At 68.4% G+C, this 57671-nt stretch carries 43 protein-coding genes (1 of these 43 running past the window's edge); 19 read left to right on the forward strand and 24 right to left on the reverse strand.

Going from position 1 to position 57671, the window contains the following annotated elements:
* Positions 1-56 precede the first annotated feature (56 nt).
* On the reverse strand, positions 57-3650 hold the full coding sequence (locus FK256_RS11705; RefSeq protein ID WP_141424878.1) for a DEAD/DEAH box helicase: 3594 nt from the start codon (positions 3648-3650) through the stop codon (positions 57-59).
* 231 nt (positions 3651-3881) lie between these two features.
* On the opposite strand from FK256_RS11705, the gene FK256_RS11710 reads away from it, so the two are divergent.
* A complete protein-coding gene (locus FK256_RS11710) occupies positions 3882-4541 on the forward strand; it encodes a GOLPH3/VPS74 family protein (protein ID WP_141424911.1) in 660 nt (219 codons plus the stop codon).
* 84 nt (positions 4542-4625) lie between these two features.
* On the opposite strand, the gene FK256_RS11715 is transcribed toward FK256_RS11710, so the two are convergent.
* A complete protein-coding gene (locus FK256_RS11715; RefSeq protein ID WP_141424879.1) occupies positions 4626-5273 on the reverse strand; it encodes a TetR/AcrR family transcriptional regulator in 648 nt (215 codons plus the stop codon).
* 67 nt (positions 5274-5340) lie between these two features.
* Here FK256_RS11715 and FK256_RS11720 point away from each other — a divergent pair, with 67 nt between their 5' ends.
* Entirely contained in the window at positions 5341-6435 is a 1095-nt protein-coding gene (locus tag FK256_RS11720) for an NAD-dependent epimerase/dehydratase family protein (RefSeq protein WP_141424880.1), read from the forward strand.
* Between the two features lie 18 nt (positions 6436-6453).
* Here FK256_RS11720 and FK256_RS11725 read toward each other — a convergent pair whose 3' ends face one another.
* Positions 6454-8073 (reverse strand): cation:proton antiporter, encoded by a 1620-nt coding sequence (locus tag FK256_RS11725; protein ID WP_009232583.1) that lies wholly within the window; start codon positions 8071-8073, stop codon positions 6454-6456.
* A 630-nt stretch (positions 8074-8703) separates the two neighbouring features.
* On the opposite strand from FK256_RS11725, the gene FK256_RS11740 reads away from it, so the two are divergent.
* From FK256_RS11740 to FK256_RS11750, 3 genes are all read left to right on the forward strand, one after another.
* A complete protein-coding gene (locus FK256_RS11740) occupies positions 8704-10050 on the forward strand; it encodes a DUF4921 family protein (RefSeq protein WP_141424882.1) in 1347 nt (448 codons plus the stop codon).
* 400 nt (positions 10051-10450) lie between these two features.
* Complete coding sequence (locus FK256_RS11745) at positions 10451-10849, forward strand: hypothetical protein (protein WP_141424883.1); 399 nt, start codon at positions 10451-10453, stop codon at positions 10847-10849.
* Between the two features lie 135 nt (positions 10850-10984).
* Positions 10985-13168, forward strand: coding sequence for a DUF6571 family protein (locus tag FK256_RS11750; RefSeq protein ID WP_141424884.1), 2184 nt, complete (start codon positions 10985-10987; stop codon positions 13166-13168).
* A 269-nt stretch (positions 13169-13437) separates the two neighbouring features.
* On the opposite strand, the gene FK256_RS11755 is transcribed toward FK256_RS11750, so the two are convergent.
* The 7 genes from FK256_RS11755 to FK256_RS11780 form a co-directional block, all read right to left on the reverse strand.
* The gene (locus tag FK256_RS11755; RefSeq protein WP_141424885.1) at positions 13438-14304 is read right to left on the reverse strand and encodes a glutathione S-transferase C-terminal domain-containing protein; all 867 of its coding nucleotides are present in this window, start codon (positions 14302-14304) and stop codon (positions 13438-13440) included.
* 268 nt (positions 14305-14572) lie between these two features.
* Positions 14573-17617 carry a tetratricopeptide repeat protein gene (locus FK256_RS11760; RefSeq protein WP_141424886.1) on the reverse strand — a complete coding sequence of 1015 codons (3045 nt, stop codon included), beginning with the start codon at positions 17615-17617 and terminating at the stop codon, positions 14573-14575.
* Between the two features lie 38 nt (positions 17618-17655).
* Entirely contained in the window at positions 17656-17781 is a 126-nt protein-coding gene (locus tag FK256_RS14780) for a hypothetical protein (RefSeq protein ID WP_009232588.1), read from the reverse strand.
* A 228-nt stretch (positions 17782-18009) separates the two neighbouring features.
* Positions 18010-18852: a hypothetical protein gene (locus FK256_RS11765; RefSeq protein WP_141424887.1), complete on the reverse strand. Its 843-nt coding sequence runs from the start codon at positions 18850-18852 to the stop codon at positions 18010-18012.
* Positions 18852-19292 (reverse strand): YbjN domain-containing protein, encoded by a 441-nt coding sequence (locus FK256_RS11770; protein WP_021605678.1) that lies wholly within the window; start codon positions 19290-19292, stop codon positions 18852-18854. Before FK256_RS11770 ends, FK256_RS11765 begins: the two co-directional genes overlap by 1 nt.
* Positions 19293-19417: 125 nt before the next feature.
* Positions 19418-19852, reverse strand: a complete 435-nt coding sequence (locus tag FK256_RS11775; protein ID WP_021605679.1) for a hypothetical protein — start codon at positions 19850-19852, stop codon at positions 19418-19420.
* 174 nt (positions 19853-20026) lie between these two features.
* Entirely contained in the window at positions 20027-21082 is a 1056-nt protein-coding gene (locus FK256_RS11780; protein WP_021605681.1) for a hypothetical protein, read from the reverse strand.
* Positions 21083-21707: 625 nt separating this feature from the next.
* On the opposite strand from FK256_RS11780, the gene FK256_RS11785 reads away from it, so the two are divergent.
* Both FK256_RS11785 and FK256_RS14695 read left to right on the forward strand, forming a co-directional pair.
* Positions 21708-22853 (forward strand): alpha/beta fold hydrolase, encoded by a 1146-nt coding sequence (locus FK256_RS11785; protein WP_244936400.1) that lies wholly within the window; start codon positions 21708-21710, stop codon positions 22851-22853.
* A complete protein-coding gene (locus FK256_RS14695; RefSeq protein ID WP_244936402.1) occupies positions 22829-22966 on the forward strand; it encodes a hypothetical protein in 138 nt (45 codons plus the stop codon). The genes FK256_RS11785 and FK256_RS14695 overlap by 25 nt, the downstream gene beginning before the upstream one ends.
* A 103-nt stretch (positions 22967-23069) precedes the next feature.
* Here FK256_RS14695 and FK256_RS11790 read toward each other — a convergent pair whose 3' ends face one another.
* The 5 genes from FK256_RS11790 to FK256_RS11810 all read right to left on the reverse strand — a co-directional run bounded on the left by FK256_RS11790 (position 23070) and on the right by FK256_RS11810 (position 32316).
* Complete coding sequence (locus FK256_RS11790; RefSeq protein ID WP_244936404.1) at positions 23070-26744, reverse strand: DUF4011 domain-containing protein; 3675 nt, start codon at positions 26742-26744, stop codon at positions 23070-23072.
* 328 nt (positions 26745-27072) lie between these two features.
* Positions 27073-28116: an ABC transporter ATP-binding protein gene (locus FK256_RS11795; RefSeq protein ID WP_141424889.1), complete on the reverse strand. Its 1044-nt coding sequence runs from the start codon at positions 28114-28116 to the stop codon at positions 27073-27075.
* Entirely contained in the window at positions 28097-29953 is a 1857-nt protein-coding gene (locus tag FK256_RS11800) for an ABC transporter permease (RefSeq protein WP_211343575.1), read from the reverse strand. The genes FK256_RS11795 and FK256_RS11800 overlap by 20 nt, the downstream gene beginning before the upstream one ends.
* A 2-nt stretch (positions 29954-29955) precedes the next feature.
* A complete protein-coding gene (locus tag FK256_RS11805; RefSeq protein ID WP_244936406.1) occupies positions 29956-31077 on the reverse strand; it encodes a thiamine ABC transporter substrate-binding protein in 1122 nt (373 codons plus the stop codon).
* A gap of 405 nt (positions 31078-31482) precedes the next feature.
* Positions 31483-32316: an NAD(P)H-binding protein gene (locus FK256_RS11810; protein ID WP_141424891.1), complete on the reverse strand. Its 834-nt coding sequence runs from the start codon at positions 32314-32316 to the stop codon at positions 31483-31485.
* A 111-nt stretch (positions 32317-32427) separates the two neighbouring features.
* On the opposite strand from FK256_RS11810, the gene FK256_RS11815 reads away from it, so the two are divergent.
* The 6 genes from FK256_RS11815 to FK256_RS11840 all read left to right on the forward strand — a co-directional run bounded on the left by FK256_RS11815 (position 32428) and on the right by FK256_RS11840 (position 38565).
* Positions 32428-32859 (forward strand): winged helix-turn-helix transcriptional regulator, encoded by a 432-nt coding sequence (locus tag FK256_RS11815; RefSeq protein WP_141424892.1) that lies wholly within the window; start codon positions 32428-32430, stop codon positions 32857-32859.
* A 388-nt stretch (positions 32860-33247) separates the two neighbouring features.
* Positions 33248-34315 carry a YdcF family protein gene (locus FK256_RS11820; RefSeq protein WP_141424893.1) on the forward strand — a complete coding sequence of 356 codons (1068 nt, stop codon included), beginning with the start codon at positions 33248-33250 and terminating at the stop codon, positions 34313-34315.
* A gap of 90 nt (positions 34316-34405) precedes the next feature.
* Positions 34406-34840 carry a TetR/AcrR family transcriptional regulator gene (locus FK256_RS11825; RefSeq protein WP_141424894.1) on the forward strand — a complete coding sequence of 145 codons (435 nt, stop codon included), beginning with the start codon at positions 34406-34408 and terminating at the stop codon, positions 34838-34840.
* Positions 34841-34913: 73 nt separating this feature from the next.
* Entirely contained in the window at positions 34914-35279 is a 366-nt protein-coding gene (locus tag FK256_RS11830) for a hypothetical protein (protein WP_128831276.1), read from the forward strand.
* A gap of 165 nt (positions 35280-35444) precedes the next feature.
* Positions 35445-35762: a DUF4235 domain-containing protein gene (locus FK256_RS11835; protein ID WP_021606423.1), complete on the forward strand. Its 318-nt coding sequence runs from the start codon at positions 35445-35447 to the stop codon at positions 35760-35762.
* Between the two features lie 289 nt (positions 35763-36051).
* Entirely contained in the window at positions 36052-38565 is a 2514-nt protein-coding gene (locus tag FK256_RS11840) for a (Fe-S)-binding protein (protein ID WP_141424895.1), read from the forward strand.
* A gap of 18 nt (positions 38566-38583) precedes the next feature.
* On the opposite strand, the gene FK256_RS11845 is transcribed toward FK256_RS11840, so the two are convergent.
* The gene (locus FK256_RS11845; protein WP_141424896.1) at positions 38584-39960 is read right to left on the reverse strand and encodes a replication-associated recombination protein A; all 1377 of its coding nucleotides are present in this window, start codon (positions 39958-39960) and stop codon (positions 38584-38586) included.
* A 167-nt stretch (positions 39961-40127) separates the two neighbouring features.
* Between FK256_RS11845 and FK256_RS11850 the strand changes: the two genes are divergently transcribed.
* Together FK256_RS11850 and FK256_RS11855 are read left to right on the forward strand one after the other, a co-directional pair.
* Positions 40128-41120: an SPFH domain-containing protein gene (locus tag FK256_RS11850; protein WP_141424897.1), complete on the forward strand. Its 993-nt coding sequence runs from the start codon at positions 40128-40130 to the stop codon at positions 41118-41120.
* A gap of 3 nt (positions 41121-41123) precedes the next feature.
* Complete coding sequence (locus FK256_RS11855; protein ID WP_141424898.1) at positions 41124-41393, forward strand: type II toxin-antitoxin system antitoxin; 270 nt, start codon at positions 41124-41126, stop codon at positions 41391-41393.
* A 282-nt stretch (positions 41394-41675) separates the two neighbouring features.
* Here FK256_RS11855 and FK256_RS11860 read toward each other — a convergent pair whose 3' ends face one another.
* The 4 genes from FK256_RS11860 to FK256_RS11875 form a co-directional block, all read right to left on the reverse strand.
* The gene (locus FK256_RS11860; RefSeq protein WP_141424899.1) at positions 41676-42098 is read right to left on the reverse strand and encodes a hypothetical protein; all 423 of its coding nucleotides are present in this window, start codon (positions 42096-42098) and stop codon (positions 41676-41678) included.
* Complete coding sequence (locus tag FK256_RS11865; protein WP_141424900.1) at positions 42095-42799, reverse strand: TetR/AcrR family transcriptional regulator; 705 nt, start codon at positions 42797-42799, stop codon at positions 42095-42097. The genes FK256_RS11860 and FK256_RS11865 overlap by 4 nt, the downstream gene beginning before the upstream one ends.
* Before the next feature lie 99 nt (positions 42800-42898).
* Complete coding sequence (locus tag FK256_RS11870; RefSeq protein ID WP_141424901.1) at positions 42899-45106, reverse strand: hypothetical protein; 2208 nt, start codon at positions 45104-45106, stop codon at positions 42899-42901.
* A 204-nt stretch (positions 45107-45310) separates the two neighbouring features.
* Positions 45311-47449, reverse strand: coding sequence for a fatty acid desaturase (locus FK256_RS11875; RefSeq protein WP_141424902.1), 2139 nt, complete (start codon positions 47447-47449; stop codon positions 45311-45313).
* A gap of 272 nt (positions 47450-47721) precedes the next feature.
* Between FK256_RS11875 and pulA the strand changes: the two genes are divergently transcribed.
* Entirely contained in the window at positions 47722-50634 is a 2913-nt protein-coding gene (pulA, locus tag FK256_RS11880; RefSeq protein WP_141424903.1) for a pullulanase-type alpha-1,6-glucosidase, read from the forward strand.
* 10 nt (positions 50635-50644) lie between these two features.
* Here pulA and FK256_RS11885 read toward each other — a convergent pair whose 3' ends face one another.
* Both FK256_RS11885 and FK256_RS11890 read right to left on the reverse strand, forming a co-directional pair.
* Positions 50645-51385, reverse strand: a complete 741-nt coding sequence (locus tag FK256_RS11885) for a response regulator (RefSeq protein WP_009232615.1) — start codon at positions 51383-51385, stop codon at positions 50645-50647.
* Between the two features lie 126 nt (positions 51386-51511).
* The gene (locus tag FK256_RS11890; RefSeq protein WP_141424904.1) at positions 51512-52984 is read right to left on the reverse strand and encodes a sensor histidine kinase; all 1473 of its coding nucleotides are present in this window, start codon (positions 52982-52984) and stop codon (positions 51512-51514) included.
* A 144-nt stretch (positions 52985-53128) separates the two neighbouring features.
* Here FK256_RS11890 and FK256_RS11895 point away from each other — a divergent pair, with 144 nt between their 5' ends.
* The 3 genes from FK256_RS11895 to FK256_RS11905 are packed head-to-tail and all read left to right on the forward strand — an operon-like array spanning position 53129 to position 56138.
* The gene (locus FK256_RS11895; protein ID WP_039892659.1) at positions 53129-54346 is read left to right on the forward strand and encodes an ABC transporter ATP-binding protein; all 1218 of its coding nucleotides are present in this window, start codon (positions 53129-53131) and stop codon (positions 54344-54346) included.
* Complete coding sequence (locus tag FK256_RS11900) at positions 54346-55242, forward strand: ABC-2 family transporter permease (protein WP_051263545.1); 897 nt, start codon at positions 54346-54348, stop codon at positions 55240-55242. Before FK256_RS11895 ends, FK256_RS11900 begins: the two co-directional genes overlap by 1 nt.
* A 5-nt stretch (positions 55243-55247) precedes the next feature.
* On the forward strand, positions 55248-56138 hold the full coding sequence (locus FK256_RS11905; RefSeq protein ID WP_021605057.1) for an ABC transporter permease: 891 nt from the start codon (positions 55248-55250) through the stop codon (positions 56136-56138).
* Between the two features lie 765 nt (positions 56139-56903).
* On the opposite strand, the gene FK256_RS11910 is transcribed toward FK256_RS11905, so the two are convergent.
* Both FK256_RS11910 and FK256_RS11915 read right to left on the reverse strand, forming a co-directional pair.
* Positions 56904-57305 (reverse strand): winged helix-turn-helix domain-containing protein, encoded by a 402-nt coding sequence (locus FK256_RS11910; protein WP_009232622.1) that lies wholly within the window; start codon positions 57303-57305, stop codon positions 56904-56906.
* Between the two features lies 1 nt (position 57306).
* Positions 57307-57671, reverse strand: the 3' portion of a protein-coding gene (locus FK256_RS11915) for a hypothetical protein (protein WP_021605054.1). It continues 289 nt past the right edge of the window; only the last 365 of its 654 coding nucleotides appear in the window; its start codon lies off the right edge, out of view; its stop codon occupies positions 57307-57309.

A 57671-nucleotide genomic window follows, 5' to 3' on the forward strand; every position in this document is an offset into this window, starting at 1 on the left:
CCACCAGACCCCACCGTCCCCGTACGCGCGAACCGCACCCGCTGGCGCTGAGAGCCTCAGTCCTCGATGAGCTCGCGGATCTCGGCGGCGGTCAGGGCCGCCGGGCTGAGGCCGCCCGCACCCGCAGCCCCGGCTGCGCCCTCGGCGCCGGCCTCGACGCCGTCGGTCCCCTCGACGACCCGGGCGAAGAGCTCGGCCTTCTTCTCCTTGAGGGCCATGACCTTCTCCTCGATCGTGTCGGCCGAGACGAGGCGGTAGACCATGACGGGCTTGTCCTGGCCGATCCGGTGGGTGCGGTCGACGGCCTGCTCCTCGGTCTGCGGGTTCCACCACGGGTCCAGCAGGAAGACGTAGTCGGCCTCGGTGAGCGTGAGCCCGAAGCCGCCGGCCTTGAGGGAGATGAGGAAGACGTCGGCCCCGCCGGCCCGGAAGGCGTCGATGACCTCCTGGCGGTTGGAGGTACCACCGTCCATGTAGGCGGTCCGCACACCGGCGTCTTCCAGGTGCTCGCGCACGCCGGAGAGGTAGCGCGTGAACTGGGAGAAGATGAGCGCGCGGTGCCCCTCGGAGACGATGGGGCCCAGGTGCTCCAGCAGCACCTCGACCTTGGCCGACGGGCTCGGCCGCCGACCGGGCCCCGGCTGCCCCTTGGAGGGCGCGGTGGCCGCCTTTCCCGTCATGCCGCGGACCGGCTTCTTCCCGGGACTATCCGTTCTGGAAGCGTTGTCCCCCGCCTGGGCGTCGACGAGCGCCGGGTCGAGCGCCATCTGCCGCAGGGTGGTGAGCGCCTTGAGGGCGATGAAGCGCGACTGCGCCGTGTCCTCCTCCAACAGCCCGAGGATCTTCTGCCGCTCGCGCGCCAGGCGCTGGTCGTAGGCCTTGCGGTGCTTGGCGCCCAGCTCGACGGCCAGGACCTGCTCGGTCTTGGCGGGCAGGTCCGCGGCCACCTGCTCCTTGGTGCGCCGCAGCAGGAAGGGCCGCATCCGGCGCCGTAGCCGCCCCAGTGCTTCGGCGTCCCCGCGGTCGATCGGCTTGCGGTAGACCTGCCCGAATCGCTCGGGTTCGGGCAGCAGTCCCGGCGCCGCAATGCTCATGAGCGCCCATAGATCCATGAGCGAGTTCTCCAGCGGCGTTCCGGTGATCACGATGGTCGACGGCGTCCGCAGCCGTCGCACGGCCTTGTAGGTGGCCGAGGCGTGGTTCTTGACGAACTGGGCCTCGTCGCACACCACCCAGGACCAGTCCTGGGCGATGAACTCCCCCTCGCACATGCGCGCGATCGTGTAGGAGGTGACGACGACGTCGCAGCGCGCCGTGATCTGTTCCAGGGTCTCCTCGCGCTTGGCGGCCGTCCGCGTCACCGCCCGTACCCGCAGCCCCGGGCAGAAGCGCTCGGCTTGCTCCACCCAGGAGCCGACGACGGAGGTCGGCGCGATGACGAGCACCGGCCCGGTTCCGTCCGGCTCGTTCAGCGCATCGGAGTCAGTCGATTCGCTGTCCTCATCGGTACCGTCGTCGACCGATGCCTCGCCCCCGGCGCCCTCGCGCTCCTCGACGAGCCGCTGGACGGCGGCGAGTACCTGGACGGTCTTGCCCAGTCCCATATCGTCGGCCAGGACCCCGCCGAGGCCGGCCTGACGCAGGAAGTCCAGCCAGCGGTAGCCCTCGAGTTGGTAGGGGCGCAGCGTCGCCCGCATCCCCTCGGGTACGGGAGCCTCGTCGGCGCTGCCCCCGGCATCGGCGACAGCGTTGTGCCCAGCCGCGGCCTCGGCGGCGCGCGCCCGCTCCAGCAGCCGCCCGACCCGCTCTTTCCAGCGGGCCGTGGCCCGCCCGATGACGCCGAGGGACTCCAGGACCTCGTAGTAGCCGGCGTGCAGAGCACTGACCCGCAGGGTGCCGTGCGCCTGCGGGTCGGCGAGCTCGCGGCCCTCCTCCATGAGGCGGGCCAGGGTCTCGATCTCCGGGCGGTCGATGCTCACCCAAGTGCCCGACTCCAGGAGCACCTCGGGCTCTCCGGCGGCCACGGCCGCCATGAGCAGGGCCAGAGGGATCTCCTCTTCGCCCACGTGGACGCGCACGGACAGGGAGAACCAATCGGGGCGGTCCTCGTCGTCGCTGACGCTGGTGGTGATGACCGGGGTGTCGGCGGCCTCGCGGTAGTCGGGGACGTCGTCGTCGACCTCGACGTCGAAGGCCTCTATCTCGCGCAGGACCGGCAGCGTCTCGGTCATGAAGCGGGCCGTGGCCATGCCGCGCAGGTCCAGGGGGTGCCAGACGGCCGGGTGCCGGGCGGCCAGGGGCAGCAAACGGTTGAGGACCTCGCGGGCCAGGCGGATCTCCCCCTCGATGTCCCGGCCGGCGGCCCCACCCTCGATACGGCCCTCAGCGGCCGCGGAAAGGTCGGGGACGCCGTGACTGTGCCGGGCCTCGCCGTCCTCGCAGATGTAGCGGATCGACCACTCGGTGGTCAGGTGATGCTCCTCGGCGTCGACGTGGACCGCGAGCGCGGCGCGCAGCGTCGTGGGCCGGGGCATGCGGATGGAGGCGTCGGCGGACAGGATCGGCAGTGCCCGGGTGAGGGCCTCGAGGTGCTCGGTCTCGAAGCGCTCGACGTCTCCGGCCGGGATGGTGATGGCCTCACCGTCGCCCAGCAAAACCCGGGAGAGCGCCTCGGTGGGGCGCGGCTCAATAGGCATGAGGAGCAACTCGCGCCCGGGCATCCACGTGTAGAAGCCGTGGACCGGGTCGCCGATCGGCATGAGGGAGAAACTGAGGTTCAGTCCGGGGTCCTGTAGGCGGCGCAGCTCCTCGACGTCGTCGATCTCCAGGGCGGGGGCGATGACGACGCCTCCGTCCTCCTCCCGGATGAGGTGGACGCCGCCGCGCAGCCCCTCGGCGAGGTGGACGGGCATGCCGTGGCGCTGGGCGGTGGTCAGGGTCAGGCCAGCCGCCATTCCGCGGCGCAGCACGTCCCAGACAAGGGTGGGTGCGGTGGTCAGGGAGATATGGTCGTCGGCGTAGTAGAAGCCGGAGCCGCCGGCCATGCCGGCCAGCTCGCGCAGGACGCCCATGACGGTGTGGTCTACCTCGTCGTCGAGGCCGCCGGTGGCGATCTGGCTCCAGGAGGCGCCCTGCTTGTTCCATCCGCGTTTGCCCTCGATGAGCGGCAGCATAGACAGCCCCCGGGGAGTGCCCCACAGGTTGCCGGGATCGTCGGCAATCTCCAGGGCCATCCGACGGCGGGGCGCGCGCTCCACCTCCAGCAGACCGGCGAGCCGGCTCTCCCAGGTTGGGGGCCGGGAGGCGTCCCCGACATCGGGCTCCTCCTGCGCCAGGGAACGTGCCGTGATGAGCAGGGCCGCCACGTGCTTGCAGTTGGTGCCCACCGGGCACGAGCAGTTGCCGGCCCAGGTCGCCGGGCCTCTCCGGCTGTTCTGCTTGCGGAAGACCATGGTCTGGTAGATGCGGGTTCCCGAGCCCTTGGACTGGGCGCTGATGATGTCCCCGTCCCCGGCGACGCCGATGCCCCGCACCCGGCCCTTGCGAGCGTAGTCCAGGCCGCGCTGGAAAGCCCCGCGGCCGACCCGACTGATGATCTGATCATCAGTAAGTCCCACCGGCCAGTCGTCATGCCGAATCGCGCGCGCCATGGCCACCAGATTACGGACCGGGCACGACACGATCGCGAACCGCCGGCATGCCGGCCCAACGCCCAACGCGAACGGGCCCGGCTACGCACCTGCTGAGACGGGAGCTGGACGAGGGTATGGTCCCGGGCTCCAACGTCTCCACCTCCGGGAGGACCCGGGCCAGATCCGGATCTCGCACCTACGAGGGATCACAGATGGGTCACGGCGCGTTGTACTGGATGCATGAATGCGATGCTGATCTGTGAAGAATTGTTCCTCCTGCTGACCAAGGACTCCGGAAAGCCCGAGAGTCGCATGACCTACCCAACCTACGGACTCACCGGCGCACTGCTCACCGACCTGCTACTGGCCGGCCGTATCTCCCTGACCGAGGACCGCAGCCCCCGCGTCTACATCGTCAACTCCGGGCCCACCGGGCACCCCGTACTGGACTGGGCGCTGACGGTCCTGCCAGCCAAGGACGGCAAGCGCTTCTCCTCCCTGGTCCCGTGGGGCAAGCTCAACCCCACCCACCGTATTGCCGAGTCCTTGGAGGCGGCCGGCACCATCCGCATCCACACCGGAGGCCTATTCGGCTCCTTCAACCCGACCTACCCCACACTCGACCCCGTCCCCGAGCGGCAGCTGCGCGAGCGCATCGACGGCGCCCTGCGCGGGGTGCAGCCGCCCACCGGACCGGACGTCGCCCTGCTGGCGATCCTGCAGGCACTCAATATCGCGCCGGTCGTCCTGCCGCAGCAGGAGACCGGGCTCAGCCGCGGTGAGCTCAAGCGCCGGATCAAGGAGGTCTCAGGGGAGAGCCCCGTGGGCCGCGCGGTGCAGCGGGCCGTGGACGCCACGACGATGGCTATCATCGCGGCCACGAGCGCAGCGGTGGTGTCGACCAACTGATCGGAGGCCACCCCGCCGCCAAGACTCGCCCTCGTGGCCGGCCAGTCATCGGCGGCCGAGTCCCCTGCAGCACGCCAAACCACATCACCCGCAACCGAGAGCCCGCAGCAGCAAGTTCTGCTCGACGTCGGACAACGGCTCGGCCCCGTCGTCTCCGGTCGCAAAGGCAATCCCGACAAGGACCGCTCCCAGGACCAGTCGGGCTCCGGCATGAGGATCCAGATCGGGAGCGCCCTCACTGCGCGCCCGGGCCCGGTCCCGGATCTGCTCCAGGTGAGAGCCAGTGGCGGCGAGGAGCTCCCCGAGGAGCAGTTCCTTGAGCTCCGGGTCCTGCGGCAGCTCGCCCAGAAGAGACAGCACCGCCTGGCCTGTGGCCCCCGACAGCGCCCGGTTCTTGTGGGCGATGAAGGCCTGCAGGTCACCTTGCAACGAACCAGTATCGAAGTCCTCAGCCGCGGCAGCGCCGGAATCCACAGCCTCGTCGGTCACGCCGATCTCGATCATGCGCCTGGTCGAGGCCAGAACGAGTTCGCGCTTAGTGGGCCACCGGCGGTAGAGGGTGGCGGTGGAGACGCCCGCACGCCGGGCCACGGCTGCCGTCGTCAGCGCGGCGTAGCCGCTCTCGGCCAGGAGGTCGCGCACGGCCAGCATGATCGCCGGCCCCAGAGCGGCGTCAACCGGCCGCCCCGGGGCGCGCTTGCCCCTCGGCGCTTGTGAGCCCACTGCGTTCATGGGGCGATCGTACCGACCAATAATGAAACTGATTGACTTCGTTTCCTAGAGCTGTCAGGCTGCGTCCATGCGATCTTCGGCAGCACACTCCACTGACAACTTCGACTCCACCATCGATCTGAGCGGCATACCGATCGACACCAGCAGCCCCGTCATGGTCACCGGCGCCACCGGCTACCTGGGCAGCTGGGTCACCAAGGGCCTGCTCGACGCCGGCCTCACCGTCCATGCCGCCGTGCGCGACCCCCAGAGCACGAACAAGGTGGCCCACCTGAATCGCATCGCCGAGCAGGCGCCGGGCACCCTGCGCCTCTTCGCCGGCGATCTGCTCCAGCCCGGCTCCTACGACGAGGCGATGGAGGGCTGCACGGTCGTCATCCACACGGCCTCGCCGTTCATTCGCGCAGTCGATGATCCCCAACGAGATCTTGTCGCCCCAGCACTGCAAGGAACTCGCAACGTGCTGGCCGGAGTCGGACGCACACCATCAGTCACGCGAGTGGTCCTCACCAGCTCAATCGCCGCCATGTACGGTGACGCCGCGGATATCGAGGGCTACCCGGGGCGAATCCTGACCGAGACCTGCTGGAACACCACCTCCTCCCTGTCCCATGAGCCCTACCCCTACTCCAAGACGCTTGCGGAGAAGGAGGCGTGGCGACTGGCCGCAGGACAGGATCGGTGGAGGCTGGTGACCATCAACCCGTCCATGATCCTCGGCCCCTCACTGGGCAGCGCCCCCACCAGCGAGAGTTTCACCACGATACGGATGATGATCGACGGCACCGCTCGCCTCGGGGCGCCACGCGTGGGAATCAGCGTCGTCGATGTCCGCGAGGTGGCCCAGGCGCATATCGCCGCCGCCTTCCTGCCCGAGGCCCACGGCCGCTACATCGCTTCCGCGGAGGATACCGACATCTTCGCGCTCACAAGCACTCTGCTGCCGCGCTTCGGCAGGTCGCTCCCATTGCCGCGGCGCGCCCTGCCTCGGCCAGTAGTAGTGGCCATGGCACCCAGGCTTGGACAGACTCGAACCTATATTCGACGCAATGTGGGCTACACGGTCCGCTCCGATGCCTCCCGGAGCCGCCTCGAGCTGGGCACCCGCTACCGGCCAGCCCAGGCGTCACTGGAGGAGATGGTCGAGCAGATGCTCCCCTAGCTCGGCAAAAGACCGGCGTCACCCGCCTCGGGGCCGACGGCGCCTGGCTGCCCGGGCCGTGCCGCCGCGCCGTCGTGAGTGGTGCCAGCGCTCGCGCCACAGGGCGTGGTCCTGCTCGATCTCGGCCAGGCGAGCAGCCAGGCGATGCGACTCCTCCAGCGACAGCCCCCGGGCGTGCACCCCCAGCTCGGCCAGACGCTGAATCGCCGGCGTCGCCTGCTCGCGCAGATCGGGCCAGCCCACCAGGTCGGGCTGGGCCCGCCGACTCACCCCTCCGGCCGGGGCGAGAGAGTCCGCCGGCAACCTGATACCGCTGGGCGGCGACGCCGGCCGCCGCGGCTCCGAGACGTGCTCGCCGGCCGGGACGGTGGCCTCCTCGGGGGTGCGCCCGTCGGGAGCGGCGGGTCCCTGGGCCACGCGCATCACCTCGTTGGCCGGAACGTGGTCGCTCTTGCGCCCCAGAGCCAGCCCCGCTGCCGGCATAACGAGTACCGAGAGCACCCCGGCCAGCACGAGCGTGGAGGCGAAGGAGGTCGACATGGCCTCGGCGCTGACCGCCACCTGGGTGACGGCCACGATGATGGGCAGCGCCGTCGTCGAGTAGACGGCGATCTGGAGGCTCTGGCGCATCGAGTAGGCGCGTGAGCCGTCTCGGCGCCGCTCCATGCGAGAAGCCAGCCATACCGGCACCCCCCGTACGAGTACCAGCAGCACGAGGAAGGCCAGCAGGTTGACCACGTCCCCGACATGGAGGCCGAGATCGATGCCCATGCCGGAGGTCACGAAGAAGATCGGCACGAAGAACCCGTAGGCCAGGCCGTCGAGCTTCTCCTCGAACTGGGCGTCGCCCTCGGGCAGGACGTGGCGCAGGACGAAACCGGCGGCGAAGGCCCCCAGGATGACGTCGAGGTCGAAGACGGCGGCGATCGCGCACAGCCCCACCAGCAGCAGGACGGTGGCGCGGATGGTGGTCTGCGCCGTCGTCGAGGCTCCTAAGTGGATGGCCTTCACCAGGCGGCGCCCCACGCGTTTGACGCGGCTGGTGAAGCGGACGATGAGCAGGGTGATGACGAGGAAGACGCCCAGGATCACCAGGCTCGCCCAGGTGGAGCGCGAGCCCAGCAGCAGCGCCATGAGGAGGATCGGGCCGACCTCGCCGACGGCTCCGTGGTTGAGGATCGAGGCGCCCACCGCCGTGGGCAGCAGACCGCGGTCGCGCAGGATCGGCAGAATCGTACCGATCGCCGTCGAAGTCATCGCGATGGCGATGGCGATGCCGTTGGCCGATAGCGCGCCGCCGGTCACCCCGATAACCGTCACGGCCCCGAAGGCCAGACCCAGCGAGAGCATCCAGGCGATGGCGGCGTGACGCCCGCCCGCCCCGCGCAGCTCGTTGACGTCGATCTCGTAGCCGGCCATGAGGAAGAGGAAGGCGACACCGAGCTCGCGCAGCAACTCGATGGAGGAACCCTCACCGGCCAGCCCCAGGCCATGGGGGCCGATGACCATACCGCCCAGGATGAGGAGGACCACCTCGGGCACGAGCCGCTTGGGGATGGTCCATGAGACCAGCGGCGCCACGAAGGCCACCGCCACGATGAGCAGCAGGGAGGTGAGGACCTGAGCCAGGTCAGTCATAGATGCATCGCCTCCTTGTCTCTGGTCGATCGGGTGCGGGGAAGTTGGGATCGCAGCAGGGCCGGGCCCGGCGCATAAGTCTGCACAAGCCAGTGAGACTACCCCGACCTCGACGGGCCGAAGGCATCAGTGCGTTCGCAAGACCACCCGAACCCTTGATGACGTGATGCGTTGATGCGTTGATGCGACCCTGATCGTGTGAGGACAACACTTGAAATCGATGATCGGGTCCTGTCCCTCGCCCGTGAACGTGCCCACCGCGAAGGAGTGTCACTTGGGCGCACCGAGATGACGAACACTGATCGCCTGCGACGTGGTCTCTGGGCTCAGCGAGCTGACATCACTCGATGAGCACGTCTTTCTTGTCGACGACGCCCCGCTCGCCGAACCGTCCATCAGCTTTTCAGGCCTGAAGGGCCCGAAGCAAGTGACCGACCTGCACCTGGTAGACCTCGCTGCACACCACAATGCTGTTCTCGCGACCATGGACGGACGCATGCTCCAGGCATTCACGTCACCAGACCGTCGATACCTTGAGCTCATTCCTATATAGGGAGACTCAATCAGTCCCACAGAGACGCAGAGGCATCCGAGGGAGCGCGGGCCGCCACAAGGCGTCACAATGGAGGCATGCTCATGCCGTACGCCCCCTCCGCCGAACCACTCACGCGCCTGGCCGATGGGACGGTCAAGCAGATCAACCCCTTCACCGGCACCGAGGTGTGGACCGTGCCGGGCCGCGCCAACCGCCCCATCTCGCACCCGGTGGCCGAAGTCCGCCCGCTCGAGGCGGCCGATCGCACCCACAGCTGCGCCTTCTGCTCGGCACGCTACCTGGACACGCCTCCGGAGAAGGCGCGCGTCGTGCGCCGGACCGACGGCAGCTTCGAGCGTCTCGACACCGTGACCGCCTCCGCCCTGTTCGACACGGTGGCCGAGTTCCGGCGGGTGCCCAACCTCTTCGAGATCCTCTCCTTCGACTACTGGCACATCAACCACGGCTACGAGATCCCCGACGCCGCCCGTGAGCGCATGGAGGCCTACCTGGCCGAGCCGGCCGGCGTCGAGCACGTGGAGCGGGTGGCGCGCACCAAGCTGGCGGCCGCGGGCGCAGACCCGGCCTCCTGGGACTCGATGGACGCGCGGGCCCGCCAGACCTTCCTGGCAGCCTTCTTCGCCGGGGGCCACGACGTCATCATCGGTCGGCGCCACTTCACCGACGACGCCGTCGACACCTCTGCCCTGGCCGGCTCGGGAACGCTGAGCGTGGCCGAGCACCGCGCCTACACGCACCTGGCGATCCACGCGATGCAGAGCCTGTACGAGGCCAACCGGTGGGTGCGCTACGTGGCCGTCTTCCAGAACTGGCTGCGGCCGGCCGGGGCGAGCTTCGACCACCTGCACAAGCAGCTGGTCGGTATTGACGAGCGCGGCGTGACCAGCCAGCTGGAGTTGCAGAAGGTGCGTGCCAACCCCAACTTGTACAACGAGATGGCCGTGGACTACGCCGCCTACCAGGGGCTGCTCGTGGCGAGCAACGAGCACGCGGTGGCCTTCGCTGGGTTCGGGCACCGCTACCCAACGCTGGAGGTGTACTCGACGTCGGCCATGCCCGAGCCGTGGCTCATGAGCCGCGAGGAGGTCGACGCCGTCGCCGACCTGGTCCACGCCCTGCACGCGGCCACGGGCGCGGACGTGCCCAGCAACGAGGAGTGGCACCACAAGCCCCTCGACGTGGACCAGCCCATGCCCTGGCACATCACGCTCAAGTGGCGGGTCTCCACCCTGGCCGGGTTCGAGGGCGGCACGAAGATATACCTCAACACGATCGACCCGTGGACGCTGCGCAACCGCGTGGTGGCCAGACTGGAGGACCTGCGGGCGGACCGGCTCATCGCGCCGATGACCGTGGGCGAGGAGTGTCCGATGACGCCCAACCGGCTCCTGTACAACCCGATCCTCACCGCCCGGCCGTGAAGTCTGTCCGGCACAGGCCGACGTCGAAGCGCTCTCCCAGCCGACACCCGCATACCCATACCGTTCATCTACCGCTCAGGTTCTCGAGGCGACGGTAACGATGCCGTCTCTGCACCATAATCAGGATGAGACAACGAACAAATACATCCGATCGATCATTTAAATACTGAGAAGAATGGGGCCGCCACCCCATGGTGAGTTGTCCCCATAATGAGAAATCACTATTCAAGAATGTCCGTATTAAAGTAATAAGGCCGATGGCCCCAGTCGCCAACCGGCAGACGCTCATTACGCCCATCTCCATCCCATCCTTCGCAAGCATGAGCCACGGGCATACCGGCAGTACGCGATACGACATCGCGGCACTCACCTACCCGGAACTCAGAGAAAGTGAGTCCCCATGACCGACACCGACCCGGACAGTGCCGCCGACGGCAAGGTTGACAATATGAAGCTGAAGGCGATCGAATACGTCGCCGACGAGACTTCCGCAGTTCAAACGTTTCTGAACTCCACGTGGATAACAAAAGACCACACCTATACTGAAGAAGGATACACAGGAGTTTTCACTGGCCACCAGACCGTCAGCCAGATGCAGTCCCGCCTAGGCGAGAACCTGTGGAACTCCTCGATAGCCGAGCAGTATTTTCAACGAGTCAGAGACTCCCTGAACTCGACGGACACTGCACTCAATTCGATTTCAGGCACCCTTAAAACCGCAAGAGATTACCAAGTCAACTGGGTGGGCGAAAAGGTTACACCCGAAAGCGAAGAGGCGTCATGGCAAGCCGCCCGGTAGGAAGCCGGGACACAAGCGGTTGACGGACATATCCTCGCCAGCAATCTTCCCGTTGCGACACCACTCACCTCATCATAGAAATAAGCCCCGCAGATGATGATCTGCAGCACACACCCAGAGAATGCGAGAAACAACATGACGTACGTTAAGTATGATATGACAGGAATGAGGGCATTGATTGATGATCTCAACGATCGTGCCGCAGAAATCGACACACAGCGCAGGCGCATCAGAGATTGTAGTACACGTAACCACGATCCCGTGCCTGATGCCGTCCTCGCGCTTGACAAATCTTCGGGACAGTCCGATGCGGCGGCGACTACCAATATGGGCGCATCCGCAAGCGCAGTAGAGCAAATTGCCTTCGACCTCAAGGAAAGACACGACGTTATCGTCGAGATCAATAGCCTTGGAATTAGTGACGCCTTCAATTCTGGCACATTGACATACTACATCCCTGACGACCAGGATGATACCGTTGCAAACATGCGGACTTTCAATGTCGATGCGGCACAGCAGGCCAGATCGGAAGCCGAAGAATCAAAGACACTAACCGGCGACGACCTGCTTTCCTTCTTGACCAGCAAAGTCCACAGCGGCCAGAACAACCCAATATATGCCGCGGTGTTCGCAGACACCCTGGGGGCAGAGGGCATGGCAAATCTCGCTGAGAGCGTTCAGACGTACTGGGAATTATGGCAACAGAATCCAGCAACCAATGGCACCGAGGACATTGCAACGAAATTCAATGAGAATCAGGAAAGGTATTTCAGTGCATTGTCTACGCTTTCTAACACTCTCGGAATGGCGTCCACATCGCAAATATGGACGCCCCAACACAAGCAGAAGTACGCACATAGCCTGGCATCACTTATCAACGATGACGGCACGCCGCCATATATGCCTTACGCAGTCAATCTGCTTCTTTCCGGGGCAAACCACTCGGCAACAAACACGATTGCTCTAGGAGACGCCACCGCCCGAGCCGGAGGAGTATTTGATTCGGAGTTTCTCTCGACTATTGCCAAGGACCTCCAGGAAAACGAGCAGAAGTCCTCGGGAGTGCCTTCATGGGAAATGAAGATGATGGCGAATATGTACCCTATGAGGAGGATGGGGGACTGGGATCCGTTTACCGGACTCCTTACTGCAATGGGAAGGAATCCTGAGGCAGCACTGAACTACTTCGTTCCACCAGCAAAAATAGATCACAGCGATGATTCTTATACAGTAGAGGATTCGCCGACCTTCAGATGGCTCATGTCCCGTCACTGGGACGAGGCGAGTATGGAAGGGCTCACTGCTGCATTTGCTGGCGCCTCTACGTTCCGAGTTCCTGACGACGGCTTCAAGGATGAACAAGCGGCCTGGATCACCGAGCAGGCCACGCTAGCTCTATCGGGCTATAGCGATGACTCAAAGTTTAACCCGGCTTGGAATCCACTTTCTCGCCAGAATACGGCCATCATGCTGGGAAACTCTATGCCAGACGTTGATGCCGCCGCACGCAGTAATTCCGCTTCCACGAAAGCAACTCCTTTCGAGGCGAACTATCCAGCGGTATGGACTCAAGTTCGGACAGATGAGATTCGAGCGCTCCTTCAAATACTGGGCACCGACGATACCGCACTAGCCACACTCGGAGAAACGGCCTCACGTTTCTGCGCCGAAAGAACGAAGGCCGACTCAAATATAGAATACTACACCGACAAGCCCGCAGAAACAGCAGTGGCTCAAACTGCGAAAGACTGTGAATTCAACAACAGTATGATCGGCTTCATACTAGGCGCGGCTCAGAAGGGCAGAGAACTCGGTGACGAAGACAAGGATGCAGGAATCGGTCTTCTGTTCTCGGCATTGTCGAACGGCTTGAAGTTCATTCCCTCACCCCAGTCTGCCGCAGTTGGTTCCGCCATTTCTATCGCCCAGTCTCACGCTCTGAGCTACTTCAGCAGTGCACTCACATCCAACACTCCTAAAAACACGGTCAAAGACTATGGGGACGCATGGCAGGCACAGAATATAGCCAGTTCCCTTAACGCCCTTGCAGAAGCAGGTCTTATTCCTGATGGCGCATACACTGATATCCACGGCAAACCTTATGTTTATAGCTGGCTTAACGAGGACGGAACCATCAATGTGGACATGTTTACGTTCAAGCCGGACGGGTCTGATGACGAGAATAAACAAGTCCGCGACTACTGCAATGATCTCGCCGGCTGGGCCGATGAGGATCCCGATTTCAATGCCTGGGGAGCCCAAGCTACAAGCAGAAAATCAGCATACGAATCAGGCGTTAAAGAGGGCAGAAATGATTAGGAAAATTTCTGATTCTTCTCAGCTGCCCGCTCGGACGCAGTCCTTTCCTCATGGATCGACCACCCGCCCGCCTCATGATCCACGACCGCTCGGCATCACCGATTCGTTCCATCCCGGGCCCTCCATGCGGTCACCGCTCGTCAGGGACAGTTCTCCGAGATAGGCGTCCCCGCTGCATGACTGCGTAGCAGTCATGCAGCGGGGACAGTAGTGAGTCTGGTGGAGTAGGCCCGCAAAGGTCTCAGGGGCACGACCCGGCCGCAGGGACCTCAGCAGCCCAGGGCGCTGCGCTCCTCGGGGCCCACCCAGCCCGAGCGGCTCTCCAGGGCGCGGAACCAGCGGGCCAGCGCCGGCCAGAAGGAGATCGACGGCGCCTCGCCGCCGGGGTAGTGCTGGCGCCCGCCGTACTCGTAGGACTGGACGGTGGTGAACAGGCGGATGTCGCTACCGGTGGGCTTGTCGCCGCACAGGAACTGGCCGATCGAGACGACGGCGGATAGGGCCGGCCCGTCGAGCATCGTCAGGCCGTCCTCGCGGGAGGCCTCCATTCGCGTGGCCCGGGCCAGGAGGGTGTCGATGACGTCGAAGCCCACGAGCACACCGTTGGCCGCCACCGCAGCCTTCTCCGGGTCCTTGGAGTGCGTGGCCACCGCGTGGCCGGTGTTGATCTGGGAGCCGATCCACTCGTCCCAGGCGTCGGTGGAGTTGCGGCGGTTGAGCGGATAGAGGTCCGGGGCGCCCTCGCGCTGGAGGTCCCACCAGGCGGTGGACAGGTCGAAAAGCATGTCACCGGAGTCGTCGCTGACGACCTCACCGGTGGTCATGTCCACAAGGGCCGGGACGGTGGGGGCGGGCTCATAGCCCGGAGTCTTCTCGTAGACCTCGGCCAGGGAACGGGCGCCGAGTGCCGGGTCGATGCCGGGCTCGCCGTCGGGACCGGTCAGCTCCCAGTAGCCGTCCGCGCCCTTGCCGTAGCTCCAGGACACGGGGATCGCCTCGGTCAGGCCTAGCAGGCGCCGGGCGATGAGGACGCGGCGGCACCACGGGCACGAGCCCGCCGCCACGAGTCGATAGCGCCCCGCCTCCACGGGTAGATCGCCGCTGGGTATGAATCGGTGTGAGACTGCGATGGCCATGGGGTGCCTCCCGGGAGGGTCGTCAAGGGGGTCGTGATGCCCAAGGCTTATCATTCCTCGCCCGGCCGCGGCCGTCAGCCGATTCACACGGGGCGAACCTCCCACGCATCACATTCGCGATACGCCACCCGCCCGTGCCCCACGGGGACCTTTGACGCGTACGGGGACACTCCGTGCGTACGGGGGCCGGATTCCTATCCCCGTACGCACGACACTCCCCCGGCCGCACAGGATGTCCCCGACGGCGGGCGGGACGCAGCGCTGAGGGTCAGCGCAGCGTCTCCTCGATGGAGACCACGAACTCCAGGGCGTCGTGCCCGTCCCACTGCGGCTCGCCCAGCAGGTCTCGCACTCGGGCGCAAGCGGCCAGCGCCTCCTGGCGCTCGCCGCGCTCGGCGTGTAGGCGCGCCAGCATGCACAGGGCGCGCGAGGCCGAATCCCGATCCTCGGTGTCCATGTATCCGTCGTAGGCGGCCTCGCAGTGCTGGACGGCCTGCCAGTTCTGGCCGGTACGCCACAGGATCCAGGCCATGTCGTCGTGCCAGTCGCCGATCTCCCAGGCCGAGGAGTATCCCTCGGTGTCGGCCACGCCGGCGAAGGCCTGACGGGCCTCCTCCATGACCTCCTGGGCTTCGGCGAGCCGGGCGCGGGCCATGGGCAGGGTGAGGTCGTCCACCAGCGCTCGGGCCGAGCGGCGCAGCGCCCGGCCCCGGTCCAGACGCCCCTGGTCGGTGCGGGTGTCCTCCAGGTCGGCGGCCCGACGGAACAGCGCGGCGGCGCGCACATTGTCCTTGAGGTTGGAGGCGGCCATCGCCGCGTGCGAGAGGTACTCCCCCGCCAGCGCCCGGCGTCCCTGGTCCTGGAGGATCCGGGCGGCGGCCAGCGAGTGCTCGCCGACGCTCTCCTCCTCGCCCATGGCCATGCCGGTCTGGGCCAGGAGCCGGTGCAGGTACAGGGCGATGCTGTCCGCCCCGGCGCGTTGCGCCAGCGACAGGGCGGACTCCAGGACCTCGGCGCTCTCCAGGTAGCGTTCGGAGGCCTCCAGCGCCGAGCCCAGCGACAGCAGTGAGGCCACGGCGTACAGGGAGATGCCTGCGGCCAGCATGATGTTGGCCTGCTCGCGGAACTGGGTGATGGCCTCGTCGAACTGGCCCACCTCCATCGAGGAGATGCCCAGCAGGCGCCGTCCGCGGGCCGCCAGCACCGGGGAGACCATCTCGTGGCGGCGCATGACCTCCTCGGCCAGGAGACAGCCGTTGTAGACGTCGCCGCACTCGGCCAGGACCTCGGCGCGCGCCATGTCGAGGATGTCGTCCATGCGCTCGGCGTGGCGGTCCTCGGGGACGGCCGCGGCGGCCCGGGCGACGACTTGGATTGCCCCGAGCGCCTCGTCCCTGGCGTGCAGGTCGGTGAGGACCGAGGCCCCCACGAGCAGCGCGTCGGCGGCCAGTACGAGGGCGTCGGTGCCCCCGGGGTCGAGCAGCTCGGTGTACACCAGATCCTCCACCTGCGCCTCGATCTGCCCGATGAGCGTGGTGGCGCGTCGCAGGCGCCGGTCGTGCTCGGCCTCCTGGGAGCGCTCGGCGATGGAGTCGGCGGTGATCTCGTTGTCGAGGTTGAGCAGGTCGACGTAGTAGGCGCCCAGCGGCCCGAAGGCCAGCTCGATGAGGGGACGGATCCGCAGGCGCTCGGCGATGGCCTCCTCCATCTCAGTGCGGCAGGTCAGGGCGGCGGCCCGCAGCAGTCCCGTGTGGTACTCCAGCCCCGGAATCTCCTCGCCGGGAGGCGGCAGCAGGTCGCGCGTGGCGACCTGGTCGACGACGTACCAGTAATCCATCGTCGATGAGCCGATGCAGCGGCGGTGCTCGACGTAGCGGCGCACCGCCTCCTCCCCGCTGCGCACCGGCCGGGGCCGCACGAGGTCCACCAGGGGGAAGGGCTCGTCCCCGCCCTGGTGGCTGGTGGCTCCGCGTCCGGCGCGGGAACGCCGGCCTCCGGCCTCCGGGCCCGACGACGTCGTGCGGGGCGCGTGCTCCTGGACCGAGCCGTCGTCGTCGGCCACGAGTCCCAGCAGGGAGGCGACATCGGGCTCGGCACCGTCCTCATCCGTGGTCAGGCTCGTCTGAGCCGGCTCGGGCAACTCCTCGGAAGGTTCCAGAAGGTCGACCTCCACCCCCAGCCCGTGGACCGCGCCGGGGGCGGTGTCGAAGGCGGCCCGCGCCAGGGAGCGCTCCAGGTGGTCGGAGATCGTGCTGTTGCCGTTGCGCACGTCGAACTGGTGGGCCAGGCGCCGGGCCCAGCCGGTCATCTCGGCGTAGGCGCGCGAGATGGTGGTGGAGGCAGCCAGCCCCGGCAGGGGGTACCACAGGTCGGCGGCCGGGAGCTCGACGCCCAGTGCCTCCTCGCCGCGGCCGGCCCGCTCGGCCTCGCGCAGCACCAGGCTCATGCCGCGCAGGGCCGACAGCAGCACGTAGGCGGACTCGGCCTGGGCCAGCCAGGGCAGGTGGCGTCGCAGAACGTCCAGACCGCGGTCCACCCGGCCCACGAGCGCCAGGTACTCCAGGTGGTAGGCCACGGAGATGAGGGCCTTGGGCGTACGGCGGATCTCCCGGTAGGAGCGCAGGTGCGCCTCCCATGCCGCCCGCGGCCGCCCGGAGGCCAGCAGGGGCAGCAGCACGAGGGACTGCATGGTCTGGGGCTGCACGGAGCAGCCGACGGCGCCGGTCAATACGGGCACGGCCGTGGCCACGGCCAGATCCCAGGCTTCGGTGCGGTAGGCGAAGGCGACCTGGCGCATGGGGTCGCAGCCCTCGCAGTCGGCGTTCTCATCGCGGTGGGTGGCCCGCCAGGCGGCCAGCTCCTCGGCGGCCTCCTCCTCCAGGCCCAGCAGGCCCGCCACTGATGCCCGCTCGCCGTGGACGACGTGCATGGAGGCGCCCTCGGCGCGGTAGAACTCCTCGAGGCTGGCCTCGAGCTGGCGGACCTTGTCCTTGGAGACCTTGGGGTTGGCGCCCGCCACGGCCACCGCCCACTTGAAATGCCAGTGCAGGGTGCGCACCTGGGCGTCGTCGAACAGCTCGGGGCGGCGCTGGTAGCGGGCCAGATTCCACACGAAGGGCGCCAGCGCCTTCCACTCCTCGTTGCCCTGCTGGTAGGCCTCGGTCAGGGCCAGTCGGGTGGCGACCCGAAGGTCCTCATCGCCCAGGGCGTCCGCCCAGCTGACGGCCTCCGCGACGAGAGCCGAGGCCTTGGGGCCGTGGCCGAGGGCATCGGCGTAGGCCAGGCGCTCGAGGATGTCTTCGCGTGTTGTCATGGGGTCTGTCCTTCCGGGCGAAGCCTGGCGTTGCGCCGTCATGAGGCGAAGGCTCCCACCATGTCCTGCGAGGACGCGCGGAGAATGGTCCACGCGCCCCGGGAGCGCCGCGGGAGGAGACCCGCCATCCCGGGCCGCTCGACGGTGAACGGCGGCGTGGGCATATCGGGCTCCTTTCGTCCAGCGGGGCGGTTGTCCGACGTCCAGTGTTACCGAACAGTTATAGAATCCGCTACCGCTGCGGCAACGGGCAACTCGGTCGCAGGGCATGTCGGGAGCCGACGCCGTACCCCGACCGGCCGGTTTCAGAACCGCCCGCCCCGGTGACGGCTCCCACCACTCCAGTGTTTCCAACGAGTTTCGGGCGACTGGGGTCGTCGAGCCCGTATGGACTACGACACGAGCAGGGGCTCGGGGGTGTCGGTTGTCTCAACCTCGGTTCCGCCGTCAGCATCACCCGGGGAGGTCGTGCCCTTGTCACTCTTGACGCCGGCGGCGGGCTCTGCGTGGATGCCCGCCCGGACCCGCGCATGCGCGTCGGCTCCTGGGCCGTCGACGAAGACGGCCATCTCGACCGTCGCGTCCGTCATCCCGTCCATCACCGTCTCCGTGGGCGTATCCGCGCTCGTATCCGGCCGGCCGGCGGGCTCGGCGACGTCAACGAGCCGGGTAGGGTCAACCGGTTCGGCGGACCCGGCCGTATCAGTCGCCTCGGGCAGTGCGACGACGGCCGCCTCCTGCGCGCGGGCGGGCTCGGCGTCGGAGTCGATATCGCGGCGAGTGCCGGCATCGCCGTCGAGTAGGTCGAGGACCTCGCGCAGGGCCTCGTCGATACCGTTGAGGGCGAAGTCCATGGCGCCGGCGAGCTGGGCGTCGTCGAGCCCGACGGCGATGTTGATGAGGACCTCGGCGCACAGGCCCAGACCGGCGTCGTCGACCTCGGTGTAGAGGGCGGGGATGAGCCGGCCGCTGGAGACCTCCTGGGCCACGGCGCGCACCCGCGAGAGCTCCGCGGGCCCTGGGGCCGGGCCGTCGAACTGATGGTGGGCGCGCACGACGAGGATGCGGCGGTCGACCACCATGAGCACGTAGTCGAAACCGGCCACCCGAGAGCGCACCACCCCCTCGGACAGGTCCATGTCGTAGCCGTAGCCGCGCTCGGCGAACCAGGCGGCGAGCCGCCTGAGGGTCACGGTCGGGGTGACGGACCCCTCCGGCTGGTTCCACCAGGCCATCAGTCCTCCTCCCAGGTGATGAGCTCGGGGAATCGCTCCTCCACGGCGGAGAAGAAGGCCCGGGTCATTCCCAGACCCATGTCCATGAAGGCGTCGAGCTGGACGTCGCTCATGCCCGCGCCGATGTAGGCCACCATTTGGGTGCTCAGCAGCAGCGAGCTCGGATCGTGGGCGGGGGTGACGGCCAGGTCCGGCCCGTAGGTGGAGCGGTGCTGGGTGTCGATGAAGGCGCGCATCTCGTCGAGTCTCTCGGCCGCCGGGCGCCCGCGCCACATGCCGGCCACGACCAGGGCCGCCTCCTCGTCATGCAGGTAGACACCGATGTCGCAGCCCGGGAAGCCCATGAAGACGGCGCCATCCTCCTCCGGCCCGGCAGCGATGCCGCGCTGGGACAGCCAGTTCTCGACCCTGGTCAGGGTCAGTGCCGGTTGCACGCTCATGGACGTTCTCGACTCCTTCCCGATACGAGGTCCGATGCAGATCTGGTGAGAGGCTCTGATGCGGGGATCGCGGCATGGGCTGTGACCGCCCGGACCGGCCGCCGGCACCGGCGCGCGAGCTGGCCTCAGAACTCGATATCTGCCGCGATGTCCGCGACGGTGTCGACCTGGCCGGCCCCGGTCTGTGCGCTGCGCACGCTACCCGGAGAGGCCCCCTGACTCATAGCCGGGTTCGAGGCGCCAACAGCGTCGGCCCACCCCATCGAGGCCGAACCGCCCTGGCCGCCCGAGGCTCCGGGGCCGTCCGGGAGCCGTCCCAGCGCCTGGTCCAGGGAGCGGCCCAATACCCCGGAGGCCGACTCGGCCAGTGTCAGGCAGCGCGAGTCCATCTGCTCGGGCGTCTTGTAGCCCCGGCGGGCGGCGGTGCGCCGTCCCTTCCCCGCGCGCGAAGCGGGCTCGGTGCGCGAGCCGCGGGAGCGCTGTGATGCGCCTGCGCCTCCTCGCCCGGCCGCCCTGGCGCCGGGAGAGCTGTCTTGGGACTTCTTGCGGAAGCCGACCATGATGGTCCTTTCGGGAGCGGTGTCGAGCGGCCACGGGCCGCACGGGGAGCGAAGAGTTGAGGAGCCGACGGGCTCAGCGACGAACTCGGCGGAGAACCTCTGGGAGCGTCGTCGGGCTCGGGCCGCGTCCGCGAAGCCGGCGGGCCAGGCCGGGCGGGCGGCAGGATGGAGACGTTAGCGGGGCACCTCGCAGGAGAGCTGGTCGGCGGCGTGGGCCTGCTGGCTCCACAGCTCCTCGGTGAAGGTGTCGTCCAGAATGGAGCGGGCCAGCGGCTCATCGGGGCGCATGATGTCGCGCACCGTCTGAAGGATGAGCTGGCGCCGGTCGGTCAGGCCCTCCTGACCGAGGATCTGGGCCGATCGGCCCAAGCCGCCCATGAAGTTGACGTACTCCATGGCGTGGTACTGGGGAGAGACCTCGTCGGGGCGCAGCTGGTGGGTGCGCGTCTCCAGCGCGTTGCGCACGTCTCGGCGCAGGGCGTCTTGCCCGCCCTCGGAGCGCACGTAGAAGGGCAGTAGGCGGTTCATCATGAGGTGGTGGGCGATGGCGTAGTCGACGTAGTAGAAGAAGGCTAGGCCCACGCCCTCCTCATCGGACTGCTCGGACTCGGACTTCTGCCATTCGGCGTAACAGGTGGTCTTGGCGACCTCCTTGGCCCAGGTGGGTGCGGCCGCCATGGCCTCGGTCGGCTGGAAGGCCACGCGCGACTTGCAGCGCGGGCAGGTGATGAACACCGGCATGTGGTAGAGCTCGGGCAGCGGCACCGGGTCGCCGCATTTGTCGCAGGTGAAGGAGAACTGGGCCTGGCGCCAGTCGGTCATGGCCCGGTTCCACTCCTCGCGGGCCTGCTCGGCGCGGCCGGGGGCGAAGACCTCCTCGATGATGTTGCGCAGGCGCACCTCGAAGCCGCCCACGAGGTTGGCCGCCTCCTGGAGGCGGGCGGAGAGCTGGCGATCCTCTTCGATGGACAGGTCGGCGTCGATGTCCAGGAACGGGGCGAAGTGCTTGGCGAAGACCCGCTGGGCCTTGGTGTGCAAGAACATGATCTGGGCCTCGACCTCCGAGCGGAAGGCGGAGACGGAGGCCGGGTCGGTGATCTGCATCTCCATCGCAGTGCGAGCCGAGCTGACACCGAACTCCCGGGCGCGGGCCTCCAACCGGTCCAGATAGGTGCTCAGGCGCTGAGTGAGTGCCTGAAGCCGCCGGTAGTAGCGGACGTAGGCGGACATGTCAGGCTCCTTGCGGTGGAGGATCGGGAGTATTACTGAGGAAGGCACCGGTTGCCGGGGTTGTCCGGGCGCGACTCGGTGCCGGCGACGACGCCGACTCGCGAGCCTGGCGCAGAAGGCACCCACGGCTGCCAGCACTGTGGATGCTACTCAACTGGAGACTTCAACTGCGACCTGATCGTGATCTTTTGAAATCGCGGAGCCCAAAATCTGGGCAGGGCTCCCCCTTGCCATTCCTCCGACGATATGGCTTCTCGACTGTCTACAACGGCGGCGCCGAGCCGGAGAAAAGTCGGGGCCGTCCTCGAGGTGGAGAAACACAAGAAGCACCGACAAGTGACAAGGATCATAGTGTCGGTGCTGGTGTCAATGGCCCGATCATGGCGTCCGTTGTGATCTGGCCGTGACTCGGCCAGGGCTAACGGGACAGGTGCTTGAAGGCAGTCGCTAGCCACGGCGGGCCTAGCGGGAGCGCCGTGAGGAGCAGGCGGGACGGATGGTGGTCGAGAGCAGGTGCGCCTCCCCACCCAAACCGATAGGCTGAAACGGTCCGCGGGTATCACCCGCCCCTCAGACGCTCGACCTCTATCCGACACTGTCGTCAAGCACCCAAGGCGCAGTTGCCATGTCTCATGTCAAGACGGCGATGATCATCTGGTCAGTCCTGGCCCTCGGCCTCATCATCTACTACGTCTGCCTGCGCCAGCACGTGCTTCGCATTCAGGACCCACGGGGCGAGGTCTACGGAGCCGCCGCACTCACGGTAGTAACGCTCGGGGGCCTCCTCGCGGCCCTGGTCATCCGCATCGTCACAGCGTTTCTGCACCGCCCAGCCGCGGCGGCCGCCATCTCGCTGCAGATCTCGCTGCTGACCGGCGCCCTCCTCATCCTCATGGTGGCGCTGTCGCAAGTCACGGCTTTCACGCCCGCCGTCGAGGGGCCCGACCCGATCTCGGAGCTGCGCTCCGTCACTGTCAACGGCCGCACTGAGTGGCTGTCCCTGCGCGGCCAGGACCGTAGCAAACCCGTCCTGCTGTTCCTCTCCGGCGGGCCAGGAGGCTCACAGCTGGTGACCGCCCGTCACTGTTTCGCCGACCTGGAGCGCGACTACGTCGTCGTCACCTGGGAGCAGCCGGGGGCGGCGAAGTCCTACGGCGCGATCAGCCCCGCGGATATCACTCTCGACACCTACCTCTCCGACGGGGCCGCGGTCACTGAGACCCTCAGACGCGAGTTCGGTCAGGACCGCATCTACCTCATGGGCGAGTCGTGGGGCTCGGCACTGGGGCTCATGATGGCGCGCGAGCACCCGGAGTACTACCGGGCTTTCGTCGGCACGGGCCAGATGATCGACTTCCTCGAGACCGAGAGGATCGACTATCAGATGGCTCTCGAGGACGCCCGGAGGACCGGGAACCGGAAACTCGTCGACAAGCTCGAAGAGCAGGGACCACCGCCCTACAAGTCGGGAATCGCCCTCAAGACGAACGCCTACCTCTCCCCCTGTATGGGACGTCGGCGCGTACCGGACAGCTCCATGGCGCCACCTTCTCCACCATGGACGGACCCTACGGGGTCGAGTACGGCCTGCTCGACAAGGTGTCCTTCTTCTGGGGCCTGTACCGGACCTTCGATTCGTTCTACGGCAAGCTCTACCCGATCGACCTCCGCCAATGCGCGGCCGAACAGCAGATCCCGATCCATATCTTTCACGGCCGCTACGACTACAACGCGCCCGCCGGCCTGGTGGAGGACTACTACGCACGGCTGAGCGCGCCGCGCAAGTCGCTGGTCTACTTCGAGCACTCGGGCCACAACCCCTGGCAGACCGAAAACGAGCTCTTCATCGACCACGTGCGGCAGGCCTTCGCCGAGTCGGCCTGAGGCGGCTCCGCGCGTTCGTAGGGTAGGTCTCGCGTTCGTACCCTTTACCCCTCGAACGCGCACTCTAAGGCACGAACGCGGCGTGCTCGGCACACTAGCGGGGCTACGACTGCTCGCGCTCAGCCTCCTTAAGGGCCCGGGTGAGCGCCTCCGACACCCCGCGCGCACCGAGACTACGCTTCTTGGCGCTCAGACGCTTGAGCGCCCACGTGAACAGGTCCTCCCGGGAGACCCACTCCGGGTTCTTGGCACGCGCCTGAGCCATGAGCCCCATCAGCTCACGAGGATGGATCTCCTCGATGGAGTCCACATGGTCCAGGGCGTTACGGCGGTAGGTCGGGGCCGCGAGCGCGTCGTCCCGGCAGGCCCACACGAAGCCGTCCTCGTCGAAGTAGGCGAAGGCCTCCCCCAGGGCCACCCTGATCGACTCCTCGCGCGACTTGACGGTTCGCGACAGTCCGAAGGCGCGGGAAATCTTGACGTAGAACCGGCGCCGCGCGATCGGGGCCTCGACCTGGCAGATGGCGGTGGCGACCTCGACGAGCACCTTCCTGGCCTCTGGATCAGTGCCAGCCCGGTCAAGGATCTCCAGGGGGCGCACACCCGCCGGGCTCCAGGCGGTGTACTCGCCGCCCGGGGCCCGCGGACCGGGGGCGGGCGCCATCGCATCGCCACCGCCTGCATCGGCGGAGTCCTGGACTGCGGTCCGAGCATCGTCGTCGGCGAGCGGCGCGACGTCCTGGGCCTGGCCGGTGTGCTGCGGTTCAGGCACGGCCGCCGTCGGTGTCGGCGGTGTCCAGTGACCGCCGGCAGCCTTGACGAGCCGGGCGACGACAGCCTGCGGGTCCGCCAGCCACTCGGGCGTCCAGACCCGCTCGACCCGTTGCCAGCCCATGGTGCGCAGGACGTCGACCGGCAGCAGGTCGCGGTCGACGACGCCCTCCCGCCTGTTCCACTGCGACCCGTCGAGCAGGACGGCCACGGCGGGGCGGTCTGGCTGGTCGGCGCGCGCCAGGACGAGGTCGATCTCGAAGGTGGAGTGGCCAACGCCGGTGCGGACCGCGAGCCCGGCCGCCTCCAGTGCTCCGGCGATCTCACGGCGGTGCCAACTGAGCGGGCTCTGCGAGGCGGGCAGAGCCCGCGGGGCCCGTCCCTCGGCGGCCTGGTGGAGGTAGGCGCGCAGGTCTTTGACGCCCCGGTAGGCGGTCCGCTCGGCGTGCAGGTCCTGGGGGTCGAAGCTGGTGAAGACGATGATCTGCCTGCGGGCCCGGGTGATGGCCACGTTGAGGCGGCGCTCGCCGCCGGCGTGGTTGAGCACCCCGAAGTTCAGCGGCAGGTCGCCCCTCGCATTGGCCGAGAAGGTCACCGAGAACAGGATCGTGTCGCGTTCCTCGCCCTGGACGTTCTCTAGGTTCCTGACGAACAGGCCGTCGCGGGCGTCGAGGGCCTCGATGACCCGGGGCGAGGCGGCCTCGCGCAGGCTGTCCTCAATGAGGTCGCGCTGGCGATCGTTGAAGGTGATGACGCCCAGCGAGGGCAGGCGGTCGGGGCAGGCCTCGACGTGCCGGAGCACCTCCTCCACCACGCGTTGGGCCTCAAGCGGATTGGTGTTCGGAGAAGCACTGGAGTGCCGGGCGCAGTCCTCGGGCCGGAAGTAGCGGCCGCGGACCCGTCGCAGCGAGATGCCGTGACCGCCGGGGGCGTCGTCGGCCCCGGCGGCAATCGTCAGCGGGCTGGGGAAGGTGTGCAGTCGGCCGCCGTAGTAGTGGCGGTTGGAGAAGGCGACGAGGGACTCGTCCCGGCTGCGGTAGTGCCAGGTGAGCCGGTGCTGGAGCAGGCCGCTGTCCAGGCAGCGGGTGAGGATGGAGTCGGCCTCGGACGCCTGCTCCCCTCGTGTCTCGCCGGCGCCGGGGGTGGGCGGCATCTGCTTGGGGTCGCCGACCACAACCACGCTGCGGCCGCGCCCCATGGCGCCCACGGCGTCGGCCACCCGGATCTGGGAGGCTTCGTCGAAGACGACGATGTCCACGTAGCGCCGGTCGGCCGGGAAGAACCGGGCCACCGAGTCGGGTGAGACGAGCAGGCAGGGCGTCAGGGCGGTGATGAGGTCGCCGTAGGCGCTCATCAGCTCGCGCACGCTCATGGCGCTGCGACGGCGGTTGAGCTCGCTGCGCAGCTCCTCGGCGCGGGCGGCGGCCTCCTGCAGGACCCGGTCTCGGTGGGCCAGGACGACGTCGACCAGCTCAGGTGTCAGAGCCGCCCGCAGCTCGTCCAGGGCACTGCGGTAGCGTTCGATGAGCCGGTTGTGAGCAGCGGCGTCGAAGCGGTCCAGACCGGTGGCGCGGGCCCGCTCCTCCAGGGCGGCCTGGACCTGGACGGTGGTAGAGCCGGCAGAGTCGGCGGAGTCCCCGGATTCTCCGGAGTCCCGGAGCTGGGCGAGCACTTCTCGTGCTCCGCTGTAAGACAGGCCGCCCGGTGCCGGCTCGTACAGGCCGCGGCGGTAGGCGTCGAGCTCGGTGCGGATCCTGGCCAGCTCGGTGCGCAGCGCAGCCGGGGTGGAGCCTCCGGCCGCCTCACCGGTGCCGACGTCGACGCCGTCTCCGGACTCTCCTCGCCGCAGGGCCAGGGCGCGGCGCAGTGCCCGGCGGACCTCTGTCGGCTTCATGCCGTTGTCGTGCAGGTTGAGCAGCAGGTCGCCGATACCGGTCTCCTCGCGCAGGCGGCGGGCAACGACGTCGAGGGCGGACTTCTTCTCGGCGACGAACATGATGGACCGGCCCGTGGCCAGCGCCCGGAAGATGAGGTTGGAGACGGTCTGGGACTTGCCCGTTCCGGGTGGCCCTTCGACGACGATGCTGCGTCCGGCGACGGCGTCGGCCACGACTCGGGCCTGTGTGGAGTCCGCGGCCAGGGGCAGGTTCTGGGTCGCCTCGTCGATGTCGATGTCCCTATCGGCCGGGCCCGCCGGGTCCACGAAGTTCTGGCGCCCTCCCGCCATGAGGTGGGCAACCAGCGGGCTGGCGGCGATCGTCGGCCAGTGGTCCTCAAGGTCCTTCCACATCCGGTAGGTGGAGAAGCGGAACAGCCCCAGGTGGACTGTGGGGGCGACGACGTCGCCCCAGCCGGCGCGCCGCAGACGGTCGCGCACGCCGTCGAGAGTGGCCCGCAGGTCGATGCCGTGCTCGTCGAGCCGCGGGTTCCTCAGCTCGGTGAGCTCGATGCCGGTGTCCCGAGCGAAGCGGTCGAGGAAGGAGTAGTTGGGGGTGGAGGCACCCGTCTCGTCCAGGATGATCCTGAAGTCGTCTCCGGTGCGTTCGAGGTTGACCGGGATGAGGATGAGCGGGGAGTGCAGGCGGCTGCCGTCGCTGTCCCACTGCAGGGTTCCGATGGCCAGGTAGAGGTTGTTGGCGCCGGTCTCCTCGACGGCGGTGCGGGCGCCAGTGGCCAGGGCCTGGAGACGCTGCACACGCTCGTTGGCGGTGAGCTCGACCTCGACGGTTCGCTCTTTCAGGAGCGAGTCCGCGCGGGCCTGCTCCTGCTGAAGGTCCTCGTCGGACAGCCCCGCGGGCCGGTGTCGTCCCGCGGTGAGGGTGATGTATTCCTTGTCATTGACAAGGTCCTCGAACTCGCCGATGAGCGCCGGTGGGACGCGCAGCTTCACGGCGTGGCGGGAGACGCGATTGATGAGGGGATTGCGCAGGGAGAGATCGAGCAGGCTCTTCTGCCAGTCCCGGACCCGCTTCGGGGTCCGCTGGGGAGGGAGGTTGTCAGAGGTCATGGGGATCATGGCGGTTCATGGGTGGTTGGAGGGATGTGCGTCGACCCGCTCGCCCGAGTCGGCCTGACCGATCCGGGAGCCCCGCGCACCGCAGGCCCGTCAGTGGGGACGCCGATGGCCGCCGGTGGACGGCCGATGCGGGCAGGGGTGCGGATTGCTCCGGCCGACGAGCGCAGATTACAACGGCGCTGCGACACGATCGGACACCACCCGTCCCAGACATCCTTCCTCCGCGCGTTCGTAGGGTAGGTGGCGCGGTCGCACCCTCTACCCCTCGAACGCGCGACCTAAGGTACGAACGCGACACCGGGGCCTCCGCCCCAGTGCTTTACAGCCGGGCGGTGCGCGCGGGGTCGAGGCGCAGGGTGACAGACTCGCCGGCGTCGTGGGGGCGCCGCGCCAGGGCGGCGGCACGGGCCGGGCTGCCGCCACTGTCAGCATCGGCTTCTCCAGTCAGTTCGGCAAGCCGCTCGGGATCGAACTCGACCTCCACCTCCCACTGGCCGCGGCGCAGGCGCGAGGCCAGCACAGTGGCCGACAACCGCATCTCCTCGGGCCCGCCCCGCACCCCCGTCTCCCCCGCCGCGTCCCCGACCACGCACAGTGCGCCGGGGGCGAGGGCGAGATCGCCGACGACGTCGAATCCCAGGAAGCGCGCCACGTTGCGGCTGCCGGGGTCGGCCCACAGGCGCTGAGGCGTGTCCAGGCGCAGGAGTCGGCCGGCCTCCATGACGCCGACCCGGTCGGCCACGGTCATGGCCTCGTCCTGATCGTGGGTGACGTAGAGTGCCGTGGTCCTGCCCTGGCGCAGGATGGCGCGCACGTCGGTCGCCAGCTGCTCGCGCAGGGCCCGGTCCAAGGCGGACAGGGGCTCGTCGAGCAGCAGGAGCCGGGGGGCCGGCGCCAGCACCCGGGCCAGGGCCACCCGCTGCGCCTGTCCGCCGGACAGGGTCGTCACCCGCCGCCGCTCGAAGCCGGGAAGCCCCACGAGCTTGAGCATCTCGCGCACCCGCTCGCCCCGCCGGGCGCGCGGCAGGCCGGCGAGCCCGTAGGCGATGTTGCCGCCGACGTCGCGGTGCTCGAAGAGCTGACCGTCCTGGAACATGAGGCCGAAGCCTCGTTTGTGGACGGGCACGCGCACCACGCCCCGCCCATCCCAGGCGACCGAGCCGTCGGCCACGTCCTCCAGACCGGCGACCGCCCGCAGGAGCGAGGACTTCCCCGAGCCGGAGGCGCCCAGGAGGGCGACGACCTCGCCCGCGGCCACGTCCAGGTCGACGCCGTCGACGGCGCGCAGGTCCCCGTAGGCCACGACGAGCCCGCGCACCGACAGGCCCACGGAAGCATTGGTATCACTGGTCTCCGGGCTCATCGCCGCCCACCTCCGTCCGTCCTGGGCCCGCAGAGCCGGGCCCTCCCGCCATCGTTGTCCGCCGCTTGCCCGCCGCGCCCGGACCATCCGCCGCTCGAACGTTGCCGAACACCACTCGCCCGCTTCTCCCGGGGCCGAGCCGGGTCTGGAGCCATTCGCAGCCAAGCATGACGGCGGCGCTGCCCACCGCCAGGACCACGCCCCCAGCCAGGGCCATCCCCTGGTTCTGGGAGCCGGGGCTGCCGATGAGCCGGTAGACGACCACCGGCAGCGTCGGCTCCTGGGGCCGGGCCAGGAACGACGTCGCCCCGAACTCCCCCAACGACGTCGCCAGGGCGAAGCCGGCCGCCAGCCCGCCGGCGCGCAGCAGCTGGGGTCCATCCACGGTCAGCAGCACCCGGCCGGGCCCGGCCCCCAGGGCGGCCGCCGCCTCGCGCTGACGCGGGTCGATGGCGCGCAGCGCCGGCAGCAGGGTGCGCACCACGAGCGGCACGGCCACGACGGCCTGCGCCAGCGGCAGGATCCACCAGGAGCGGGTCAGGGCCAGCGGCGGACGCGCCAGGGTGATGAGGAAACCGAAGCCGACCGTCACGGCGGACACGCCCAGCGGCAGCATGAAGGCGGCGTCGAGCCCCATGACCGCCCGGGCGAGTGCACGGCTGCGGGGACGGCGCGAGACGACCAGGCACACCGACACCCCCAGCGTCAGGGCGATGACCGCGGCCGCCACGGCCACGGCCACCGAGTTCGCGGCCGCCTCCCACACGGTCACAAGCAGGGCGTTGCGCCCGCCGGTCGTGCCCAGGTCGGTGTAGTTCGCCAGCGTCCAGACGCCATCGCGCTGCAGGGAGCGCGTCACCAGCACCGCCATCGGCGCCACCATCAGCCCCACCACCGTAACGGCGGTAACCGCGAGCGCGGGTGCATCGGCGGCCCGCAGCCGCCCGGCGGGCGCCTCGGTGCGCAGCCGCAGGCGCGTCTGGGTGGCGGCGCGCGCCCGCTCGGCCGTCCACAGGGCCAGCGCGATGACGCCGAGTTGGACCACGGACAGCACGGCGGCGCCCCGCAGGTCGAGGTACTGGGTGGTCAGCCGGTAGATCTCGGTCTCGATGGTGCCGATCCCCACCCCGCCGAGCACGAGCACCACCCCGTAGGCGGTGGCACAGAACAGGAAGGTCAGGGAGGCGGCCGAGGCGATCGCGGGCGCCAGCGCGGGCAGGGTGACGGTGGCGAAGGCCCGCATCGGCGAAGCCCCCAGGGCCCGGGCGGCCTCCACGGCGCGAGGGTCGAGCCGCGACCACATGGTCCCCACGGTGCGCACCACGAGCCCGTAGTTGAAGAAGGCCAGCGCGGCCACGACCGCGCTCAGCGTCCCGTCCAGGGCCAGCACCTCCAGGGGCCCGCCGCGGGTGACCAGGGCGTGGAAGGCGACGCCGACGACGACGCTCGGCAGCACGAAGGGCACCGTCACCACTCCGCGCAGCAGGTCGCGGCCGGGGAAAGTGCGCCGGTAGAGCACGAGGGCCCCGGGGATGCCGAGGGCCACGCACACGGCTGTGCCGAGCGCGGCCTGGGTGAGGGTCTGCCCCAGGATCCGCCAGGTGCGCTCGCGGGCGAGGACGTCGCCGAAGCCGCTCAGGTCCAGGGCGCCGTCGGGCGCGAGACCGCGGCCCATGAGGGTGGCCACAGGCCAGGCGAAGAAGAGCGTCAGGAAGGCCAGCGGGCCGACGACGGCCAGGCTCCAACCGACCCTCTCGCCCCAGCCCGGCCGGGGCCCGCCGGGGCCGGCGTCGGCGCGTGCTCCGACGTCGGCGGCGGTGGCCTCCTCGCGCGGCACGCTCACTTGCCGACGGCCTCGGTCCAGGTATTCAGCCACTCCTCGCGGTGCGCAGTGATCTCCTTGGGATCCACGCTCACTGGAGCGCTCGACAGCGGGCCGAACTTCGTGAGGGCCTCGGGCAGGGCGGCGTCGGACAGGACCGGGTACATGTACATCTGGCCGGGGATGTCCTCCTGGACGGCCTTGGAGAGCATCCACTTCACGAAGGCCTTGCCGCCCTCGGGGTTGGCGGCGCCCTTGAGGACCCCGGCGTACTCGACTTGGCGGAAGGCCGTATCCAGCAGGGCGGAGGTGGAGCTGGAGGCGCCGTCGTCGGAGACTGTGAAGGAGGGCGAGGAGGCGTAGGAGACGACCACGGGGTAGGTGCCCTTGCCCCCGGCGGAGAAGTCGGTCTCGTAGGCGGTAGTCCAGTCCTCGGCGATGCGGACGTCGCACGCGACGAGCTGCTTCCAGTAGTCGGAGAAGCCTCCGGCGCCGAAGTGGCCGATGGTGGCCAGCAGCCAGGCCATGCCGGGCGAGGAGTTGGTGGGGTTGATGGCCACGAGCAGGCCCTTGTACTCGGGCTTGGCCAGATCCTCGAAGGTGGCCGGGGGCGTGAGACCCTTGCCGGCGAAGTAGCCGGTGTCGATGTTGAGGCAGACGTCGCTGACGTCAATGGGCGCGAGGGCCGGGGTGTTGGCGATGACGTAGCCCTCGGCGCCCTTGGGCAGGGTGACGGTGGCGGAGGTGTCGATGACGCCCTGGTCCAGGGCGCGGGTGGCGTAGGTGTTGTCGATGCCGAAGACGGCGTCGCCCTGGGGCGCGTCCTTGGCCAGGACGAGCTTGTTGACCAGCGCGCCGGCGTCCCCGAAGGTGGCGAACTTGAGGGTGTAGCCGGTCTCGGAGGTGAAGGCCTTGACGAGGTCCTCCGAGACGTGGAAGGAGTCGTGGGTGAGGACGGTGACGGTCTTGGAGTCGGTCTTCTTGCTCTTGCCGCAGGCTGCCAGGCTCAGGCCGACGGCGCCGGCGGCGGTTCCCGTGAGCAGGGCGCGGCGGCTGAGGGCCGGGCGGGTGCGGCCGGGCAGCGGTGCTCGGGCGGGTGCGGCAGGTTGGGCCGGGTGGCGGGTGGGCTGAGTGTTCATGTGTGCCTCCTGGATGGTTCTCCGGAGGGCCCGGCGGCCACCTGCGGCGCGCCGGGGAGATGGTCTCGACTTCCTTCGCCGGTGCTAACCGGAGCAGGTTCGAGGGTCTGCGGGCTTCCGCACTCTCAGCGCCGTCGGCGGCGGCCCATCGGCCAATCGCGGCCGGGCCGACGACGGGGCGCTCCCCTGTCGTTACAGGTCGACTGTAGTTCGACGCCGCCCACCAGCACCAACTCCGTCCGGCCTGCACGTGAGATCGTGGCGCACTGCCCGCGCGTTCGTAGGGTAGGTCGCCGGTTCGTACCCTCTACCCCTCGAACGCGCGACCTAAGGTACGACCGCGCGCCGAGCAACTGGTGTGCGTCCGGGGTTACCTCATCCACTGAAGTCCGCCAACCTTATGTCTCATGACACCGGGGCCCTGGCAACCATAGCCTCGGCTGCGACGGCGAGCGGATCCATAGGATCCCCGTCCAGCAGACGGGGGAGGTCGTCACCCGTTCCGGCCAGGAATCCGTGCCGGATGACGCTGGCTATTGAGAGCATCAGGGATTGGCGGAAGGCCGGCATCCCATCCATGGCAAGCAGTCGCTGCCGGTACTCACCCAAGCTGACGTCCCTCACCTCGCAGCCCAGATGGCCTGCGACATCGGCAACTGACACCGCAGGACTTCCCACCAGCTCGTAAACCATCCCCTCGTGCCTGCCCGGATCGCTGAGGACTGAGGTGGCCGCGCGGGCCAGATCTTGCCGCGCCACCACGGCCACGGCCCCGTCACCCAGCGGCGACACGATTCTCAGCGTCTCCCCCGTCCCCTTCTTCTCCCATGAGAGCAAGGCGCCGAGAATCTCGGAGTAGACGCCGTTGCGCAGAATGGTCCACGTCATGCCGCTGGTCATGATGATTCGCTCGGTGACCCGGTGCGGCAGCGCCATTGATAGGTGGTCGCCCGCGCCGGTGAGGCTCGTGTAAACGAGGTGAGAGACACCGTCGCGCGCCGCGCCCTCAACAGCGGCGCGGTGGAGGGCGATATGCCGGTCGTCCTCCTGTGCCCCGGCGGACACCAGCAGCAGGGTGTCGACGCCGTTGAAGTCCAGGCCGTCCGGGACGCTGAAGTCAACATGCCGTTGCCCCACCGACGGCGTGCGGCTGCCACCCACCACCGGAATACCGCGAGCGCACAGCTCCGCCAGGACGGCTGAGGAGAACCGCCCGCTCGCACCAGTCACCATGATCATGAGTAGGCTCCTTCAGACTCAACCGCGCTCCGGCGGCCGGCTCCCGCGACTACCGGGCCCGCTGCGCATGAGCCTGAAGCATCGTGCACGCACCCACAAGGAGGCAGTTTCTTGTCACCGACGCACAGCGATGTGACCACCGGCGGGCCTGGGCCAGCACCTCTGGAGCAATGCACCCAGGCTCATCGGGAGGATCCCGGCATCCGGGCGGTCCACGACCGGCTGGGTGACAAGTGGTCCCTGCTGGTCATCGTCGAGCTAACTCGCGGTCCACTACGTTTCCGTCAGCTACAGCGTGCCGTCGGCGGAGTCTCCCAGCGCATGCTCACCCTAACTGTGCGTCGGCTCGAACGTGACGGGCTGGTGCGCCGCACGGTCTACCCCACTGTTCCCGCCCAGGTCGACTACCGCCTCACCGCGATGGGGGCGAGCCTGACACATCTACTGGGGTCTCTGGCCGACTGGTCGCTGGCACACCGGGAGGACATCGCCCGCGCTCAGGCCGACTACGACCGCACCCACCCTGGCGATCCCGTGCGTTAGATCGTGGCGCACTGCCCGCGCGTTCGTAGGGTAGGTCGCGGGTTCGCACCCTCTACCCCTCGAACGCGCGACCTAAGGTACGACCGCGCGGGCCTGACAGCCGGCACCTACACGGTCGGGCCCATCGACCTCCCCCTAGGGAGGAGCCAGGATGCGGGATGTCGTCCAAAGGGCGGAGGAGTCGGCCCCGCGAATCGTCCCAAGGGCGCTCACACTCTCCTCCCGGCGCCTTCTAACCTGACCGCATGAGCGCGGGGCGATGGCCACCCACTCCGGACGCATGGTGACTGCCAGCCCACCTGCCCCGGTCACTCCGCCTCACACCGGAGGCTCCCGCAGCCGCGTCTAAGAGAACCCAAGCCCCTGCACCACGAGAGGAACCCACCCGATGAGCATCCTCTGGCTCCTCTCCACTCCATTGGTCTACATCGCCGCCCTGGCGCTGTGGTGGGGACTCCTCAAGCTCTCGCGGCGCCGCGACGACCGCAGGCTGCGCAACGGGCTCCTCCTCCTGCTCCTGACCGGCTCCGCGATCAACGCACTGCTCTACCTCGCCTCCCTCATTCCCGCCCTCAGCATCCCGGTAGGGCTGGGCACCGTCGCCTTCACCCTGCTCATCGCCCTTATGCCGTTCCTGCTCATGTTCAACGGCGTCGTCCTCATCCGCCGCGAGGGCCGCCGCCTGAGCAACCTGCTGTGTCTGGCGGCCGGCCTGGGACTCATCGCCACGCCGATGGCCGCCGCCGCCCTCGTGGCCACCGCCAACCCCTGGAGCCTGCTGGCCGCCGCACTCATGTTCTGCGCCTGCGCCTACCTGGGCGTCTTCCTGCTCATCTTCTTAAGCCAGACGGTGGTGCAGCGGATCTGGGGCGGGCGCCGAGCCATGCCGCACCCCGACGTCGTCGTGGTCCACGGCGCAGGGCTCATCAACGGACAGGTCGGGCCGCTGTTGGGCTCGCGGGTCAAGGGCGGCATCGACGCCTGGCGCGACGAGGACGCCCTGCGCCCAGGCGTGCCGCTACTGGTCATGAGCGGTGGTCAAGGCCCCGACGAGCCGATCAGCGAGGCGCGCGCCATGGCCGACTACGCGATCGCGCGCGACATTCCGGCCGAGAGGATTCTCCTGGAGGACCGTTCGACGACGACCCGCCAGAACATCGCCTACACCCGCGATCTCCTGGCCGAGCGCGGCATGGCGGACCCGCAGGTGCTGCTGGTGACGAGCTCCTTCCACGCGGTGCGCACCGCGATCCTGGCCTCCGACATGGGGGTGCCGTGGGCAGTGGCACCGGCGCGCACAGCCTGGTTCTACATCGTCAACGCCTGGCTGCGCGAGTACGTCGCCGTCCTGACCTATCGGCGCCGGCCAGCTGCCGTCTGCGCCGGATTCGCCGGAGTCTTCGCCGCGCTGTACGCCTTGCTGGTCCTCGGTGCCCAGACGAGGCTCATCGGCTGAGTGGAGCCACGTCCCCCAATAAATCCCTCAGTCACGGATTTCAGAATGAACGTTCTTGACTGACTGTTCCAGAACATCTATTCTGAATTCATGGGACGACGACGAACCTTCATCGAGAGCGAGGCCATCAGCTCCGCCACGGCGGTCTTCGCCGAGCGCGGCTTCGCCGGCTCCTCCGTGGACGACCTGGTGCGGGCCACCGGCGTCAACCGCGCCAGTCTCTACGGGGTCTTCGGTTCCAAGGACGGTCTCTTCCAGCGCTGCCTCGCCAACGCGCTGACCGCTCTGAGCCCCAGGGCCCCCCGGAGCGAATCCACCGACGCCGCTGGGGCAGGCCACGAGGAGCTCGACCTGGTCCTCGTGGCGCTCATGGAGCTCGCCCCCTGGGACCCGGCCGTGCGCGACGCCCTCGCGACCACCCTGCACCAGGCAGGCGTCACCGCCGAGGCGCTCGGCCAACGCCTGCTGGAGCGAGCCGGCGCTACGGCGTCGGACTCAACAGCACCAGTCTCACCGCCGACATAGCCTGCACCGGCCCCGCCAGCACCAGCCAGAAGCACACCTCCCAGCCGACCTGCCCACGAAAGGAGCAGACGTCATGAGCCGCAACACCGTCACTATCACTGATACCTCCCTGAGCGTCGAGCCGCACGGGCTGGACAAGATCTGGTCCTTCACCTCCCGATTGGAGTTCCCACTCGCGCACGTGCGTGGCGCCACCCACGACCCCGGCCTGCGCCACGAGCCCAAAGGTTGGCGCGGGCCAGGGCTGCAGACGGGCGGCAAGCTCGCTGGAACCTTCCACGCCAACGGAACGGCGCAGTTCTGGAACATCTCCGGCTACGAGAACACGCTGGTCATCACCCTGGAGGACGAGCGCTTCACGCACCTCTACCTCACGGTCGACGACCCCGCGGCCCTGGCCGCCAAGATCAACGCCGCCATCCGCCCCGCCCAGGCCTGAGCCCGTCGAGCCCGATCCGGCTAGGCGCAGGCGCCACGCGGGCGGGTACTGCCTGCGCTGTCGGCGCCGGTACGGCATGATCGGGGCGGAGCCGTACCGGCGACACCGGTCCGGTACCAGCACGCAGGCACCTACGCCGCCCGACCGGGGCGCAAGGAGGACTCAATGAGCGCACAGGACCACACCGAGATCGACCAGACCACCGACTTCATGTGGAAGGCGACCGCGGCCGTGGCCACGCTCGCCTCCGGGTTCGCAGCGGAGAAGGTCGTGGCGCTGGGCTGGCGGGCAATCACCGGCAAGCCCGCCCCGCGCGAGGAGGACCAGCTCCTCAACTACAAGCTGGCCGAGGTCATCGCCTTCGCCGTCATCTCCGGGGCCACCATCGCGCTGGTGCGCGAGCTCGGACTGCGCCAGGCCGCCAAGTGGTACAGCGCCCGCCGCCCCGACTCCCCCTACGCAATGCGCGCCATCGGCAGCTGAGAACCATTCCTTCAGGGCGTGCCGGTCCCATCCTGGGGTCGGCACGCCCTTTGTCTGCGGCTCCCGTGTCACTCCGGGAGACTTTTCCCGCCCACGAACCGTTCACGGGCCTCCTGCGCGCGCCCGGCGCCGACCCGCCCCGCGCCCTCGACCACGGCTCCTCACCGAGCCGCGGGTAGGCTGACGGGAGCGCCAACGGTGTGCCGCGCAGGCGACCCTCCGGGGCGCCGTCGGCCCACCGCCGCGTGATTCCGTTTTTGCCTTCGCAAACCTGAGGAAACCCGCCCCGATGAGTGCCGTGCAGATTGCCTGTGTCGTCATCGTCGTCATCGCCACGACGATCGGTATCGCAGTTTTCGCACGCGCCTGTTTCACTATTGGCGCCCGCATGGCCGTGGGCCGCGGGACCGCGCCGGAGCGCCTGCGCCCGGTCGGCCGGCGCCTGGCGCTCACGCTGGGAGCGCTCGTGGGCCACACCGCGTTCAAGGGCCGCCCCTTCATCAAGGCCGCCCACTGGCTGGTCATGGTCTCCTTCCCACTGCTGTTCCTCACGCTCGTGGCCGGTTACGGGCAGGTCCTGGGCGGACCCGACTTCGCCCTGCCCCTCATCGGGCACGCCGCCTGGTGGGCCTGGATCGTCGAGCTCATCGCCTGGCTGTCCACGGCCGGGATCGTGGGCCTGACGATCCTGCGCTGGCGCCTGACCCGGGCCGGGCGAGCGGCCCCGCCCTACGCCCCAGACTCCGACGGCGGCAAGCGTCCACGCACCTCGCGCTTCGCCGGGTCGACGTCGGCCCAGGCGAAGTTCGTGGAGGCCACGATCATCGGCGTGGTCGCCTGCGTGCTGGCGCTGCGGATGCTCGAGCACGCCCACCTGGCCGCCTCCCCCGACCCGGCCGAGCACGCACTGGCCTCCTGGTGGCACTTCCCGCTGACGGCCTGGACCGGCCCCCTCCTCGCCCCCCTGAGCACCGGCACCCTGGGCAACGCAATCCTCATTGTCGCCACCATCAAGGTGGTGCTCTCGATGAGCTGGTTCGTCGTCGTGGGCCTCCAGCCCTCGATGGGCGTGGCCTGGCACCGGTTCCTGGCGATCCTCAACGTCTACGCGCGCCGCGAGGTGGACGGCTCCAAGGCCCTGGGCCCGCTCCAGCCGCTCATGATCGGCGACGAGCCCCTGACCGAGGCCACCATGGACACGCTGGAGGAAGCCATGGAGGCCGCCGACTCCGGCGAGGGGCCCGAGGTCAAGTTGGGCGTAGGCCGCATCGAGGACTTCACCTGGAAGGGCCTGCTGGACTTCTCCACATGCACCGAGTGCGGCCGCTGCCAGGACCTGTGCCCGGCGTGGAACACCGGCAAGCCTCTGTCGCCCAAGCTGTTCGTCATGGCGCTGCGCGACCACCATGCCGCGGCCGCCCCCTACCTGCGGGCTGCCGGCGCCCTGGGCGTCGAGCCCGACGACGTCACCGAGGAGATGGTGGCCTCTCGTCCTACCTCCGGCGGGATAGTCGGCAGGGTGCTGGGCATGCACGACGGCCTGGCGCGCGAGACCAACCTGGGCCTGGAGCCGGGCACCGCCCACACCGGCGATGTGCTCGGCGCGCTGCTGGAGGCCAAGGCGGCCCCTACCGAGACGGGTGTGGCCACGCGGCCCGCCCCCCTGGCCGGGGAGGTCATCCCCGCCGACGTCCTGTGGTCGTGCACCACCTGCGGGGCCTGCGTGGACCAGTGCCCGGTGGACATCGAGCACCTCGACCACGTCGTCGACGTGCGCCGTCAGCAGGTGCTCATGGAGTCGGCCTTCCCCAAGGAGCTCGGCGGCATGTTCCGCAAGCTGGAGTCCAAGGGGAACCCGTGGGGGCTGCCGGCGCGCAAGCGCATGGACTGGGCCAAGAACCTGGACTTCGAAGTGCCGGTCATCGGCGACGATGTCGAGAGCGCCGCGGACGTCGATTACCTGTTCTGGGTGGGCTGCGCGGGCGCCTACGAGGACCGCGCTAAGAAGACGACGCGGGCGGTGGCCGAGCTGCTGCACACCGCCGGCGTGAGCTTCGCTGTGCTCGGCGACGCCGAGACCTGCACGGGTGACCCGGCCCGGCGCGCCGGCAATGAGATCCTCTACCAGATGCTCGCCGCGCAGAACGTGGAGACCCTGGGCGAGGTCGGAGCGCAGAGGATCGTGGTGACCTGCGCGCACTGCTTCAACACGATCTCACGGGAGTACCCGCAGATCGGGGGCCACTACGAGGTCCTCCACTACACCCAGCTGCTGGACCGCCTCGTGCGCGAGGGCCGACTGCACCCCCAGCCGCCGCAGGCCGCGGGCGGGCCGGGTTCGGCCGGCGGCGCCACCGTAGAAGGCGCCGAGTCGCAGCCGGCGTCCCCGGCTGCGGCGTCGTCGGACCGGGACGCGGCCAGTAAGGCGGAAAGCGAGCCGACCATCCCGACGGTCACCTACCACGATGCCTGCTACCTGGGCCGCCACAACCAGATCTACTCCCCACCGCGCGAGCTGCTGGAGGCGACCGGCGCGACCACGGTGGAGATGCCGCGCAGCCGCGATCGGGGCTTCTGCTGCGGGGGCGGTGGGGCGCGCGCCTTCATGGAGGAGACGATCGGGACGCGGATCGCCGTCGAGCGCTCGCGCGAGGCCATCGGCACCGGCGCGCAGGTCATCGCCACGGCATGCCCCTTCTGCACCACAATGCTCTCCGACGGCGTCGCCTCCGAGGGCGCGGACGTACGGGTCACCGACGTCGCCACCCTCATGCTGGAGGCCGTGCGCCGCGGCGGGGAATAGCTGGTCTCCGCCCCGAGATCAGTGCTTGCGTGCCCGCAGACCCTCCCAGTACTCCAGGCGCTCACGGATGCGCCGCTCGTGGCCGTTGGCGGTGGGCTCGTAGAGGGGCCGGCGCTCAACGCCGTCGGGCAGGTAGTCCGCGCCGGAGAAGCCGTCGGCCGTGTCCGGGTCGTACTCGTAGCCCTCGCCGTAGCCGAGTTCCTTCATCAGCCGGGTGGGGGCGTTAAGGATATGGGCCGGCGGCATGAGCGAGCCGGTCTCGCGCGCCAGGCGCGCCGCCCGGCCGTAGCCGCGGTAGACGGCGATCGACTTGGGCGCGGTGGCCAGGTAGACGACCGCCTGCGCGATGGCGAGCTCCCCCTCGGGCGACCCCAGGCGCTCGTAGGCGTCCCAGGCCGCCAGCGTCATCTGCAGGGCGGCCGGGTCGGCCATGCCGACGTCCTCGCTGGCGAAGCGCACCAGGCGCCGCGCCACGTAGAGCGGGTCCTCGCCCCCGCCCAGCATGCGCGCCAGCCAGTACAGGGCGGCGTCCGGGTCAGAGCCGCGCATCGACTTGTGCAGAGCCGAGATGAGGTTGTAGTGCTCCTCGCGGGACTTGTCATACAGGGGCGCCCGGGAGGCGACAACGGCGCGCAGCCCCTCGACGTCGAGCGGTTCCGGGCCGCCCGGCCCGTCCGGCGTCCAGCCGCCCGCGTCCTGGGCGGCAAGGACCTGCTCGACCATGCCCAGCAGGTAGCGGCCGTCGCCATCGGCCATGGATACCAAGGCGGTGCGGGCATCCTCGGTCAGGGCGAGGTCGCGGCCAGTCAGGGACTCGGCGCGCGCCAGCAGCTCGGTCAGGGCAGCATCGTCCAGGCGGCGCAGGACCATCACCTGGCAGCGCGATAGGAGGGCGCCACCCAGCTCGAAGCTCGGGTTCTCCGTGGTCGCGCCGACCAGGACGATCGTTCCGTCCTCGACGTAGGGCAGGAAGGAGTCCTGCTGGGCGCGGTTGAAGCGGTGGATCTCGTCGACGAACAGGAGCGTGCCCTGCCCGATATCGCGGCGGCGGGCCGCGGCGGCGAAGACCTTGCGTAGGTCGGCCACCCCGGAGAAGGTCGCCGAGGCCTGCTCGAAGACCAGGCCGGTGCGGTCGGCCAGGAGTCGGGCGATCGTCGTCTTGCCGCAGCCCGGTGGGCCCCACAGGATGATGGAGGACAGGCGGCCGGAGGCGACCATGCGGCCCAGCGGTGCGTCGGCGGCGAGCAGCTGGTCCTGGCCGACGACGTCGTCGAGCGCCCGCGGGCGCAGTCGATCGGCCAGCGGGCGGGACGGGTCATCGACGAGGCCGGAGCCGTCGGGACCGGCGTCGTCGAACAGTGAGGGCGAGTCAGGTCCGGGCGCGTAACGAGCCATGCCCCGAGCGTAGGTCCTGGTGGTGACACGAACGTCGGTCGAGCTCCGCCCGGCTCGCCAGCCTCGGCCCGCACCGTCGTGAGGCCACGGCCGCGACGTCACACGGGCAGCGTCACTTGCACCCCTCCAAAAAATAGATATCATTTTGCTAACTCAAGGAGGTTCTCATGTCCACGTCCCCGTCTCACGCCACCACCTCCCCCACTCCCGTTGACGCCTCGGACCAGCCCGTCAACGCCCCCGAGCAGGCCTCCAGTCGGGTCGACATCACGGAGAAGCCGGCCCGGGCCGCGGGCTCCGGCCCCGCCTTCCTCGCCCTGCTCCTCATCCTGGCGCTCACCGCCGGATCGATCACCCTCCTTATCGTCGGCGGCATCGCCGCCGACGCAGGCCGGCCGGGAGCCGTACTGCGCGTCATCACCGGGGGCGTCGGGCTCCTCATCGCCCTTCCGCTGTTCAGCAGCTTCACCGTCGTGGTGCCCGGAGAGACCAGCGTGCGTCAGTTCCTCGGCCGCTACATCGGCACCGTGCGCCACACGGGTTTCGTACTCGTCCCGCCGCTGACCGCCGGCAGGAAGGTCTCCATCAAGGTCCACAACTTCGAGACCAACGAGCTCAAGGTCAACGACCTGGACGGCAACCCCGTCAACATCGCCGCCATCGTCGTGTGGCAGGTAGCCGACACCGCCCGCGCCGTCTTCGCCGTCGAGGCCTACGAGGAATTCATCAAGGCCCAGGCCGAGTCCGCGCTGCGCCACGTGGCCACCACCCACCCCTACGACGAGCCGGGCCCGGGCGAGGCCTCGCTGCGCGGCGGCACGGATGTCGTCTCCGCCGAGCTGGCGGCCGAGGTTGCGGCCAGGGTGGCGCTGGCGGGCCTGGAGATCGTCGAGGTGCGCATCTCCTCGCTGGCCTACGCCCCCGAGATCGCCCAGGCGATGCTCCAGCGTCAGCAGGCCGGCGCCGTCATCGCGGCCCGCGAGCAGATTGTCGAGGGCGCCGTGACCATGGTCGATCAGGCCCTCAAGCGCCTCGAGGCGGACGACATCGTCACCATGGATGAGGAGCGCCGCGCCCAGATGGTCTCCAACCTCCTGGTGGTCCTGTGCTCCGACCAGCGCACCCAGCCCGTCGTCAACACCGGCTCGCTCTACGCTTGAGCCGTGGTCGGTAAAGAGCGCAAGCAGGTCCTGCTCCGGTTGGACCCCGCCGTCCACGCGGCCATCGCCAAGTGGGCGGCGGACGATCTGCGCTCGGTCAACGCACAGATCGAGGTCCTCCTGCGCCGCGCGCTCGACGACGCCGGACGCGGTGTCAAGGCCGCCCCCATGCGCGGGCGGGGCCGGCCGCGCAAGGACGGTGGAGAGGGTGGCAGCAAGAACCGCACCGCCGAGCCGCCCAACGTCGTCGGCCCGGCTGCGGACAGCGAGTAGGCGAGGTGGCCCACTGCTGCCAGGACTCGACAGTCCGGTCCGGTCTGCCCCCACGTTCCGGGTGGACCGGCCCAGTCGTATGCGGCCGGAACTGCGCACGACAGACGGTGGGAACGTCCACATCTGCAGCAAAGGAACCTGGACCCCGAGCGGGCCGCCGGCAGAACCGCGGGATCATGCGGTTCGCTCTCGCACATTCCAGTCTGGCTGAGGCCTTTGCTAAAGATGTGGACACGAAGGCGACCCGCGGCGCCTGATGTGGCGACGTAGACGGCTACCCGTCTACGTGCGAGGTGACCGCTCCGGCACGCGCAGGAGCGGCGCCAGTGCGGCCGCCATGACCAGGGTGAAGGCGCGGTTCTTGAGGAAGTCCTCCCACCAGCCATCCGCCGGCCAGGAGTAGCCCAGGACCAGGATGAAGGCGAAGAACCCCAGCGCTGCCAGGGCAGCCAGCCGGGGCGCGCGTCCGCGGGCGAGCAACCCGAGGCCGACCGCGAATTCGAAGGCGGCCGTGATCAGGCTCAGCCAGCCGATGTTCGCCATGACGAAGCCCCTCCATAGCTCTGCGAGCCAGGGCAATAGGACCGTGTCGGCGAAGGACGCGTAGCTGTGCGGCAAGAAGAGCCCGAAGTAGAGGTGGACCAGCGCCCCGCCTAAGAAGGCGGCGGCGAAGACCACCCGCACCACCGCGCGGTACCGACTCATGGCTCCGTCGCCTCATCCAACGTCTGGGCCGCCTGATCTGACACCGCCGACCCCGCCGCATCCGGCATCTGAGGGCGATGGGTCGCCCCGAAGTGGCGCACATGGGCCCGCAACAGGGCTCGCGCGCGTTCCTCGGCATCATCACCGGACTCGGCGAGCTGAAGCAGAGTGAGGATCGGCCCGAAGAAGGCCAGCGCCGTGGCCTGCGGGTCGAGGCCGCTCCGGAACTCGCCGACGCGGATGAGCCCGGCGAAGATCTCGGCCTGGAAGGCGATGGGCTGCTCGATCCAGTAGTGGCGCAATCGGCGTCCGAGCTCGGGGTCGCGGTACTGGCTGACGATGAACAGGCGGCGCAGGGCGGCGAGCTCGGGGTCGTGGAGGACGGCGTCGAAGAACCCTTCGGCGACGGCTACCAGCCGATCCTCGTCAATGCCGAGGTAGGCGGGCAGGGCGGCGTCGGGCGAGTCGACCGAGACCCCCAGGGAAGCGGCGACCTCGGCCATGCGCGCGTCGGCCCGGTCGACGAGGGCGTCGAAAATCGCCTGCTTGGAGGCGAAGTGCTTGTAGACCGAGCCCTCGCGCACGCCGACGTCGCGGGCCAGGTCGCGGATGGATGTACCGCCCCAGCCATCCCGGGAGAACCGCTCCAGGGCTGCGTCGAGCAGCCTGTCCCGCGTCGAAGGTGAACGATCGTTAGCCATACAGCCAGGGTACCGGCCGAACGGCCGGCCCACAATCTGTCGCAGTCGTTCCCGGCCTGCTGACGACTCCGATCCCGCCCGAAGACCCGCTTCGAGGCGTTACCGCTGAGGGGCCTTTCTGCCGGCGACCACCGCACTTGCACTCGAGTGGGAGTCATCGGAGACGATGACTCCGCCCGGACACAGCGCCACCGGACCGGCGGTCACCCAAAACCTGGGCAACGAGACGCTGACCCACGCGGGCTCGTGACCACCGGAGTCGTTGGCGCCGCGATCCTGCTCGGCGTCCTGGCGGGCCGCATCGTTCTGCGGCACCACGAGCTGGTCGGAGAAGCTGTGGTGGTTCTCGTCATCCACGCGCGCCGAGAAGACAGGGGTGTCCACTGCGCCGGAGTACGGGGGATATGAGTAGGGGGAATCCGGTGTGAGTTTATGGTTCTGTTTGATGATGCGGTAAGTCCCTGCGGGATCGACGGCTGTTACCTTTCCCGAGCGGGTGTCGAAGACGTTGAGCACCAACGGGTGGCCGAACTTCTTGGCCTGCCCCTCGGCCTCGTCCTGGACGGTCCAGGCGGACACGGCCTGGGCACTGGCCTGGATCGCGACCAGAGCCCAGTTGTCGGGCTTGTCCTCCCCCTTGAGGGACACCGTCTCTCCACTGTCGATGTTCTCCACCGTCCCATCTCCGGCGGCGTTGGCAATCCAGCCACCGACATTGACGGGCTGTCCGGCGATCAGCTGAGCCTCGATTCTCCGGGAGGACAGGAAAGAACCACTACTGCTCCCAGCATTAGGTAGAGCCTCGAGGTCTATGACAGGTCGCTGATACTGCGAGTCCTCCTGCTTATCCCGGACGACCACAGCGGAGTGCCCACCGGGTCCCGAAATCGCCGTCTTCTCCTCGTCCAGTGGCCTGAGTTCACGCCCGTCGGCGGTGTCGTAAACCTTGCGGTTGATGACGGTTTTCGAATCGGTCAGCTGCACCGCGGGCGCCGCCCCAGTCACCTGGGTATCAAGAGCGACCCGGCCCGTATTCGTGCTCAGGACCACCACGCGGGTGACATCCACACCCGAGTCAGTGTCACTGAAGCTGCTCTCGGGCGAGACATTAAGGGCGTAGGCGAGCCAGGCACCATTGGGCGAGGTGAAGGCGGACCGCCCACCATAGATACTCGCTCCCTTGAGCGGCTCGGCATTCTCGCGATATGAGCGACCATTCGGCTCGGTCGTGGCAAAGCTCCACGTCACCTTTCCGGTTGAGGAGTCCAGCCCGTAGATGCCGTTTCTGGTGACGACAACAGCGCCGCGCACTCCGGCGAGAATCTCATGAACACTGCTGTCATCAAAGGCAGCGGTCCACATTGGATCAGTGCCGGTCTTCCCCTTGCCGACGGTCGCGGCCGCCATTTCCTCGACTGTCGGAAAACCGTCATGACTGGCCCCCGCACTGATCGTGACCCGGACGAACCGGTCGCAGAACCTGCTGATGAAATTCGGAACAGTCATTACCATCGCGGCGACCACCGCAATGCATATGAGCCCCAGCCCCACGTCCCGCATGCACTCTCCAACAGGCTTCCGAGCTGCAGAGTCCGCTTGCCGAGCGTACTGCGGGAGGAGCAAGACTGCCGGTGACGAGCTGACGACCTTCCCGCACCCGGGATGACCACCTACGGCAGTCTCCGACGTCGAGGCGACGGTCCACGGAGATCCTTCGCTCCCCTCCGCCTGGGGTGGCGCAGGCGGTTGGCAGACGCGCAGGACCAGGTGGCTCAGGATTGCGAGAACCAGACAGACCCACCCGACTACCAGCCGGCCGATGTACTCGGGGACGATCGCACCCGACCGCCCAATCATGTCGACGATCCTCCCACCGAGGAGGAGAAGCAGGAAAGAGACGGCGCCCAATCCACCGACCGCGTACCCGACGATGAGGCCGGCCGGCCACCGGGAGGAAGGTTGCATCTGGCTCGCGGTCCAGGACAACAACAGGACCACTAGAAAAATCTGCCCGATGCTCCACCCCCCGCTGGTCAATGGCACCGGCAGAGGCGAACGCAGCGCCTCCGCGATGCCCCAGCCCAGCAGGATGAGAGCCGCGCCCCCTGCCACCAGACGCGCCCCGGCCAGAAAGCTGACGACCGCCCGCTGGCGACGCGAGCTCCGTTGGGCAACTGCGATTGGTGAAAGCGGACTCCATCCGGCGCCACCGTCATTATCGACCGAGCGGTGGACATCATTGTTCGAGGAAGCCTCGGCTGAATCACCGCCGGAGTCGCCGACCGTCGGCGTCGCATCATTGCTCATGGGATGAGTGTCAGACCTCCACGAGGATTCAACAATGGGGAGCGCATCCACCTTGCCACCACTACGACAGACGACACGTGGAGACGCGGGAGTGCCCCCCTCATGCGCCGACAGGCCACGCACGACGGACCCAGAATGCGCAGGGGCCAGCATCATCATGGGTCACAGCCGGCGAGCATTGGCTTCAGCCTCTGAGCGTCACCACTAAATAGCCTTTCTTGCGGATACCGTCGACCGAGAGCTGTCAGAGCTGAGATCAGAATCGAGAGAAACAATCATCCCACCCGGACACAGCGCTACAGGATCGCGCCCGGTCCTGAACTCAGGGAGTGAAATATTGACCCACGGGGATTCGGAGTCGCTACCGCGTCCAGGATCCCCACGAACCTGACGAGTCGCATCATTCTGCCGAATAACAAAATCGTCATCAGAACCGGCATGGTTTTGGTCTTTCACACGCTCCGAGAAAACAGCATTATCTACTGATCCAGAATATGGCGTGCCCAGCGCAAGACTGCCACTGCCGGTAGCGGTACGGTATGTTCCAGCCGGATCGACAGTCGTCACCTTTCCCGCGCGAGTGTCGAAGACGTTCAGCTCCAATGGGTGACCATAGTTCCTAGCATCGCCGTCAACATAGTCCTGAACACTCCAGGTGGACACAGCCTGAGCACTGGCCTCAATACCCACGATACGCCAGCTACGCGACTCTCCTTTATTGTTGAGGGAAACGGTTCCGCCGGTGTCGATATTTTGAATCGTCCCTTTATCGATATCATTGACGACCCAGCCACCAACATTGATGATCCGCCCATCGATTACTTGAGCGTGAATATCATCATACGGGTTATCGTACAGCCATTGATCAGACTCACCCGCGCGTAAATACTGATCGGACAAGGTGTCGACGCTTGCCCCAGAAGATCTCGATAGATCCTCCTCCTGGCGCAGAGCAAGAACTGTGGAATGACCTCCAGGTCCCGGGATCGCGGCCTTCTCAGCATCCAGAGGCGCGAGTTCGCGACCACTGGCGGCGTCGTAGATCCGACGGTTAATGACAGCCGTGGAATCAGTCAGCTGCACGGTCGGCGCCGATCCAGTGACTTGAGTGTCGAGGGCGATGCGACCGGTGTCCGTATTGAGGACCACGACCCGCGTGACATCATCTGGAGAGTATCCGCCGCCAGAGCTTCCTTCAGGCGTTACATCGAAGGCGTAGGCGAGCCACGCACCATTGGGAGAGGTGAAGGCGGACTCCTCGGCATAGATTTCCACACCCCTCAGAGATCTGACGTCGCTTTCATGAGAGGACTCCTTCAGATCCGCTGTGGAGAAGGACCATGTGCTCTCCCCTGTCGCGGAGTCCAGACCATAAACTCCGCGATCGGTGATGACGACCGCACCGCGCACTCCGGCAAGGATCTGCTTCACATTCACGTCACCGAAGGAGACCTTCCAATCGGAATCAGCAGCCGACTGCTCCTGGCCGGCAGCCGCCTCCACTATTTTCTCCACACTCGGATAACCCTCATAATGAGATGAAGCCTTCGCCGTGACGTGGATGAACGGATCGATACGTCGGTTGATGGCCATTGGCGCTGCCACAGCGAGCGCCGTAGCAGTCGCCACACCGACTGCCCCCAGTCCGAGACGCTGCGCATACGTGCCCACACGCCTCCGGTCGCCACTCCCCTCACTCTCCTCACTCTCCTCGTGCTGAGATTCTCTGGGCACCGGCAGCTTGGATGCCACACCGGATAAAATGTCACTTACGGTGATATCAAGCTCCACATCGCCGTCGGACTCAGAGGCGACAGAGCTATTCCGGCTCTCCGAAGAAGGCAGGGAGGCGTGAGCGTATGCGCGCCCTGCAATGTTGGTCAGAACAGCGAGAGTGAAACAACCCCACGCCGTCATCAGCTGACCGACGAAACCAGGAATGCTCATGCCCGACCACGTGATCTTGACGATGCCGGCCTTGACGAGGGGGTAGGCGAAGACGGTGGTGAAAGCAAGAACAATGGCCGCACCCCAGAAGCTGCCAGCAGTCAGCCGTTTAGATGGACGCGTCGCCCAACCGGCACACAAGGCGACCATCGCGATCAGCACCGCCCAGATGCACCATGACTCGTCGCTCACGGGCAGCGGCGAGCGTACAATTTTAATAAACCCCATTAGCACCAGAATAAAGGTCGCCACACCCGCCACCAGACTGACGCCGATGAGAAAGCTGAAAACCAGCCACCGACGCCGTAACGGCCGCCTGGAAACACTATGAGACAAATCCGACTGCTCATCTGGGTCATCGGACCACCACGTCTCTCGCGTCTCTTCGTCGCTCATGGAGCCAGTCTCAGTTTCTCGAAACGCGGCAGACAATGGGGAGCCCGAACCACCCGGTCGGATACGGGGGCATTCCCTGCGCAGGGGCGGGCGGCGAGCCGGAGGCTGGGGAGAACAAGCCCCACCATCAGGGTGACAGTGGCCCATGGCCCAGGGGAGACTATGAGATGAACGGACCCACTCGCGGCCCCCACCCCACGGAGCCGCACGCGACACGCCCGGCAGGACCGGCGACGCCCCTTCGCGGCGTCTCCGTTCGGGAGGACACCACCATGACCTTCACCTACTCGATCACCTGCACACTCGACGCCACCGCGGCCTTCCCACCCGTGGCGGGCAGCGAGGAGCAGCGCGCCTACTGGGTCACCCCCACCCTCCTGGCGTGGCCGCTGTCCCTGCTGCCCATGGGGATGGACCGCGCCGGCGTCGTCACCGACGCGGGCGACCCCGTTCCCGGCTCTGGCCTCGCTCTGCGTCTCATCACGGCACCCGACGGCGGCGCGGCTGCCGTCCACGGACGGATCCTGGGCGCGGAGGGCATGCCCGCCCCGACGGTGACGCCCTTGCGCGTCGTCGGGAACCTGCCCGGTGACGTCCTCGCCGCTCGCCCCCACCTGGAGGGCTACATCGCCCTGAGCGCGACCGATGCCACCGGCGCCCCCTTGCTCGACGAAGATGCCGTCGCCGCGGCCCTGACCGGACAGGTCGCGATCGCCCAGTACGTCGGGGCCCCCGACCCCACCGAGGTCGCCGACGTCGGCGGCGCCCGGCTCGACGCCTTCACCGGCGTGCAGACCGCGATCCTCCTGGACCATCTCTACGCCGAAGCCGCTACCCGCGCCGAGCTGGGCGTCACTTTCCGCGATGGCCGCCCATCCTTCGCTCTGTGGGCGCCCACCGCCCAGGCCGTCACCCTCCTGACCTGGGAGACCGGCGACCCGCTGGGCTCGGTGCCGGAAGTTCCCGGCTCGCCGACCCGCACTGCGGCCGTGCGCACCGACGACGGCCGCTGGGTCGTGGACAACCGGCCCGGCCAACCGGACGACGCCGGAGCGAACGAGTCGGACCTGGGCCGGCCAGGCTCCCCCATCACGGCCGGCTGCCAATACCTGTGGGAGGTGCGAGTCTACGTGCCCTCCACTCTGCGGGTGGAGACCAACATCGTCACCGACCCCTACTCGACGGCCCTGACGACGGACTCGACCCGCTCGGTCGCCGTCGACCTGGCAGAGGCGCGCCTGGCCCCCGAGCAGTGGGCCCAGGCCCCGGCACCAACAGTGCGCAACGACTCGGCCCGCAGCATCTACGAGCTCCACCTGCGGGACTTCTCCGCGGCCGACGAGACCGTCCCGCCCGAGCTGCGCGGCACCTACCGGGCCTTCACTGTTGCCGGCTCCGCGGGCGTGCGCCATCTGGCCGAGCTGGCGCAGGCCGGCATGACCACGATCCATCTGCTGCCCACCTTCGACATCGCCACTATCCCAGAGCACCGCGGCTCCCAGCGTTCCCCGCGGATCCCCTCCGAGGCGCACCCGGCCTCGGCTGACCAGCAGGCGGCCGTCGAGGAAGTGGCCGACGACGACGCCTACAACTGGGGCTATGACCCCCTCCACTGGGGCGCACCCGAGGGCTCCTACGCGACCGAGGGCCACCAGGACGGCGGGGCGCGCATCATCGAGTTCCGCGAGATGGTCGGGGCCCTGCACGCCCTGGGCCTCCAGGTGGTCCTCGACCAGGTCTACAACCACACGGCCGCCTGCGGGCAGGACCCGCTCAGCGTCCTGGACCGGGTGGTACCCGGCTACTACCACCGACTCGACGCCGTCGGGCGGGTGACGAGCTCGACCTGCTGCGCCAACACGGCCACCGAGAACGCCCTGTGCGAGCGCCTGATGGTCGACTCGGTGGTGCGCTGGGCCCGCTGGTACCGGGTCGACGGCTTCCGCTTCGACCTCATGGGCCACCACCCGCGCGCCGTCATGGAGCGCGTGCGGGCGGCCCTGGATGAGCTGACCATGGCCGACGACGGCGTCGACGGCCGCTCGATCTATCTGTACGGGGAGGGCTGGAACTTCGGGGAGGTCGCGGGCAACGCCCTGTTCGTGCAGGCCACCCAGGGCCAGCTCGACGGCACCGGGATCGGCGCCTTCAACGACCGCCTGCGCGACGCCGTCCACGGCGGGGGCGCCTTCGACCCCGACCACCGCGTCTTCCAGGGCTTCGGCACCGGCTTGCTCACCCAGCCCAGCGGCCTGGACCACCGCAGCTGGAACGAGCAGTCGGCGGACCTGGCCCACCGCACCGACCTGGTGCGCTTAGGGCTGGTGGGCAACCTCAAGGACTATGTCATGACGATCTCGGACGGGACGGTGCGCCGCGGGATCGACCTCATCCACAACGGGGCGCCGGCGGCCTTCGCCTCCCAGCCCCAGGAGAACGTCAACTACGTCGACGCCCACGACAACGAGACGCTCTACGACCTGCTGGCCTACAAGCTGCCCCAGGGCATGCCGGTGGCCGAGCGGGTGCGGATGAACACGGTGTGCCTGGCCACGGTGACACTGGCGCAGTCGCCGTCCTTCTGGAGCGCGGGCACCGAGCTGCTCCGTTCCAAGTCCCTGGACCGGGACTCCTACAACTCGGGGGACTGGTTCAACGCTATCGACTTCACGGGGCAGTCCAACGGCTTCGGACGGGGCCTGCCGCCGGCCAGCCGCAACGAGGGCTCCTGGGCCATCCAGGGGCCGCTGCTGCAGGACGCCTGGCTGCGGCCATCGCCCGAGGAGATCGCGGCGGCTCGCTCCCAGGCCCTGGACCTGCTGCGGCTGCGCGCCTCGACGCCGCTATTCAGCCTGGGCTCCACGCGCCTCATCCAGGACAAGCTGACCTTCCCGGGGGCGGGCTTCGGCGCGCCGGCCGGTGTGATCGTCATGCTCATCGACGACACCCGGGGCGGCCAGGACGTGGACCCCGAGCTCGACGCCGTCCTGGTGGTCATCAACGCCTCCGGGCAAACGCTCACCCAGCCGCTGCCCGAGCTGACGGGCCGGGACTTCCGCCTCTCCCCCATCCAGGCCGAGGGCGCCGACGAAGTGGTGCGCCGCACCGGCTTCGACCGCGCCAGCGGGACGATCTCGGTGCCCGCGCGCACCGTGGCCGTCCTGGTGCAGCCGCAGGCGGCCTGAGCGCTCGTCCTCAGGCCCGACCCAGGACGTCGGCGAGGTCGATGACGCCGCCGCGCAAGGCCAGCAGCACCAGCTGGACCCGGTCGCGGCAGCCGGTCTTGGACAGTAGGTGGCTCACATGGGTCTTGACCGTGGGCATGGACAGCCACTCGCGGTCGCAGATCTCCTGGTTGGTCAGACCCAGGGCGATGAGCGCCAGGATCTCGCGCTCACGCTGGGTCAGGGCCGCGACCTGCTGGGAGGCCTCCGCCGCTCGGACCTCCTCGACCGAGTCCTCAGAGGCGTGGCGTCCGGTACCGGCCTCGTTTCCCACGCCGACCCCACTGACCTGGCCGGTGCGCACTGCTGTGAGCAACCGGCGCGTGGGCCCCGGGGAGATGACCGAGTCGCCGTCGTGGACGGTGTGGATCGCGGTGATGAGGTCCTGTGGCGGGGTGTTCTTGAGCAGGAAGCCGGCCGCACCGGCCTCGATGGCCCCCATGACGTAGCCATCGGTGTCGAAGGTGGTCAGGATGACGACCCGCCCGGTGGTGCCGCGGGCCATGAGCTCGCGGGTGGCGGCCAGCCCGTCCAGGCCCGGCATCTGCACGTCGAGCAGGAGCACGTCGACGGGGTCTGCGGCGTTGCGCATGAGGGCGTCGTTGCCGTCGACGGCCCGCCAGACGACTTCCATGTCCGGCTGCGCCCCCAGCAGCATGGCCAGCCCCATGGTGAACAGCGGCTCGTCATCGGCCAGACCCAGGCGGATCACAGGCGCCCCCCTTCTTGACGTCTTCTCACGGGAAGTATCCGCTCTCCAGGGGCTCACTGTGCGATTTCGTGCTGGCGAAGTACCGATGACCTCCTGCGAAGTTCATCATATGAGCACGATTGGACCTCACTCTGGGACGACGGGGAGCTCCGCCATCACCCGCCAACCGCCCTCGGGCGTAGGGCCGGCGGTGAAGGAGCCGCCGAGTTCGGCGACCCGGTCGCGCATCCCGATCAGGCCGAAGCCGCGGTGCAAGGGTCCGTTTTCTCCGTCCCCCTCGCTCCCTTCCGGCGCATCCGCCGCCTGCGCCGATGATGCGGCCCGGGCCTTCGGGGCCGGGGCGTTCTCGACGGCGAGGACGGCGCGGCCGATCCCGGTGCTCAGCGAGACGGTCGTGGTCGCCCCGGGGGCGTGGCGCAGCACGTTGGTCAGCGACTCCTGGGCCACCCGATGGAAGACCTGCGCCGCCGCCGGGGGGATTCGCTCGGTCGGGTCGGTCTCCAGGGTGACGGGAAGTCCCGCATGCTGCGCCTGGCGCACCGGTTCGCGCAGAAGATCCCTCTCATGGTCATGACTCGACGCCGCAGGTCCGGTTCCGGTAAAGGTCCCGGTGCCGGCATCAACCGCTTCAGCAGTCTCGTCTGCGGGGCCCGCGCCGTCACCGGTACCGCCCGCACCAATAGCGCTGGCGGCTGCGACGCCGTCGGAGGCCTCCGAGCCTGCGGCCTCGGAGCGCAGGATGTCGACCAGGGCGCGCACCTCGTCCACCGAGCGACGGGAAGTCTCCCCGATGACGGCCAGGGCCTCATCTGCGGCGGCCGGGTCCGTGGCCAGGATGGCGCGGGCGCCCTCTGCCTGCATGGCGATGACGGTGAGGCTGTGTCCGAGCAGGTCATGGACGTCGCGGGCGATGCGCTGCTGGGTCTCAATGACCGCTAGGCGCCGCTCGGTGGCCTGCTGCGCCTCGAGCACCGCGGCCCGCTCGAAGGCCTGGTTGTAGCGGTCGCGGCTGCGACGGCGCGCGGCACCGACGAAGGCCGCCACCGAGACCAGCAGCCAGGCGTTGGTGAGAAGGATGAGCCGTCCGGCACCCGCGTGGACCTGGTCACCGATGAGCTCATGCGCCCGCGTCGTCGCGGCGGCCGCCCCCACCAGCTCGAGGACGAGCCCCACCCACCGCCACGGTGCCTCCAGGCGGGACTGCGTTGTCTCCACCGCAATCAAGCCCGTCACGACGAAGAAGATGGAGAAATCGGTGAACACCACGAGGTGCACGCTCAGGCAGATGCCGGCCACGATGACGAAGAACAGCGGGGAGTGGCGCCTCACCACCATGGCCAGCGCACAAGCCACCACCAGAAAGAGGTAGAACGCCGTTGCTGCACCCTGAGTAAACCCGCCCACCGCCTCCGACCGACCGATGAGAGACAGGAAGAGGAAGGCAAGGGCGATGACGACGTCGGACGCAGTCGTCCACGGGCCCGACCGCGGGTAGCGCCAGGCGGCCGGAATCGGACCCGCCTGCGGCAGGTGCCCGGCCGATGTCGGCGTCGCCACCGATCCCGCCTGCACCGCCTCGCCACCTCGCTGTTTTCTCATGCCCGAACCGTACCGCCGTGGCGGCGCGCCCCGGAGGCCCGAGCAGGGATTTCATACCCGGGTATGAGCAGGGCAGGAGGACCCGCTCCAGAAGCAGACCACGGACTGATGATCTCCCGGTCCGGCGCGGGCAGGCTTCCTGCCATGACGACTTCACATCACTTCCCCCCAACCTCACCCACACCTCTCCAAACACCGACGACGACCGGCGCACCGGGGCTACCGGTCGACCAGCAGCCCCGGACCGCTCAGCAGTCCTTCCCCCGGCTGAGTCCCGACCACGGCGCACCGGTGCCCGACCGGCTCCCGACCACTGCGGCACCCAGCCTCGTCTCCCCCGCCGCGGCGCCCGCACAGCCGGCCCCCAATCCACAGACCGGAACGGCGCTCGCCACGGCGGCCGACGACGCCGTCGTCCTCACCCAGGACCTCACCAAAACCTTCGGCCGGCGCACCGTTGTCGACGGCCTGAACCTCGTGGTGCCGCGAGGGAGCATCTACGGCTTCCTCGGACCCAACGGCTCGGGCAAGTCGACCACGATGAAGATGCTGCTGGGACTCCTGGCACCCACCCGCGGGCAGATCAGCGTGCTCGGGCGGCCCTTCACCCCGGCCACGCGCGCCGAAATCATGTCGCGCACCGGCTCCATGATTGAGCACCCGCCCGGCTACGGCCACCTCACGGGCGCCGAGAACATGCGGATCGCCGCGAAGATGCAGGGTCTGAGCGACCAGCAGGTCGACCGCGCCCTGGCCCTCGTGCGCCTGACCGAGCACAAGGACCGCCTGGTGCGCACCTATTCCATGGGCATGAAGCAGCGCCTCGGGATCGCCCTGGCGCTGGCCCGAGAGCCCGAGCTGCTCATCCTCGACGAACCCACCAACGGCCTAGACCCGGCCGGCATCGAGGAGGTGCGCCGCCTGCTGGTCGAGCTCTCCGGCGAGGGCATCACCGTCATGGTCTCCAGCCACCTGCTCGACGAGATTGACCGCATGGCCTCCACACTCGGCATCCTGTCGGCCGGTCGCCTCGTCTTCCAGGGCACACGCGCCGCGCTCATGGAGCGCTCGGTGCCGGACATCCTCGTCGTCACCCCGACGCCGCAGGCCCTCCTGGACCCGCAAATCCTGGCCGGGCTCGTACCGGCTCAGGCCCCCGGCGCAGCTGGCGCCCCCGATCAGCCGAACGGACCGGTACTGGTGCCGCAGGGCGTGCGCATTCCGGGGATGTCGAAGGGCGCCGTCGCCGAGCTCATCAACCGACTGGCCGCCGCCGGCGTCGAGATGCACGAGGTGCGCCGCGAGGCCCAGAGCTTGGAGGACATCTTCATGGACCTCACCGGACGGGGAGGTGTCCTGTGATGACCAGCGCCGCACTCTCATCAGCACCGGCCCTCTCCCAGCCCCCCACCGCGGCCGGGACCGCCGGCTCAGCGAGACCTGCGCCGTCGGCGCGCGGCTCCCGCAGCACCCGGACATCCGCAGCACCCGGCTTCTTCACGTCCGTGCGCGTCGAAATCCTCAAGATGCGCAGGCTGCGCGTGCTGCTGGTGACCGTTCTGCTCCTGGTGGCCTCCATAGCGATCAGCACAATGGAGCTGTTCTCCCTGGCCAGGCGAGGGACGCTGGACACCCCCTCCTCTCAGCCCTGGGCGGCTCTCCTGCTGAGCACGGCCCTGTTCAACGCCCTGACGCAGCCGATCTTCGTCGCGATCCTCGCCAGCCGGCAGACCGATATCGAGCACAGCGGGGCCGGGTGGAACCTGGCGGCCACGTCGGGCCTGACGCCTGGAGCTCTGTGCCGGGTCAAGCTCGCCGCGCTGTCGCTCCTCATCGTTCCCGCGGCCATCGCCGAGAGCGCGGTCCTCATCGTCGTAGCGCGGGCGATAGGGGTGTCCCTCCCGCTCGACGTCGGCCCCTGGGTCACTTATACGGTTCTGCTCGCCCTGGTCAACACGGCGATGTGCGCCTACCACCTGTGGCTCGCGGCCGTGGTTGAGAACCAGCTGGTCGTCATGAGCGCGGGGCTTCTGGGCGGTTTCATCGGCGTCTACATGATGCTCGCCCCGCCAATGCTGGCGAGGCTACTGCCCTGGGGATATTACGCCATCATCACGCCCGTGACGATGTCGATGGTGAACGGCCACGGCGCCTACGAGTACATCAGCGTGCCCGCGGGCTGGGTCGTGGGCTTCGCCGCCCTGACCGCCGTCATCTTCACTGCCGCTACCCGCCGGCTCGACCGGATCGAGAGGTGATCCCCATGAGCACGCCCGTCCACACTTCCACCATGCCCCGCGGCACCGGCTTCGCCCGACCCGCCCCGGCCAACTCCAGTGCCCGACCCGCCCCGGCCGAGATCACAGCACCGGGCCGCAGCAGCGGTGGTAGCCGAAGCGGCTTCGCCTCCCTGCTGGCCGCCGAGGCCATCAAGCTCAAGAGGTCCTCGGCGTGGGTGGTGGTCATTCTGCTGCCGCTGCTGGCGGTGTTCGCCGGTACCTTCAACTTCTACGCGAACCGGGAGGTTTTTTCCCAGACGTGGGAGTCCCTCACCTCCCAGATGACGGTCTTCTACTCGATGTTCTTCTGCTCTCTGGGGGTGGCACTGCTGACCTCAACCGTATGGCGGGTGGAGCACCGGGGCACGAGCTGGAACGCGATGCGCACCACTCCCCACTCTCCGATAGCCGTGGCGCTGGCCAAGACCCTGGTCATTTTCGTGCCCGTGCTGGCGATGCAGGTGGTCTTCATGGTCCTGGCATGGATCTCGGGAACGTTCATCATGGGCCTGGGGCCCGCGATGCCCCTGGTCTTCATCGTGGCGGACCTCCTCGCGATCGTGGGTGCGCTGCCACTGATCGCGGTGCAGTCGCTTCTGAGCATGCTCATGCGATCCTTCGCCGCGCCCGTGGCGGTAGCTTTCGTCGGCTGCGTCATCGCCACCGGCTTGGAGGCGAGTCAGAGCCCTCTGGCCTACGGCGTCCCGCAGGGCATTCTCAGCATGACTCTGCTCCTGGGATCATCAGCCATGTCGACGGCCGGGAAGCTGGACGCGGCGAGCATACTCCCTCTCCTGGCCGCCATTGTGGGCCTGGGGGCCGTCCTGTGGGGCCTGCTGGCCCTCGTCGCCCGCCGCACCGGGGGCGTGCGCTAGCAGATCGGCCCAGCGCACCCACCCAGCGCCGTTGGGAACGTACATCTCCCGCGAAAACTGCGTTTTCCCGCAGATGACTGAGGGCAGATCTCAGTCATCTGCGGGAAAAGTACGTTCCCGATGAAAAACGCAGTCGCCAACCACACCGCCCGGGAGTCACCCAGTTCCGTGCATCTCCAGGCACTATCCAGTGCGTTTGCTCCGCCTGGCAGGCGAATCGTGTCCAAACGGGACGACTTTGAGCTCTTCAGCAGTCACGCTCTTCAGAGCAACATGGCTCTGACCTGCATAGATGCACAGCGCCTCGCATAAGCGCCGCGTCAATGTCGTCCCGTTTGGACACTTTTACCTCAGGGCGGCCAAGGCAAGGAGCTTATCCGGCACCGCCCCCTACGAACCCCTACGAAGGAGGCGGCGAGCCCACCCACGCCCTCGAGCAGGGTGCGCCGGTCGATCCGGCGAGCAGCCTGCCGGTCGGGTCGGAGGTTGTTCTGCATGTTGGTCTGCGCGATCTTCGAGTTCTGAGACATGGCATGCCCTTGGGGTTGTCCACGGTGACGGAGATCTGACGGAGACGGCAACGGGAAGGGCGGGGCGGACATCCCGTCCGCCCCGCAGCCCGGCCGAACGGCAGGTACCGATCAACCCTTGCGACGACGTCTCATGAGGTACCACCATCGGCATCCACACATAAGACTTGCTTCACGCCTTACGTCGACCGCTCGGTTAATCACGCCCCTCGGCCGAGGCCGGCCGCCTCGACCCTCAGGCGTCGAGCAGAGAGCGCAGGTTGCGCACGTAGCGCTCGAAGGCCACCCTCCCCTCAGGAGTCAACGCCAGAAAGGTGGCTGGACTGCGTCCGGCATAGGTCTTGTTCTGCTGGACATACCCCGCCCCCTCCAGCTTGGACAGATGGGTGGACAAGTTGCCAGCCGTCATGTCCAGCAGCTCGCGCAGCCGCGGGAAGTGCAGCTCGTCACCAACCGGCACGGCGGCCAGGGTCGCCATGATCCGCAGGCGGGCCTGGGCGTGAATGACGGGATCGATGTCGACCTCGGAGGCGGCGGAGGCGCCCATACCGGCCAGGTCCGCCGGCTTCGCCGCCCAGGTCTCGGAGCCCGCACGCCCTTCCTCCTCCCCCGGTCCCTTCCGGGGCTTCTCGGCCATCTCACGCACCTCGCTTCGTTCTCATCACGGCACTGATGATGGCGGCCACCAGCATGCCGCCCCCGCCGGCCACGGACATGATCCACCAGGCCCAGGGCATACCGACAATCGTGACCACGAGGGTGACCAGGAGGATCCAGCCACCCAGAATCCCCATGACCGTCTCATCCCACAGCGCGGCGCTCATGAGGAAGATGACGCCGACGACGAGGCAGGGCAGGGCGTTGGATACCAGGCTCGCGATCTCGTTGGCCCGAGCCGTGTTGACGCTGGCCAGGAAGGCGTTCGCCCGCCCCAGGATGATGGCGCACAGCGGCATCCCGAGAGCCCAGGCGAGGCTGTAGTAGGTGCCCTCGCGGCTGCTTC

The organism is Actinomyces johnsonii, from assembly GCF_006546835.1.
Classification (GTDB): Bacteria; Actinomycetota; Actinomycetes; order Actinomycetales; family Actinomycetaceae; genus Actinomyces; species Actinomyces johnsonii.

Coding starts and splice junctions, on each gene's coding strand:
- FK256_RS11790 (WP_244936404.1), bottom strand. CDS start 26,744: ATGACCTCTGACAACCTCCCTCCCCAGCGGACCCCGAAGCGGGTCCGG.
- FK256_RS11775 (WP_021605679.1), bottom strand. CDS start 19,852: ATGGTCGGCTTCCGCAAGAAGTCCCAAGACAGCTCTCCCGGCGCCAGG.
- FK256_RS11805 (WP_244936406.1), bottom strand. CDS start 31,077: ATGAACACTCAGCCCACCCGCCACCCGGCCCAACCTGCCGCACCCGCC.
- FK256_RS11745 (WP_141424883.1), top strand. CDS start 10,451: ATGACCGACACCGACCCGGACAGTGCCGCCGACGGCAAGGTTGACAAT.
- FK256_RS11750 (WP_141424884.1), top strand. CDS start 10,985: ATGACGTACGTTAAGTATGATATGACAGGAATGAGGGCATTGATTGAT.
- FK256_RS11820 (WP_141424893.1), top strand. CDS start 33,248: ATGAGCATCCTCTGGCTCCTCTCCACTCCATTGGTCTACATCGCCGCC.
- FK256_RS11870 (WP_141424901.1), bottom strand. CDS start 45,106: ATGAGCAATGATGCGACGCCGACGGTCGGCGACTCCGGCGGTGATTCA.
- FK256_RS11760 (WP_141424886.1), bottom strand. CDS start 17,617: ATGACAACACGCGAAGACATCCTCGAGCGCCTGGCCTACGCCGATGCC.
- FK256_RS11910 (WP_009232622.1), bottom strand. CDS start 57,305: ATGGCCGAGAAGCCCCGGAAGGGACCGGGGGAGGAGGAAGGGCGTGCG.
- pulA (WP_141424903.1), top strand. CDS start 47,722: ATGACCTTCACCTACTCGATCACCTGCACACTCGACGCCACCGCGGCC.
- FK256_RS11740 (WP_141424882.1), top strand. CDS start 8,704: ATGCTCATGCCGTACGCCCCCTCCGCCGAACCACTCACGCGCCTGGCC.
- FK256_RS11905 (WP_021605057.1), top strand. CDS start 55,248: ATGAGCACGCCCGTCCACACTTCCACCATGCCCCGCGGCACCGGCTTC.
- FK256_RS11810 (WP_141424891.1), bottom strand. CDS start 32,316: ATGATCATGGTGACTGGTGCGAGCGGGCGGTTCTCCTCAGCCGTCCTG.
- FK256_RS11795 (WP_141424889.1), bottom strand. CDS start 28,116: ATGAGCCCGGAGACCAGTGATACCAATGCTTCCGTGGGCCTGTCGGTG.
- FK256_RS11710 (WP_141424911.1), top strand. CDS start 3,882: ATGCTGATCTGTGAAGAATTGTTCCTCCTGCTGACCAAGGACTCCGGA.
- FK256_RS11835 (WP_021606423.1), top strand. CDS start 35,445: ATGAGCGCACAGGACCACACCGAGATCGACCAGACCACCGACTTCATG.
- FK256_RS11715 (WP_141424879.1), bottom strand. CDS start 5,273: ATGAACGCAGTGGGCTCACAAGCGCCGAGGGGCAAGCGCGCCCCGGGG.
- FK256_RS11825 (WP_141424894.1), top strand. CDS start 34,406: ATGGGACGACGACGAACCTTCATCGAGAGCGAGGCCATCAGCTCCGCC.
- FK256_RS11785 (WP_244936400.1), top strand. CDS start 21,708: ATGTCTCATGTCAAGACGGCGATGATCATCTGGTCAGTCCTGGCCCTC.
- FK256_RS11725 (WP_009232583.1), bottom strand. CDS start 8,073: ATGACTGACCTGGCTCAGGTCCTCACCTCCCTGCTGCTCATCGTGGCG.
- FK256_RS11865 (WP_141424900.1), bottom strand. CDS start 42,799: ATGGCTAACGATCGTTCACCTTCGACGCGGGACAGGCTGCTCGACGCA.
- FK256_RS11830 (WP_128831276.1), top strand. CDS start 34,914: ATGAGCCGCAACACCGTCACTATCACTGATACCTCCCTGAGCGTCGAG.
- FK256_RS11890 (WP_141424904.1), bottom strand. CDS start 52,984: ATGAGAAAACAGCGAGGTGGCGAGGCGGTGCAGGCGGGATCGGTGGCG.
- FK256_RS11770 (WP_021605678.1), bottom strand. CDS start 19,292: ATGAGCGTGCAACCGGCACTGACCCTGACCAGGGTCGAGAACTGGCTG.
- FK256_RS11720 (WP_141424880.1), top strand. CDS start 5,341: ATGCGATCTTCGGCAGCACACTCCACTGACAACTTCGACTCCACCATC.
- FK256_RS11900 (WP_051263545.1), top strand. CDS start 54,346: ATGACCAGCGCCGCACTCTCATCAGCACCGGCCCTCTCCCAGCCCCCC.
- FK256_RS11780 (WP_021605681.1), bottom strand. CDS start 21,082: ATGTCCGCCTACGTCCGCTACTACCGGCGGCTTCAGGCACTCACTCAG.
- FK256_RS11860 (WP_141424899.1), bottom strand. CDS start 42,098: ATGAGTCGGTACCGCGCGGTGGTGCGGGTGGTCTTCGCCGCCGCCTTC.
- FK256_RS11755 (WP_141424885.1), bottom strand. CDS start 14,304: ATGGCCATCGCAGTCTCACACCGATTCATACCCAGCGGCGATCTACCC.
- FK256_RS11840 (WP_141424895.1), top strand. CDS start 36,052: ATGAGTGCCGTGCAGATTGCCTGTGTCGTCATCGTCGTCATCGCCACG.
- FK256_RS11875 (WP_141424902.1), bottom strand. CDS start 47,449: ATGAGCGACGAAGAGACGCGAGAGACGTGGTGGTCCGATGACCCAGAT.
- FK256_RS11765 (WP_141424887.1), bottom strand. CDS start 18,852: ATGGCCTGGTGGAACCAGCCGGAGGGGTCCGTCACCCCGACCGTGACC.
- FK256_RS11705 (WP_141424878.1), bottom strand. CDS start 3,650: ATGGCGCGCGCGATTCGGCATGACGACTGGCCGGTGGGACTTACTGAT.
- FK256_RS14780 (WP_009232588.1), bottom strand. CDS start 17,781: ATGCCCACGCCGCCGTTCACCGTCGAGCGGCCCGGGATGGCGGGTCTC.
- FK256_RS11850 (WP_141424897.1), top strand. CDS start 40,128: ATGTCCACGTCCCCGTCTCACGCCACCACCTCCCCCACTCCCGTTGAC.
- FK256_RS11895 (WP_039892659.1), top strand. CDS start 53,129: ATGACGACTTCACATCACTTCCCCCCAACCTCACCCACACCTCTCCAA.
- FK256_RS11845 (WP_141424896.1), bottom strand. CDS start 39,960: ATGGCTCGTTACGCGCCCGGACCTGACTCGCCCTCACTGTTCGACGAC.